This is a genomic window from Simplicispira hankyongi, assembly GCF_003570885.1.
In the GTDB taxonomy this organism is placed as follows: domain Bacteria; phylum Pseudomonadota; class Gammaproteobacteria; order Burkholderiales; family Burkholderiaceae_C; genus Simplicispira; species Simplicispira hankyongi.
On record NZ_QXJC01000001.1, the window covers coordinates 285385 to 341839 of the forward strand.

General features: G+C 63.2%; 53 protein-coding genes and 1 pseudogene (2 of these 54 running past the window's edge). 37 read left to right on the plus strand and 17 right to left on the minus strand.

Going from position 1 to position 56455, the window contains the following annotated elements:
* The 5 genes from D3F03_RS01250 to D3F03_RS01270 all read right to left on the minus strand — a co-directional run.
* A protein-coding gene (locus D3F03_RS01250) for a BolA family protein (RefSeq protein ID WP_119107556.1) crosses the window boundary here: on the minus strand, positions 1–52 show its 5' end (the start). It extends 188 nt beyond the left edge of the window; the window shows 52 of its 240 coding nt (coding positions 1–52); its start codon is at positions 50–52; its stop codon lies off the left edge, out of view.
* Between the two features lie 29 nt (positions 53–81).
* Positions 82–636 (minus strand): septation protein A, encoded by a 555-nt coding sequence (locus D3F03_RS01255; RefSeq protein WP_119107557.1) that lies wholly within the window; start codon positions 634–636, stop codon positions 82–84.
* Positions 637–661: 25 nt separating this feature from the next.
* A complete protein-coding gene (msrB, locus tag D3F03_RS01260) occupies positions 662–1075 on the minus strand; it encodes a peptide-methionine (R)-S-oxide reductase MsrB (RefSeq protein WP_119107558.1) in 414 nt (137 codons plus the stop codon).
* The gene (locus tag D3F03_RS01265; protein ID WP_119107559.1) at positions 1072–2559 is read right to left on the minus strand and encodes a protein adenylyltransferase SelO; all 1488 of its coding nucleotides are present in this window, start codon (positions 2557–2559) and stop codon (positions 1072–1074) included. Before D3F03_RS01265 ends, msrB begins: the two co-directional genes overlap by 4 nt.
* Before the next feature lie 169 nt (positions 2560–2728).
* Positions 2729–3415 carry a Crp/Fnr family transcriptional regulator gene (locus D3F03_RS01270; protein WP_119107560.1) on the minus strand — a complete coding sequence of 229 codons (687 nt, stop codon included), beginning with the start codon at positions 3413–3415 and terminating at the stop codon, positions 2729–2731.
* Between the two features lie 159 nt (positions 3416–3574).
* Between D3F03_RS01270 and D3F03_RS01275 the strand changes: the two are divergent.
* The 10 genes and pseudogenes from D3F03_RS01275 to D3F03_RS01320 form a co-directional block, all read left to right on the plus strand.
* A pseudogene (locus D3F03_RS01275) lies at positions 3575–3952 on the plus strand (ABC transporter substrate-binding protein); the annotation flags it as partial.
* Positions 3953–3994: 42 nt separating this feature from the next.
* Entirely contained in the window at positions 3995–5632 is a 1638-nt protein-coding gene (locus D3F03_RS01280) for a 3-(methylthio)propionyl-CoA ligase (RefSeq protein WP_119107562.1), read from the plus strand.
* A 129-nt stretch (positions 5633–5761) separates the two neighbouring features.
* Positions 5762–7000, plus strand: a complete 1239-nt coding sequence (locus D3F03_RS01285) for a branched-chain amino acid ABC transporter substrate-binding protein (RefSeq protein ID WP_119107563.1) — start codon at positions 5762–5764, stop codon at positions 6998–7000.
* A gap of 105 nt (positions 7001–7105) precedes the next feature.
* The gene (locus D3F03_RS01290; protein ID WP_119107564.1) at positions 7106–8053 is read left to right on the plus strand and encodes a branched-chain amino acid ABC transporter permease; all 948 of its coding nucleotides are present in this window, start codon (positions 7106–7108) and stop codon (positions 8051–8053) included.
* Positions 8054–8057: 4 nt separating this feature from the next.
* Positions 8058–9350, plus strand: coding sequence for a branched-chain amino acid ABC transporter permease (locus D3F03_RS01295; protein ID WP_119107565.1), 1293 nt, complete (start codon positions 8058–8060; stop codon positions 9348–9350).
* 31 nt (positions 9351–9381) lie between these two features.
* Positions 9382–10203 (plus strand): ABC transporter ATP-binding protein, encoded by an 822-nt coding sequence (locus tag D3F03_RS01300; protein ID WP_245960459.1) that lies wholly within the window; start codon positions 9382–9384, stop codon positions 10201–10203.
* A gap of 1 nt (position 10204) precedes the next feature.
* Positions 10205–10900, plus strand: coding sequence for an ABC transporter ATP-binding protein (locus D3F03_RS01305; protein ID WP_119107567.1), 696 nt, complete (start codon positions 10205–10207; stop codon positions 10898–10900).
* A 112-nt stretch (positions 10901–11012) separates the two neighbouring features.
* Positions 11013–13112, plus strand: a complete 2100-nt coding sequence (locus tag D3F03_RS01310; RefSeq protein ID WP_119107568.1) for a 3-hydroxyacyl-CoA dehydrogenase NAD-binding domain-containing protein — start codon at positions 11013–11015, stop codon at positions 13110–13112.
* A 15-nt stretch (positions 13113–13127) separates the two neighbouring features.
* A complete protein-coding gene (locus D3F03_RS01315; RefSeq protein WP_119107569.1) occupies positions 13128–14621 on the plus strand; it encodes a M20 family peptidase in 1494 nt (497 codons plus the stop codon).
* A 26-nt stretch (positions 14622–14647) separates the two neighbouring features.
* Positions 14648–15823, plus strand: coding sequence for an acetyl-CoA C-acyltransferase (locus tag D3F03_RS01320; protein WP_119107570.1), 1176 nt, complete (start codon positions 14648–14650; stop codon positions 15821–15823).
* A gap of 219 nt (positions 15824–16042) precedes the next feature.
* On the opposite strand, the gene D3F03_RS01325 is transcribed toward D3F03_RS01320, so the two are convergent.
* Together D3F03_RS01325 and D3F03_RS17110 are read right to left on the minus strand one after the other, a co-directional pair.
* A complete protein-coding gene (locus D3F03_RS01325) occupies positions 16043–16384 on the minus strand; it encodes a hypothetical protein (RefSeq protein ID WP_147414687.1) in 342 nt (113 codons plus the stop codon).
* On the minus strand, positions 16368–18353 hold the full coding sequence (locus tag D3F03_RS17110; RefSeq protein ID WP_147414688.1) for an ATP-binding protein: 1986 nt from the start codon (positions 18351–18353) through the stop codon (positions 16368–16370). The genes D3F03_RS01325 and D3F03_RS17110 overlap by 17 nt, the downstream gene beginning before the upstream one ends.
* Positions 18354–18512: 159 nt before the next feature.
* Between D3F03_RS17110 and D3F03_RS17540 the strand changes: the two genes are divergently transcribed.
* The 3 genes from D3F03_RS17540 (at position 18513) to D3F03_RS17255 (ending at position 21307) form a co-directional block, all read left to right on the plus strand.
* A complete protein-coding gene (locus D3F03_RS17540; protein WP_425453053.1) occupies positions 18513–19004 on the plus strand; it encodes a phage integrase N-terminal SAM-like domain-containing protein in 492 nt (163 codons plus the stop codon).
* Between the two features lie 182 nt (positions 19005–19186).
* Positions 19187–21022 (plus strand): acyl-CoA dehydrogenase, encoded by a 1836-nt coding sequence (locus tag D3F03_RS01340; RefSeq protein ID WP_119107573.1) that lies wholly within the window; start codon positions 19187–19189, stop codon positions 21020–21022.
* Positions 21023–21169: 147 nt separating this feature from the next.
* Complete coding sequence (locus tag D3F03_RS17255; RefSeq protein ID WP_199665391.1) at positions 21170–21307, plus strand: hypothetical protein; 138 nt, start codon at positions 21170–21172, stop codon at positions 21305–21307.
* A gap of 133 nt (positions 21308–21440) precedes the next feature.
* On the opposite strand, the gene D3F03_RS01345 is transcribed toward D3F03_RS17255, so the two are convergent.
* Genes D3F03_RS01345 through D3F03_RS01355 form a run of 3 tightly spaced genes read right to left on the minus strand, consistent with a single transcriptional unit; the run spans position 21441 to position 24735 of the window.
* Positions 21441–22997, minus strand: a complete 1557-nt coding sequence (locus D3F03_RS01345) for a PhnE/PtxC family ABC transporter permease (protein WP_119107574.1) — start codon at positions 22995–22997, stop codon at positions 21441–21443.
* Positions 22988–23827, minus strand: a complete 840-nt coding sequence (locus D3F03_RS01350) for a phosphonate ABC transporter ATP-binding protein (protein ID WP_119107575.1) — start codon at positions 23825–23827, stop codon at positions 22988–22990. Before D3F03_RS01350 ends, D3F03_RS01345 begins: the two co-directional genes overlap by 10 nt.
* A 14-nt stretch (positions 23828–23841) precedes the next feature.
* On the minus strand, positions 23842–24735 hold the full coding sequence (locus D3F03_RS01355) for a putative selenate ABC transporter substrate-binding protein (RefSeq protein ID WP_119108500.1): 894 nt from the start codon (positions 24733–24735) through the stop codon (positions 23842–23844).
* Positions 24736–24970: 235 nt separating this feature from the next.
* Between D3F03_RS01355 and D3F03_RS01360 the strand changes: the two genes are divergently transcribed.
* From D3F03_RS01360 to D3F03_RS01400, 9 genes are all read left to right on the plus strand, one after another.
* Entirely contained in the window at positions 24971–26125 is a 1155-nt protein-coding gene (locus D3F03_RS01360; RefSeq protein ID WP_245960460.1) for an acyltransferase family protein, read from the plus strand.
* A 168-nt stretch (positions 26126–26293) separates the two neighbouring features.
* Positions 26294–27085, plus strand: a complete 792-nt coding sequence (locus tag D3F03_RS01365; RefSeq protein WP_119107577.1) for an SDR family oxidoreductase — start codon at positions 26294–26296, stop codon at positions 27083–27085.
* Positions 27086–27221: 136 nt separating this feature from the next.
* Positions 27222–27653, plus strand: a complete 432-nt coding sequence (locus D3F03_RS01370; protein ID WP_119107578.1) for a PaaI family thioesterase — start codon at positions 27222–27224, stop codon at positions 27651–27653.
* A 113-nt stretch (positions 27654–27766) separates the two neighbouring features.
* Positions 27767–28783: an NADP-dependent oxidoreductase gene (locus tag D3F03_RS01375; protein ID WP_119107579.1), complete on the plus strand. Its 1017-nt coding sequence runs from the start codon at positions 27767–27769 to the stop codon at positions 28781–28783.
* A gap of 16 nt (positions 28784–28799) precedes the next feature.
* Positions 28800–29282: a GNAT family N-acetyltransferase gene (locus tag D3F03_RS01380; RefSeq protein ID WP_119107580.1), complete on the plus strand. Its 483-nt coding sequence runs from the start codon at positions 28800–28802 to the stop codon at positions 29280–29282.
* The gene (locus D3F03_RS01385; RefSeq protein WP_119107581.1) at positions 29279–30217 is read left to right on the plus strand and encodes a glutathione S-transferase family protein; all 939 of its coding nucleotides are present in this window, start codon (positions 29279–29281) and stop codon (positions 30215–30217) included. Before D3F03_RS01380 ends, D3F03_RS01385 begins: the two co-directional genes overlap by 4 nt.
* Positions 30214–31119, plus strand: a complete 906-nt coding sequence (locus D3F03_RS01390; protein ID WP_119107582.1) for an SDR family oxidoreductase — start codon at positions 30214–30216, stop codon at positions 31117–31119. The genes D3F03_RS01385 and D3F03_RS01390 overlap by 4 nt, the downstream gene beginning before the upstream one ends.
* Before the next feature lie 66 nt (positions 31120–31185).
* Positions 31186–31731 carry a methylated-DNA--[protein]-cysteine S-methyltransferase gene (locus D3F03_RS01395; RefSeq protein ID WP_119107583.1) on the plus strand — a complete coding sequence of 182 codons (546 nt, stop codon included), beginning with the start codon at positions 31186–31188 and terminating at the stop codon, positions 31729–31731.
* A gap of 137 nt (positions 31732–31868) precedes the next feature.
* Positions 31869–33287: an MFS transporter gene (locus tag D3F03_RS01400; RefSeq protein WP_119107584.1), complete on the plus strand. Its 1419-nt coding sequence runs from the start codon at positions 31869–31871 to the stop codon at positions 33285–33287.
* Between the two features lie 175 nt (positions 33288–33462).
* Here D3F03_RS01400 and D3F03_RS01405 read toward each other — a convergent pair whose 3' ends face one another.
* The 4 genes from D3F03_RS01405 to D3F03_RS01420 all read right to left on the minus strand — a co-directional run bounded on the left by D3F03_RS01405 (position 33463) and on the right by D3F03_RS01420 (position 38157).
* Positions 33463–34698, minus strand: a complete 1236-nt coding sequence (locus tag D3F03_RS01405; protein ID WP_119107585.1) for a tetratricopeptide repeat protein — start codon at positions 34696–34698, stop codon at positions 33463–33465.
* A 94-nt stretch (positions 34699–34792) separates the two neighbouring features.
* Positions 34793–36517, minus strand: a complete 1725-nt coding sequence (locus D3F03_RS01410) for a DUF4384 domain-containing protein (protein WP_119107586.1) — start codon at positions 36515–36517, stop codon at positions 34793–34795.
* A 131-nt stretch (positions 36518–36648) separates the two neighbouring features.
* Complete coding sequence (locus tag D3F03_RS01415) at positions 36649–37059, minus strand: hypothetical protein (RefSeq protein ID WP_119107587.1); 411 nt, start codon at positions 37057–37059, stop codon at positions 36649–36651.
* Between the two features lie 75 nt (positions 37060–37134).
* Entirely contained in the window at positions 37135–38157 is a 1023-nt protein-coding gene (locus D3F03_RS01420; RefSeq protein WP_119107588.1) for a hypothetical protein, read from the minus strand.
* A 473-nt stretch (positions 38158–38630) separates the two neighbouring features.
* Between D3F03_RS01420 and D3F03_RS01425 the strand changes: the two genes are divergently transcribed.
* The 4 genes from D3F03_RS01425 (at position 38631) to D3F03_RS01440 (ending at position 43675) form a co-directional block, all read left to right on the plus strand.
* Positions 38631–39425 carry a response regulator transcription factor gene (locus tag D3F03_RS01425; protein ID WP_119107589.1) on the plus strand — a complete coding sequence of 265 codons (795 nt, stop codon included), beginning with the start codon at positions 38631–38633 and terminating at the stop codon, positions 39423–39425.
* Between the two features lie 36 nt (positions 39426–39461).
* On the plus strand, positions 39462–40283 hold the full coding sequence (locus tag D3F03_RS01430; protein WP_119107590.1) for a sensor histidine kinase: 822 nt from the start codon (positions 39462–39464) through the stop codon (positions 40281–40283).
* Positions 40284–40345: 62 nt separating this feature from the next.
* Complete coding sequence (locus tag D3F03_RS01435) at positions 40346–42721, plus strand: Tex family protein (RefSeq protein ID WP_119107591.1); 2376 nt, start codon at positions 40346–40348, stop codon at positions 42719–42721.
* Positions 42722–42820: 99 nt separating this feature from the next.
* Complete coding sequence (locus D3F03_RS01440) at positions 42821–43675, plus strand: HDOD domain-containing protein (protein WP_119107592.1); 855 nt, start codon at positions 42821–42823, stop codon at positions 43673–43675.
* 22 nt (positions 43676–43697) lie between these two features.
* On the opposite strand, the gene D3F03_RS01445 is transcribed toward D3F03_RS01440, so the two are convergent.
* Positions 43698–44834, minus strand: a complete 1137-nt coding sequence (locus D3F03_RS01445; protein ID WP_119107593.1) for an iron-containing alcohol dehydrogenase — start codon at positions 44832–44834, stop codon at positions 43698–43700.
* A gap of 59 nt (positions 44835–44893) precedes the next feature.
* Here D3F03_RS01445 and D3F03_RS01450 point away from each other — a divergent pair, with 59 nt between their 5' ends.
* The 3 genes from D3F03_RS01450 to D3F03_RS01460 are packed head-to-tail and all read left to right on the plus strand — an operon-like array spanning position 44894 to position 47621.
* A complete protein-coding gene (locus D3F03_RS01450; protein WP_119107594.1) occupies positions 44894–45772 on the plus strand; it encodes a 2-keto-4-pentenoate hydratase in 879 nt (292 codons plus the stop codon).
* Positions 45773–45816: 44 nt separating this feature from the next.
* Positions 45817–46737 carry an alpha/beta hydrolase gene (locus D3F03_RS01455; protein WP_119108501.1) on the plus strand — a complete coding sequence of 307 codons (921 nt, stop codon included), beginning with the start codon at positions 45817–45819 and terminating at the stop codon, positions 46735–46737.
* 11 nt (positions 46738–46748) lie between these two features.
* A complete protein-coding gene (locus D3F03_RS01460) occupies positions 46749–47621 on the plus strand; it encodes a YbgC/FadM family acyl-CoA thioesterase (RefSeq protein WP_119107595.1) in 873 nt (290 codons plus the stop codon).
* Here the strand turns inward: D3F03_RS01460 and ygfZ are convergent.
* Positions 47605–48522, minus strand: a complete 918-nt coding sequence (gene ygfZ / locus D3F03_RS01465) for a CAF17-like 4Fe-4S cluster assembly/insertion protein YgfZ (RefSeq protein ID WP_119107596.1) — start codon at positions 48520–48522, stop codon at positions 47605–47607. The genes D3F03_RS01460 and ygfZ overlap by 17 nt on opposite strands.
* Before the next feature lie 47 nt (positions 48523–48569).
* On the opposite strand from ygfZ, the gene mltG reads away from it, so the two are divergent.
* The 6 genes from mltG (at position 48570) to D3F03_RS01495 (ending at position 53150) form a co-directional block, all read left to right on the plus strand.
* Complete coding sequence (gene mltG / locus D3F03_RS01470) at positions 48570–49550, plus strand: endolytic transglycosylase MltG (RefSeq protein ID WP_119107597.1); 981 nt, start codon at positions 48570–48572, stop codon at positions 49548–49550.
* Between the two features lie 12 nt (positions 49551–49562).
* Positions 49563–50240 (plus strand): dTMP kinase, encoded by a 678-nt coding sequence (tmk, locus tag D3F03_RS01475; protein ID WP_119107598.1) that lies wholly within the window; start codon positions 49563–49565, stop codon positions 50238–50240.
* The gene (holB, locus tag D3F03_RS01480; RefSeq protein ID WP_119107599.1) at positions 50237–51250 is read left to right on the plus strand and encodes a DNA polymerase III subunit delta'; all 1014 of its coding nucleotides are present in this window, start codon (positions 50237–50239) and stop codon (positions 51248–51250) included. Before tmk ends, holB begins: the two co-directional genes overlap by 4 nt.
* Positions 51247–51615 (plus strand): PilZ domain-containing protein, encoded by a 369-nt coding sequence (locus D3F03_RS01485; RefSeq protein ID WP_119107600.1) that lies wholly within the window; start codon positions 51247–51249, stop codon positions 51613–51615. Before holB ends, D3F03_RS01485 begins: the two co-directional genes overlap by 4 nt.
* Positions 51616–51678: 63 nt before the next feature.
* Positions 51679–52488: a TatD family hydrolase gene (locus tag D3F03_RS01490; RefSeq protein WP_119107601.1), complete on the plus strand. Its 810-nt coding sequence runs from the start codon at positions 51679–51681 to the stop codon at positions 52486–52488.
* On the plus strand, positions 52482–53150 hold the full coding sequence (locus tag D3F03_RS01495; RefSeq protein ID WP_119107602.1) for an ankyrin repeat domain-containing protein: 669 nt from the start codon (positions 52482–52484) through the stop codon (positions 53148–53150). Before D3F03_RS01490 ends, D3F03_RS01495 begins: the two co-directional genes overlap by 7 nt.
* Before the next feature lie 12 nt (positions 53151–53162).
* Here D3F03_RS01495 and msbA read toward each other — a convergent pair whose 3' ends face one another.
* The gene (gene msbA, locus D3F03_RS01500) at positions 53163–54962 is read right to left on the minus strand and encodes a lipid A export permease/ATP-binding protein MsbA (RefSeq protein ID WP_119107603.1); all 1800 of its coding nucleotides are present in this window, start codon (positions 54960–54962) and stop codon (positions 53163–53165) included.
* A 117-nt stretch (positions 54963–55079) separates the two neighbouring features.
* Between msbA and tolB the strand changes: the two genes are divergently transcribed.
* Positions 55080–56387: a Tol-Pal system beta propeller repeat protein TolB gene (gene tolB / locus D3F03_RS01505; RefSeq protein WP_119107604.1), complete on the plus strand. Its 1308-nt coding sequence runs from the start codon at positions 55080–55082 to the stop codon at positions 56385–56387.
* Positions 56388–56430: 43 nt separating this feature from the next.
* Positions 56431–56455: the 5' end (the start) of a peptidoglycan-associated lipoprotein Pal gene (gene pal, locus D3F03_RS01510; protein WP_119107605.1), read on the plus strand. It continues 512 nt past the right edge of the window; only the first 25 of its 537 coding nucleotides appear in the window; its start codon is at positions 56431–56433; its stop codon lies beyond the right edge, outside the window.

The following is a 56455-nucleotide window of genomic DNA, read 5'->3' on the forward strand; positions in this document are numbered from 1 at the left end:
CAAGCACCTCAAGTTGGGTAGGTTGGAGGGCTGTATTCAAGGCAGCCTGCATGGCGGGGGCGGTAATGGGGGTGTCGTTCGTCACGGCTGAGCGTCCTTTTCGGGTTCGGTGTCCTTCACGTAGCGGCTGAGAAATGCGGCCTGTGCCAGCACGAAGGCCAGCATCAGCCCCAGGCCGCCAAACAGTTTGAAGTTCACCCAGGTGTCGGTGTCAAAGTGGAAGGCCACCCACAGGTTAAGCACGCCCATGGCGGCAAAAAAACCGGTCCAGGCCCAGTTCAGCGCATTCCAGGCGCTCTCTGGCAGTTCGATTTGTGCGCCCATCAGACTTTTGATCAGGTTGCGGCGAAACAGCAACTGGCCCACCAGCAGGGAACCGCCCATCAGCCAGTACAGCACGGTGGGCTTCCACTTGATGAAGGTATCGCTATGCGAAAGCAGTGTGGCGCCGCCAAACACCACGATCACGCCCAGGCTCACCCATTGCATCGGTTCGACCTTGCCATGTTTGTGGCGCAGGTAGGCAATTTGCACGATGGTGGCGGCGATGGCCACGCCCGTGGCAGCAAAAATGCCCCAGAACTTGAAGGCCACAAAGAACAGGATGATGGGGAAGAAGTCGATCAGCAGTTTCATGGGCAGGTGCCGTTGGATGGTCTGTTCAGGTGGCGTCGGACGCGAAATCAAGCGATGCGGAATTCATGCAGTAGCGCAGCCCGGTCGGGGCAGGGCCGTCCTCGAACACATGGCCGAGGTGCGAGCCGCATTGTGCACAAACCGTTTCCACCCTCCGCATGCCATGGCTGAGGTCGACGTTTTCCCGGATGGCGCCCGGCACGGCCTGCGAGAAGCTCGGCCAGCCACAGCCGGCGTCGAACTTGGTGCCGGCATCGAACAGCTTGTTGCCGCAGCAGATGCAGTGGTAGCTGCCGTCCGCCCAATGGGCTTCGTATTTGCCCGTGAAAGGGCGTTCGGTGGCAGCGTGGCGCGTGACGTTCATGGCGCCGGGTTCTGCCCCCTTTTCACGCAGCACGGCTTGCCACTCGGCTTCGGACTTCTGGATAGGAAAGGTCATGATGAGCAACTGATGGACAGGTGGGACGCCCAATCGGGCGGGGGCAGGGCGTAGGCTTCGTCGCCGGGGCGCTCATCAAAGGGATGGGCCAGCAGCATTTGCAAGCGGTCAATCTCGCTGAAATCGCCCGTATTCGCCTGTCGGATGGCCTGTTCCGCCAAGTAGTTCCGCAGCACATAGGCGGGGTTGGTTTTTAGCATCAAATTGGCCGCTAGCGCACGGTCTGTCTGCGCAAGCAGCTCTGAATACGAGAGCAACCATTGGTCGAACGCCGCGCGGTCGGCAAACAGGTCGCGCACGGGCTCGAAATCGCCAGCCGCCACGGCGTGCGAGATCCGCCGCCAGAAGATGGTGGTGTCCACCGCGTTGTCGGCGAGCAGGCGCAGGATGCCGTCCATGACCACACTCTCGTCGGCAAGTGGCGCAGGCAAGCCGAGCTTGGCCCGCATGCGCGCCATGAGCGCACGGGGAAACACTTGCTTGTAGGAGTCCAGCGCTTCGACCACGCGCGCAGGCTCGCCAATCAAGGGCTGCAGCGCTTGCCCCAGACAGAAGAGATTCCAGTAGACGACATTGGGTTGGCGGTCAAATGCGTAGCGCCCCCTATGGTCGCTGTGATTGCACACATGGTTGGGCACATAGGCGTCGAGAAACTGAAATGGTCCGTAGTCAATAGTCAGGCCCAGGATGCTCATGTTGTCGGTATTGAGCACACCATGGCAAAAGCCGACCGCCTGCCACTGGGCTACCAGCGCCGCAGTGCGCTCGCTCACTGCCCGCAGAAAATCCGCGTACGGGTTGCCCAAGGCGGCACCCGCGCGGCATTCGGGGTAGTGCCGTGCGATCACATGGTCGGCCAACTGCCGGAGCGCATCGTGGTTGCCAGCAGCGGCAAAGTGCTCGAAATGTCCAAAGCGCACAAAACTCGGCGCAGCGCGCGTGACGACAGCGGTGGTCTCCATCGTTTCGCGCCGCACCCGCAGGGGCGAGCCAATGAGCGCCAGTGCCCGCGTCGTGGGAATGCCCAGCGCCTGCATGGCTTCGCTCACCAGAAACTCACGAATGCTCGAACGCAGCACCGCCCGCCCATCGCCCATGCGCGAATAGGGCGTCAGGCCGCTGCCCTTGAGCTGGATTTCCATTGGCCCTGTAGGCGTTTCCACCTCGCCCAGCAGGATGGCCCGGCCATCTCCCAATTGCCCGGCCCAGACACCGAACTGGTGGCCGCTGTACACGCTGGCCAGGGGAGTGCTGCCGTGCAGGGGGGTATTGCCGCTCAGGGCGTGCAATGCCGCGTTCGAGTGCAGCCAGTCTGGATTTAGCCCGAGCTCTTCCGCCAGCCCCGTGCTGGTGCCGACCCAATACGGGTTGGGCAGGGGGGTTGGTTGTAGCGGGGTATGGAAAGCTGGCCCCAGAGAGGCGAAGCTGTTGTGCCAGGACAGACCGCAATCGGCCCGCTCCAGGGGCGCTTCAGGCTGGTTCATGCGTCCATTCTCCCGCAGGGAGCAAGCTGCGTGGCGTGCAGGGCTATCCTGGGTGACGGGACGACTGGCCGTGGGCAGGCGGCTGGGCGCGGTATCGTCCCGGACCACGCCAATGGATGGACCTGCCGATTTGCGCGTGGGTCAGGCGCAGTGCGATATTGCGGGCTATTTAGTCGCCAGCTGTGGCCGCCAGATGCGCCGCAAGCGCGCCGTCGTCCACGATGGCCACTCGCCCGAAGTCCAAAGACACGATGCCCGAAGCTTCCAGCGCGCGCAGCACGCGGTTGACGGTCTGGCGCGACAGGCCGCACAACTGGCCGAGTTCTTCCTGCGTGAGGTTGAGCCTGCGCGTGCTGCGCCAGAACAGGCGGCTGAGGTACAGCGCCACGCGGTGCTCTGTCGAGCGCATGCGACCGGCTTCAATGATGGCCATGGCCTGGCCCAGCCGCAGGTTCATGTGCAGCACCAGAAACTGGTTGAATGCCAGGCTGGTCTCGCGCAGGGTGGCGAACAGGGGAAGAGGCAGGCACAGCATGCGCGTAGGGCGCAGGGCCACCACGTCGTACTTGCGCGGCTCGGGTTTCATGGCGGAGCCTTCACCGAACCAGTCGCCGTCGGACACGCCAATGAAGGCCGATGCGCGCCCCCTGGACGCTGGACTTTGCAGCATGACCAGCCCCGACAGCACGGCGTGCCAGCCCTCCACGGCGGAGCCTGCCGGCAGCATGACGTCGCCCTTGGCGCCTTCGGTGAAATACACGCCGTGGCGCAGTTGTTCCTGCAGATCGGTCGGCACAGAGGCAAACCAGGGTTGGCAGGCAATGAAACGTTCCGCAGAAGGGGTGGCGCCAAACATAGAGGGATTGTCGCGGTATGTTTGCACGCCAGCGCGGGAAAACCCGCTGTAAATGTCAGGCAGGCGACAAGTGTTGGAGTTCCCTTCCCGGCGACGGACACTGCGCTGCCTTTGCGTCGGGTGTGATGCAGGAGCCGTGCAGCCCGCTTCTACGCCACTTCGGTAATGGGAACCCAGTCCACCATTCAGGCGCTGGGGCCGGATGGCGTGGGGGTGGTGGTGACATCGGTTGTACCGTTCCCCTGGAGCCAGAGCCTGCCCGTCGCCCAGGAATACCGGGAACTGTTGAAAAAAGCCGGAATGCAAGAAACGGTGTCTTTTATCGGACTGGAGGTTTTCATCAATGCCAAGGTGCTGGTCGAAGGCTTGCGCTGCGCTGGCAAAGACCTGACACGGCCCCGCTTCATCCAGGCCCTGGAATCGCTGCAGCAGTTCGATGTGGGCGGTTTCGAGGTGAATTTTGGCAAGGGGGTACGCCAGGGTTCGCGCTTTGTGGATTTGACCATCGTCGGTGCGGGCGGCAAGTTCACCCGTTAGGATGGTCCTGTTTTTGTGATATGAAAAGCTAAAGGAGCACTTATGCTGGGTTTAATGCAGAGTCAGCCACTCTTGATTTCGTCGTTGATCGAGTTTGCCGAGCGGCACCACGGCGACGGCGAAATTGTCTCGCGCCGTGTCGAGGGCGACCTCCATCGCTACACCTACCGCGACCTTGCCGCGCGCTCGCGCCAGCTTGCCAACGCGCTGGACCAAGCGGGCCTGGCGTTTAGCGACCGCGTGGCCACTCTGGCCTGGAACGGCTACCGCCATATGGAGATGTACTTTGGCGTGAGCGGCTCGGGGCGCGTGGTGCACACCGTCAACCCGCGCCTGCACCCCGAGCAGATTGCGTGGATCATGAACCACGCCGAAGACCAGATTCTGTGTTTTGACCTCACGTTCCTGCCCCTGGTGCAGGCGGTGCACGCCAAATGTCCCACGGTGAAGAAGTGGGTCGCCCTATGTGATGCCGACCGCCTGCCGCAGGACAGCGGCGTGCCTGGCCTGGTGAGCTACGAAACCTGGATTGGCGCGCAATCCGCCGAATACGTCTGGCCGCAGTTCGATGAGAACACGGCTTCGAGCATGTGCTACACGAGTGGCACCACCGGCCACCCCAAGGCCGCGCTCTATAGCCACCGCTCGACTGTGCTGCACGCTTACGCCGCTGCCTTGCCGGACGTGATGTGCCTGTCTGCCCGCGATGCAGTGCTGCCCGTGGTGCCCATGTTCCACGTTAACGCCTGGGGCATTCCATATTCGGCGGCGCTCACGGGTTGCAAGGTCGTTTTCCCCGGCCCGGCGCTCGATGGCAAGTCGATCTATGAACTGATTGAAGCCGAGAAGGTGACCTACGCCGCTGGCGTGCCCACGGTATGGCAGATGCTGCTCGGCCACCTGCGCCCGGCGGGCCTGAAGTTCAGCACGCTCAAGCGCACGGTGATTGGCGGCTCGGCCTGCCCGCCGGCCATGATTACCGCGTTCCAGGACGAATACGGCGTTGAGGTGCTGCACGCTTGGGGCATGACGGAAATGAGCCCGCTCGGCACGCTGTGCACGTTGAAAAACAAGCAGCTGGAATTGTCCAAGGACGAGCAGATGAAGATCCTGCAAAAGCAGGGTCGGGCGATCTACGGCGTGGATATGAAGATCGTCGATGGGGACGGCAAGGAACTGCCCTGGGATGGCAAGTCCTACGGCGACCTGCTGGTGCGCGGCCCGTGGATCATCGAGAGCTATTACAAGGGAGAAAACCCACTGGTGGCTGATGCACAGGGCCGCGGCTGGTTCCCCACGGGCGACGTGGCCACCATTGACGCTGACGGTTTCATGCAGATCACCGACCGCAGCAAGGACGTGATCAAGTCGGGCGGCGAGTGGATCAGCTCCATTGACATCGAGAACATCGCCATGGCGCACCCAGCGGTTGCCATGGCCGCCTGTGTCGGTATGCCGCACCCCAAGTGGGATGAGCGCCCCATCGTCGCGATCGCGCTCAAGCCCGGCGCCGAACTCACGCGAGAAGCATTGCTCGCTTTTTATGAGGGCAAGACCGCGAAATGGCAGATTCCCGACGATGTGGTGTTTGTCGACGCCATCCCGCTGGGCGCCACGGGCAAGATGCTCAAGACGCGCCTGCGCGAGCAACTCAAGGGATACAAGCTGCCAGGTCTTTGAGGCATTCGGACCGCGCTCGGTTCACGGGGTGAAGTCGCCTGTGCGATAGGCCATAAGGGCATTCCCTGTGCCCTGAGCGTGCACCACCGGTTAGGCTGAAGTCGTTCGTTAAACACTAGGAGACAAGGCGTGAATTTTGCTACTAAAACACTAGCTGCAAGCGTGCTGTTGATAAGCGCTGGAGGCGTATTTGCTCAACAGGGTGAGACGGTCAAGATCGCAATGATCGAGGGGCTGTCTGGCCCCTTCGCCAATGTGGGGCAAAACCAGCTCAAGAGCTGGCAGTACGTCGCCGATTATTTTTCCGGCAACAAGAATCCTGCGGGCGTGACGTTTCAGATCAATGCCTTTGATTCGGGCGGCTCACCACAGGGCGCGGTGACCCAGTTGAAGGCGGCCATTGATCAAGGCTATCACTACATCACCCAGGGCAACGGGTCGGGAGCCGCGCTGGCACTGGAGCAGGCGGTCACCAAGTACAACGAGCGCAATCCTGGCAAAGAGGTTGTCTACCTCAACTACGCTGCAGTCTCTCCAACCCTGACCAACGAGGATTGCAGCTTCTGGCATTTCCGTCTTGACGCCGATACCACCATGAAGATGGAGGCACTCACCACCTTCATGAAAGACAAGCCGGAAGTCAAGAAGGTGTACATGCTGGACCAGGACTACTCGCACGGGCACGAGGTTTCCAAATACTTCCAGGCAGACATCAAGCGCAAGCGCCCAGATGTGCAAATTGTCGGCGATGACTATGTGCCAATCGGGCATGTCAAAGACTTTGCGCCCTACGTGGCCAAGATCAAGCAGTCGGGCGCCGACGCCATCGTGACCGGCAATTGGGGTGCCGACTTGACCCTGTTCGTCAAGGCCCTGGGCGAAGCGGGTCTGAATTTGCCGATGTACACCTATTATGCAGGTGTCTCCGGCACGCCGACGGCGCTTGCTGCCCTGGGGGACAAAACCCAAGTCTACGTAGTGTCCTACGGTTACTCCCAAACGACAGGCGAGCTGGGCAAGGTCGTTGAAGGGTTCAAGAAAAAGTACAACGACGACTTCTATACCTTTGCCATTTACAACGGCATCAAGCTGCTGAACGCCGCAATGGTCAAAGCCAAGTCGACCAATTCGGTCAAGGTGGCGCAGGCCTTGGAAGGCATGGAAGTTCCAAGCTTTGCGGGCGAGGTCACGATGCGCAAGTCGGACCACCAGTTGCAGCAAAGCCTGTTCATCACGAAGTGGGAAAAGGTCAGCGCCAAGTACCCCTACAGCAACGAAAACACGGGCTACACCTTCGCCCCGATCAAGCAGTTTGAGCCCTATGTCTCAAGCACGCCCACCAGCTGCCAGATGAAGCGTCCTGGCTGAGGCCAGGCCTGCGGCGGCGGAGCAAGCCGGGATTGCCATTGTCATCCCGGCTTTTCTATTTCTGATCGACCTTGTATTCACGGCCTTTGACCAGACGGGTGCTGCATGGAGTTTTACGTTATTTCGATTTTGAACGGGCTGAGCTACGGGTTGCTCCTGTTCATGCTGAGCTCCGGGCTCACGCTGATTTTCAGCATGATGGGTGTGCTCAATTTCGCCCACGCAAGCTTCTACATGCTGGGGGCATTTTTTGCGTACAGCACGACGCGTGTGATCGGTTTTTGGCCGGCTCTGCTGATCTCTCCGCTGCTGGTCGGCCTGATAGGCGCCGCGTTTGAACGCTACTGTTTGCGCCGGGTGCACAAATTTGGCCATGTGCCCGAGTTGTTGCTGACCTTTGGGCTGAGCTACATCGTTGTCGAGCTGGTGCAACTGGTGTGGGGCCGCGGTTCGGTCGACTACCGCATTCCGACCGTGCTCAGCGGCCCGCTGTTTACCCTGTACGGCATTCAGTTTCCGATTTATCGCGGCTTCATGATGCTGGTGGCGCTTTTGATGCTGCTCAGCACCTGGCTGCTGCTTACGCGCACCCGCATTGGTCTGGTGATTCAGGCTGCGTTGACCCACCCTCAGGCTGTTGAGGCCCTGGGTCACAACGTACCGCGTGTTTTCATGCTGGTTTTTGGCGGTGGTGCTGCGCTGGCGGGGTTGGCAGGGGTCATTGGTGGCAATGCTTTCGTGACCGAGCCTGGCATGGCGGCGGCCGTGGGCGCCATCATTTTCGTGATCGTGGTGGTCGGCGGCATGGGCTCGTTGGCGGGGGCTTTCCTCGCGTCGCTGCTCATTGGCGTCATTCAAACCTTGGCGGTGGGCATTGACAGCACTCTGCTCGGCGCCGCGAGTTTTCTGGGGGTTCACATCACCCCAGACACCTTTGGCTATCCGGTATGGAGCATGCGGCTCAGCCAGGTGGCGCCGATCCTGCCTTACCTGCTCATGGTTCTGATCTTGATTTTCCGGCCCAAGGGTCTTATGGGTACACGAGAGGGCTGACCGCATGCGATCCAAGGTTTATCAATTCAAGCCGCTGAATCTCGGGCGGTTCGTGATTTGGGGCGGTTTTGCACTGGTGTTGCTGGTGGCTCCCCTGGTATTTACCAGCGGCCTCAGCCAGACCATGCTCTGCCAGATGGGCGTGGCCATCATCGTCTGCCTGAGCTACAACATGTTGCTCGGGCAGGGCGGCATGCTGAGTTTCGGCCATGCCGTGCACTCGGGTCTGGGTGCCTTCCTGGCGATCCACGTGCTCACGCTCGTGGATGCTGGCACCCTGTATGTCCCTGTGAGTCTGATTCCATTGGTCGGTGGCTTGGGCGGCTTGGCCTTTGCCGTGCTGATGGGGTGGGTGACGACCAAAAAGGCTGGCACTACGTTTGGCATGATCACTTTGGGCATCGGCGAACTGGTGGCGGCCATGTCGCTGATGTTCCCGGGCGTGTTTGGCGGTGAGGGCGGTATCTCGGGCGACCGCGTCACTGGTTTGCATCCGCTGGGCATCACATTTGGCCCGCAGATTCAGTTGTACTACCTGATCGCGCTCTACACCTTCGTCTGCACGGCACTCATGTTTGCTTTTACCCGGACGCCATTGGGACGCATGCTCAACGCCGTGCGCGACAACCCCGAACGTGTTGAGTTCGTCGGCTACGACACGCAGATGGTGCGTTACATCGCTTTTCTGGTGGCCGGGTTTTTTGCGGGTATCGCAGGCGGGCTCGCTGCGCTGAACTTCGAACTCGTCACTTCTGAGGTGGTCAGTGGCTACCGCTCGGGCGCCTATTTGTTGTTCACGTTCCTGGGCGGCGCCACGTTCTTCTTCGGCCCCATCATTGGCGGCGTTCTGATGGTGCTGGCCACCATCGTTCTGAGCGAGCTGACTCGGGCCTGGCTGCTTTACTTGGGACTGGCGTTTCTGTTGATGGTCATGTATGCGCCTGGCGGCATCGCGAGCCTAATCATGATGAACGTGCGGGTGGCCTCATTTGGCAGGTTGCGGCCCTTGCTGATCCACTATCTGGCCTTGGCGGCAACGGCACTCATCGTCCTGATCGGGGCCGCGGCCCTGATCGAAATGATCTACCACGTGCAACTCAATATCGGCCAGGGACCAGGCACGCCGTTCATGGGCATGGTATTGAACACCAAGGCGATGAGCGCCTGGCTGGGCGCAGGCTTCGTGACGCTCGTGGGTGTCGCGCTGTTTGAGGTAGCGCGCAGAAAATTTGCGCGCCAATGGAGCGCCGCCCAAGAGTACATTGAAGACCAAACCAACGGGCGGGGGGCTCTGTAACATGGATACGGCGCCAAATCACACCAACCATGTGAACGTAACCCCTGGGGGCAGTGGCGCGGCACAAGCCGCGCACGGACAGGCCAATTACGCACTTGAACTCAAAGACCTGCGCAAGCGCTTTGGCAAGACCGAAATCATCCGCGGCGTCAACCTTGCCGTCAGGGCGGGTGAGCGCGTCGCCATCATCGGGCCCAATGGCGCCGGCAAGTCCACGCTGTTCAACCTGATCAGCGGCCGTTTCGAGCCCACCAGCGGCGAAGTGCTGCTCAACGGCCATCGCATCAATGGCAAGCGGCCGTTCGAGATCAATCGCCTTGGCCTGTCGCGCAGTTTTCAGATCACCAACATCTTTCCCAAGCTCAGCGTGTTTGAAAACTTGCGCTGCGGCGTGCTCTGGAGCCTGGGCTACAAGTACACCTTTCTGAAATTTCTAGCGAATCTGCATGACGCCAATGCGCGCGCCGATGCACTGATGAAGATGATTCGACTTGACACGAAGCGCGATGTGCTTGCCGTCAACCTCACCTATGCAGAGCAGCGCGCGCTAGAGATTGGCATCACCATCGCAGGCGGTGCCAACGTGATCCTGCTCGACGAACCCACGGCAGGCATGAACAAATCAGAGACAGAGCGCTTTATCGAACTGATCAAAGAGGTGACGGTCGGAAAGACCCTGCTCACCGTGGAGCACGATATGGGGGTGGTGTTCGGCCTGGCCGATCGCATCGCGGTGGTGGTCTATGGAGAGGTGCTGGCATTCGACACGCCGGACGCCGTACGCGCCAATGCGCGGGTGCAAGAGGCGTATTTGGGCTCCTCGGTGGCCGACGCCCAGGCGGAGGGCCACTGACATGCTGCACATACGCGATCTACACGCCTATTACGGCAAAAGCCATGTGCTGCATGGCGTGAGCTTTGACATCCAGCCAGGGGAAATCGTGGCGCTCTTGGGGCGCAACGGCTCGGGCCGCTCCACCACCGCCAAGGCCATCATGGGGCTGGTGGATTGGAACGGCACCATGACGTGGAAAGACCGCCCCCTGAATGGCAGCAAAGCCTACGAGGTGGCGCACGCCGGTGTGGGCTATGTGCCCGAAAGCCGCGATGTGTTTCCCAGCCTCACCGTGCACCAAAACCTGCTGCTGGGCCAAAAGGGCAATGGCAAGGGGAGTCGCTGGACCTTCAAGGACATGTACGCGATGTTTCCCCGCCTGGAGGAGCGTTGCAACGTTCAGGCAGGCGTCATGTCGGGTGGCGAGCAGCAAATGCTCACCCTGTGCCGCACGCTGATGGGCGATCCGGACCTCATCATCATCGATGAACCCACCGAGGGGCTGGCCCCCAAAATCGTCGAGCAGGTGGGCGAATTTCTCAAGACGCTCAAAAGCCGTGGCATTTCCGTGCTGCTGATCGAGCAAAAACTCACCATTGCCATGACCGTCTCTGACCGCGCCTTGGTCATGGGCCATGGCAGCATCGTTTTCGATGGCACGCCCGACAGCCTGCGTGCCAACAGCGGTGTGCGCAAGGAATGGCTCGAGGTTTGAGGTGGCAGCCCTTGTCCCGCCAGGGACAAAACGGCCATGGCAAATCCCCGGAAACTGCCTACAATAAAAAACGCACGACCGTTCTTTTTCTATCATTAGCAAGGAAGCCAGCATGAGCGCCCAATACCAGGTCCACGGCGATGTGGCCGTCATCACATTGGCCAACCCGCCCGTCAACGGTCTGGGTCTTTCCACCCGCCAGGGCATCGTGGACGGACTGAACCGCGCCCAGCAAGATGCCGCCGTCAAGGCCATCATCGTCGCCGGCGCCGGCGGCGCCTTCTCGGGGGGGGCGGACATCAAGGAATTCGGTACCGACAAATCCATGCAGGAGCCCAACCTGCACTCCGTCATTGCCGCCATCGAGGCGTCGGCAAAACCCGTGGTTGCCGCCATCCATTCGGTGTGCATGGGCGGGGGTCTGGAGCTGGCCCTGGGCTGCCACTACCGCATTGCCGCCCCTGGCTGCAGCGTGGCCTTGCCCGAAGTGAAACTCGGCCTGCTGCCCGGTGCGGGTGGTACGCAGCGTCTGCCGCGCGTGGTCGGCGTCGAGGCGGCGCTCAACATGATCGTCAGCGGCGAGACGGTCAAAAGCGAGTTGCTTGGCTCCATGCCCGGCCAGAAGCTGTTCGACAGGATGGCCGCGTCGCCCGAATCGCTGGCAGAAGAGGCGCTCGCCTTTGCCCGCTCGGTGGCCGACACGCGCCCCCTGCCGCTGGTGCGCAACCTGCCGTGCAAGCACCCCCAGGGCGACGCCTACTTCCAGTTCGCGCGCAACATGGTCAAGGGCATGTCCAAGAACTACCCGGCGCCCGCCAAGTGCGTGGACGCGGTCGAAGCGGCCACCAAAGGCAAATTTGCCGACGGTCTGCTGGTCGAGCGCGAGCTGTTCATCAACCTGATGTGGACGCCCGAGTCGCGCGCGCTGCGCCATCTGTTCATGGCCGAGCGCGCCGCCAGCAAGATCCCTGACGTGCCTTCGGATACGCCCAAGCGCGATGTCAAGAGCGTGGGCGTGATCGGCGCCGGCACCATGGGCGGCGGCATTGCCATGAACTTCTTGAACGCCGGCATCCCGGTGAAGATGCTGGAGATGAAGCAGGAAGCGCTCGACCGCGGCCTGGCCACCATCAGGAAGAATTACGAAGCCCAGGTCAAAAAAGGCAAACTCAAGCAGGACAAGTACGAGCAGCGCATGACGCTGCTGACCACCACGCTCGACTACGCCGACCTGAAGGATGCCGACCTGGTCATTGAAGCCGTATTCGAAGAAATCGGCGTCAAGGAAGCCGTGTTCAAGCAGCTCGACGCCGTGTGCAAGCAGGGCGCCATTCTGGCCTCCAACACTTCCACATTGGACGTCAACAAGATTGCCGCCTTCACCAAGCGCCCGCAGGACGTGGTGGGCATGCATTTCTTCAGCCCCGCCAATGTGATGAAGCTGCTCGAAGTGGTGCGCGGCCAACACACCGCCAAGGACGTGCTCGCCACCGTGATGGCGCTGGCCAAGAAGATCAAGAAGACGGCGGTGGTCTCCGGCGTTTGCGATGGCTTCATCGGCAACCGGATGATCGAGCGCTACAGCCAGCAAGCCGGCTTTTTGCTCGACGAAGGCGCAACGCCCCAGCAGGTGGACAAGGCGCTGGAGAAATTCGGCATGGCCATGGGGCCGTTCCGCATGGGCGACCTGGCCGGCAACGACATTGGCTGGGCCATCCGCAAGCGCCGCGCGCTGGAAACCCCCGACATGAAATACAGCCGCACGGCTGACAAGCTGTGCGAGCTGGGCCGCTACGGCCAGAAGACGGGCGCCGGCTGGTACGACTACCAGGCCGGCAAGCGCGACGCCATTCCGAGCGACTTGGTCAACAAGATGATTGAAGACCACCGGAAAGAGCTCGGCATCACGCCGCGCAAGATTTCCGACGAAGAAATCGTCCAGCGCCTGGTCTATGCCCTGGTCAACGAAGGCGCGCACATCCTCGAAGACGGTATCGCCAGCAAGTCTGGCGACATCGACATGGTCTACCTCACGGGCTACGGCTTCCCGATTTACCGCGGCGGCCCCATGCACTACGCGGGCGAGCAAGGTCTGTTCAACCTGGTGCAAGCCATGAACCGCTTTGCGCAGAACCCCAGGGACGACCAGGCGTTCTGGACGCCCGCGCCCTTGCTCGCCAAGCTGGCCGCCGAGGGCAAGACCTTCAGCTGATTCGCGCGCACCGCCGTGATCAAGAAGATCTTCCTGGGCCTGCTGGCGCTGATCGTGGTGCTGGTGGCGGCTGTGGCCGCCAACACGCTGCGCAAGGGTTCGCGCCAGCTTGATGTGCCGCCGCTGGCCGTGCTGCCGGTGGACGAGCAGGGCGCGGCCAAGCGCCTTGGCGAGGCGGTGCGTTTTCGCACCATCTCGTCGCGCGACGACCCGCAGCTCAATGCCGACCAGTTCCAGCAGTTCCATGCCTTGCTGGAGCAGCGCTTTCCCAAAACCCACGCAGCGCTCAAACGCGAAGTGGTCAATGGCCTGAGCCTGCTCTACACCTGGCAGGGCAGCAAGCCAGAGCTTGCCCCCATCCTGCTGTTGGCGCACCAGGACGTAGTGCCTATCGCGCCCGGCACTGAAGGCGACTGGACCGAGCCACCCTTCAGCGGCGCGGTGAAGGATGGTTTCATCTGGGGCCGTGGCTCGTGGGACGACAAGGGCAACCTCATGTCCCAGCTCGAAGCGGTCGAGATGCTGGTCGCCAGCGGCTACCAACCCGAGCGCACCGTGTACCTGGCCTACGGCGCGGACGAAGAGGTGAGCGGCCTGCGCGGCGCGACCCAGATAGCGGCGTTGCTCAAGCAGCGCGGCGTGCACCCGGATTTCGTCATTGACGAAGGCCTGCTGATTCTCGACGGCATCCTGCCCGGTTTGGCCAAACCTGCTGCGCTGATTGGCGTGGCAGAAAAAGGCTATCTGTCGGTCGAGCTGTCGGTGTCAGCCACGCCGGGGCATTCGTCCATGCCGCCCAAGCACGGCACCAGCGCCATTGCCATGATGAGCACGGCCTTGAAGCAGCTCGAAGACAAGCAACTCCCGGCCGGCATTCGCGGCGTCGGCGGCGAAATGTTCGACACCATCGCCCCGGAAATGAGTGGCTTTTCGCGCGTCGCACTCTCGAACCTGTGGCTGTTTGGCCCGGTTGTGCAAAAGCAATTAGAGGCCGGTGCCAGCACCAACGCCATGCTGCGCACCACGACGGCGCTGACCATCGTGAATGCCGGCAACAAGGAAAACGTGCTGCCCGGCCGCGCCGACGCCACGGTGAACTTCCGCATCCTGCCGGGCGACACCGAGGCCCAGGTGCTGGAGCACGTGAAGTCTGAGCTGGCGCAGGCCGTGGGGGAGGGCAAGGTCAAGGTCACTGCGCTGCCCGGCGCGCAAGAGGCATCGAAGGTGGCACCTACAGCCTCCCATCAGTACCACCTGTTGAACAAGACGATCCGCGAAGTATTCCCCGGCACCCTGGTCGCGCCGGGGCTGATGGTGGCGGCCACCGATTCCGTTCATTACGGCGAGCTGAGCGACCACATCTTCAAGTTCTCGCCAGTGCGCGCCAACGCCGAAGACCTCAAGCGTTTTCACGGCACCAACGAGCGCCTGTCCACCAGCAACTACGCGGAAGCCATCCGCTTCTACTACCGACTGTTGAGCGAGGGTGCCAAGGCACCCGCGCCCTGAATGTGCACAACTTTTAAGGATTCACCATGACTTCCGCTGTAATCGTTTCCACCGCCCGCACCCCGCTGACCAAGGCCTGGAAAGGTGCTTTCAACATGACCCACGGCGCTACCATGGGCGGCCATGTGGTCGAGCACGCCATCCAGCGCGCTGGCATCGATGCCGCCGAGGTGGACGACGTCATCATGGGCTGCGGCACCCCCGAAGGCGCCACGGGCGCCAACATCGCCCGCCAGATCGCCCTGCGCGCCGGCTGCCCCGTCACGGTATCGGGCATGACCATCAACCGCTTCTGCTCGTCGGGCCTGCAGACGATTGCGATTGCATCTCAGCGCGTCATGGCCGGCGAAGGCGACGTGTACGTGGCGGGTGGCGTGGAAGTCATCTCCTGCACCGCGCAAGAGATGAACACGCACATGCTGCATGACCCCTGGCTCATGAAGAACAAGCCCGAGGTTTATTGGTCCATGCTGCAAACCGCCGAGCAAGTGGCCAAGCGCTACGGCATTAGCCGCCAGGCCATGGACGAATACGGCGCCAGCAGCCAGCAAAAGGCCAGCGACGCACTGGCCAAAGGCCTGTTCAAGGAAGAAATCGCCCCCATCACCGTCACCATGGGCGTGGCCGACAAAGTCATGGGCCTGACCACCAAGCAGGTCACCGTGAGCGACGACGAAGGCATCCGCGCCGGCACCACTTACGACGGCATCAAAGACCTGCGCTCGGCCTTGCCCGGTGGCCTGATCTCAGCAGGCAACGCCAGCCAACTGTCGGATGGCGCTGGTGCCGTGGTGGTGATGCATGAAAAAATCGCCGAGCAAAAGGGCCTCAAGCCCCTGGGCCGCTTCCTCGGCTTTGCCGTGGCCGGCTGCGAACCCGATGAAATGGGCATTGGCCCCGTGTTCGCCATCCCCAAGGTCTTGAAGCGCCTCGGCCTCACCATCAACGACATCGACCTGTGGGAGCTGAACGAAGCCTTCGCCGTGCAGGTGATCTACTGCCGCGACAAGCTGGGCATCCCTGCCGACAAGCTCAACGTCAACGGCGGCGCCATCGCCGTGGGCCACCCCTTCGGCATGAGCGGCCAGCGCCTCACCGGCCACGCCCTCATCGAAGGCAAGCGCCGTGGTGCGAAGCGGGTCATGGTCACCATGTGCATTGGCGGCGGCATGGGCGCGGCGGGTGTGTTTGAGGTGCTGTAAGCGCTGAAGTCAGATAGCGACACAACGCCCCGCGCAGGCCGAACGGTTTGCGCGGGGCGTTTGCTTTTGTTTTGATAGCTTCTCGCGCTTATGGAATAAGCCCTAGAGGCCTAAAACACTAAAATTTTCTGCTGAACCAGCCTCAGGCTTCGCGCTCTGGCCATGCTTTTGCAGACGCTCACGAAACCGGATCAACGCCGGGCCAACCGTGCGTGATGGCTATTGAGATGCCAGAACAGTCCATCGGACAAACACCACGGCAGCAGGAATCGCGAACAGCAAGCCCACGAGCCAGAACTGGGTAGCTTTTTGGGTGACTTTGCCCTGAAGCAATATCGCCAGAGCCACCAGGCCCAAGACGACGAAGATTACCCCGGCAAAAACAGCGCCCGGCACATTCACCGTCGTCACCACCGTAGAGCGAATCGGCTTTGTCGAAAAACTCTGCGTCGCGACAAAATACCAGCCGCTGACGGCTCGGGTAGAAGGGGGTGAGAAACTCATTTCTACCCAATTAGCCATCCACTCGGGCGCCAGGAAAAAATCACGAAAAATATCCACCAACTTTTTCTTCTAACCATGACATTGCGCCTCGAAAGGATTGCATATCAGAGTCCGGGACATTCTTGGCGTGAGCGTCGCTTCTGCCAATTGAGTTCAGAAGAATCATCCGCGAATTGAACCTCTCAACATCTTCGGAAAATATATTCCTAAATCCGGCTTCCCAATCTTTCCGAATTAGATCACGCAAGTCATCCAAATAAATTTCATACTTATTCGCATCAAAAAGATGTTTATATTCCAGTGCTAAGAATCTTGTTCGCTTTTTGGTATCGTGTTTGGCGAGAATCAACTGCTTCGCTTGCTGTTCGCCATGCAATGTTCTGAGCACTTGGCTTACGAGCTTTCGTAACTTTTGCTCAATTTTGTTTCGGCGCTCGCTGATTTCAGCCAATTTCTCCTCATTGGACAAATTGAGCGTCTTGTACTTTTCTCGCTTGGCAAGATGTTTCTTGACCGCATCAATTTTGAAATCAAATCCTTGCTGCGATCTTGAAAGCACTCCATAACCAACCAGGTGCTGGGTGTATGTTTGGTCGCTTTCCGCTAGCTCTGTAAAATCCAGAATATCACCCCGTGCCAAATAAGTGAGCATGGTATATTCGTCCTTGTAGTGTTCAGCTAGGACGCCAATGACCATTTCACAAAACGTGTGTCCAACACCGTCGTTAAATGTGATAATAGATGAATCGAATAATAGGCGATCAATGTGTTTTTTGATTCGACTATCTAGTTCTGATTTTATGTGAGAGCATGCCTGGCGCATTAGGAATGGATGCCCGCCGAACTCGCGTGTCAAGTACGTATAAATATCTTCATCGATTGAAATTCCCATATATGAGGAAAGCGTTTCAATCATTTGCTTCGTTTGTGCAACGGAAAATCCAGGTATATACTCCGCTTTTATTTGCCCATACAGTGGATTGTCTCCGCCCAATATGAATGGGGTCTCGAGACAGCGTGGATTTGTACCTGCAATAAGGAGTGTTATTGGGTTGTCTTGGCGCTGAAATAGACTACGAAGAACATGCCAAAACTTGACATAGTCTGTTCCATCTCGCCAGTTCGAGGAGAATGAAACGTCAAAAGTGATTTGCTCTATTTCATCCAGTGCGACAAGAATGTTTTTCTTGAGTTTTTTATGTATTCTGTCAATATCTTTAATAAATGCCAAAGGTGCATTTGTTGATGTGTAGTTTGCTTTGTCTATTACGAGTCTACAATGATGCTCGTCATTTATTGTTGATGAGAGAAAGAATAGAGCATCATTCCAGCTCATTAAATGCAATAGTTGGCAATCAATTAGGGTCGCATATCCAGCTTGGTTTGCAATTCGTCTGCAAATTGAAAGGAGAATCGACGTTTTCCCACTTCTTCGCAGGCCAAAGAGGGATGAGTTTTGACCTGCGAAGTGCTTATCTATTATTCCTTGACAAATATCATCGCGACCGAAAAAATAGAGATCCTTACGGAGTGGTGAGTCGAAATCGTATAGGTTTCTTTCAAATGAATATTTCTTTATTCTCTGCCTGAAGAATTCTTCGTCTTTTCGCTGTGCAAGTTCCTGATACGTGAACGGTGTAATCAGTCGCGACTCTTTTTGCGTCTTTATCGTCCGATCAAGTTTTTCAAGAAAACCATTGTCCCTTGATATGACAAACGCGCAGATCTTGTCAAGTCTAAAGCCTGCATTCGCTTCCTGTATTTTCTCAATCGCGTCGAGTGTTCTTGGTTCGAAATTATCAAATGGACTAAAGAGTACAATTATCTCATCCTTGGCGCCGAAGGCGATGGCCTTATCGTCTGGGAATTTTAGGAAAAAATAGCGGTATTCGCTTTGCCCGATGGTTAAAAATTTGCAGCCGGCAGAAATATAGAACTCATTTGAGATATTTCTGACAATATTTTGTTCGTCTTGGGTAAATCTGTCAATTCTCGCGCGAACATTGATGCCTGCGTAGACCTTCATGATGGGTGATTTTGAGTTCACTATTCGTACTCCAAGTTTGCCGAGACTCTGAAATTTGGGAAGGCTAACGCAATGTATCCCGCAGAACTTGCGGGATACGCTGGATGCTGCGGGATATTCTGTGTACGGCTTCCTCCTGAACGTCGTTTGCATCCTGCGTTGACATTCGATGCACTGCGCAAAAACAGGCATAAAACTTCCATCAAACCCGGCACGCCTGTTTTGCGCTCCACACGACTACTGGATCAGGTTCGGGAGCGTGTTCGCTACCTTCACTATAGCCTCAGCACCGAGAAGGCTTACCTGTATTGGGTGCGTTTTTTTATCCGTTGGCATGGTCGGTCTGGTGCTATGCGGCATCCGCGTGAGATGGGTGCGCAAGAGGTAGAGGCATTTTTGACCATGCTGGCCACCGAGCGCCGGGTATCGGCATCCACGCACAACCAGGCGCTCAGCGCGCTGTTGTTTCTTTATCGGGAAGTGCTGGCAATTGATTTCACTTGGCTGAATAGTGGTTGCATGCCCGAAGCGTTTGGGAGCGGGACAGGCGGGTGCAGCGCGGCGGACGGTTCCTTGGACACCATGGGCTTTGGAGTACGACAGGCAGCTGTGCGGTTGCGGGATGAATGGCTCTTTTTGGTTCACACCTAGCAATCAGAACTGAATCCGTCCCAATCGACGAAATTTGCTCCTATGTTCATAGCTTCTAGCGCTTTCCCTATAAGCGCTAGAAGCCAAAAACGCTACAAATTCGTGCCCCGGTAGCGGCAACCCCCTCACCGCGTCGCCCAGCGGACATGCCTTCCCGGCCGCGCCCGCCCATAATTTTCCCCATGACGACCCTACGCTCCACCCTCGATTTCCTGCTGTACGACTGGCTTCAAGCGGAAACGCTCAACGCACGCGAGCGCTTTGCTGACCATTCGCGCGAGACCTTTGACGCCGTGCTCGACACCTGCGAGCGCATCGCGCGCGAGAAGTACGCGCCGTTCAACCGCACGGTGGACGCGCAGGAGCCGCAGTTCGACGGTGAAAAGGTCATCCTGCCGCAGGCCACGAAAGACGCCTACGACGCCTATGCCGGCTCGGGCATGCTCAGCGCGGCGCAGGATTACGGCATTGGCGGCATGCAACTGCCCTACACGGTGGATGCTGCGGCCAATGCCTTTTTTGCCGTGGCATCGATCAGCATCAGCTCCAACCTGCTCAGCACGGGCAATGCCAACCTGCTCATGGTGCACGGCACGGATTTGCAGAAGCAGGTGTTTGCGCTCAACGAGTTCTCCGGGCGCTTCTCGGGCACCATGTGCCTGTCGGAGCCGCAGGCAGGTTCCAGCTTGAGCGACGTGGCCACCCGCGCCGTGCCTGATGGCGAGGGCCATGAGAGTGACCCGCTCGGCGCGCGCTACCGGCTCACCGGCAACAAGATGTGGATCTCGTCGGGCGAGCACGAGCTGTCGGAGAACATCGTCCACCTGGTGCTGGCCAAGATTCCGGGGGCGGATGGCAAGCTGGTGGCGGGCACGCGCGGCATTTCGTTGTTCATCGTGCCCAAGAAGCTGGTGGATACCGAGGGCAACTTGACCGGCGTGCGCAACGACGTGGCGCTGGCAGGGCTGAACCACAAACTGGGCTGGCGCGGCACCACCAACACGCTGCTCAACTTTGGCGAGGGCAAGTACCCCGTCCAGGGCAGGGCGGGTGCCGTGGGCTACCTGGTGGGCCAGCCGGGCAAGGGGTTGGCGTGCATGTTCCACATGATGAACGAGGCGCGCATCGGCATTGGCATGGCGGCCACCATGCTGGGCCTGGCGGGCTACTACGCCAGCCTCGACTATGCCAAGAACCGCCCGCAGGGCCGGCCCACGGGTGCTGGCGGCAAAGACGCTGCCCAGCCCCAGGTGCGCATCATTGAGCACGCCGACGTCAAACGCATGCTGCTCGCGCAAAAGAGCTATTGCGAAGGCGCATTGGCACTGAACCTGTACTGTGCCCGCCTGGTGGACGAGCAGCACACCGGCCAGCTCGAAGCGGCCGATGACGCGCGCCTGCTGCTGGAAGTGCTCACCCCCATTGCCAAGAGCTGGCCCAGCGAGTTCTGTCTGGAGGCCAATTCGCTGGCCATTCAAATCCACGGCGGCTACGGCTACACGCGCGACTTCCCGGTGGAGCAGTACTGGCGCGACAACCGCTTGAACATGATCCACGAGGGCACGCACGGCATCCAGGCGGCTGACCTGCTCGGGCGCAAGGTGCTGATGGAGAACGGCAAAGGCCTGCAACTGCTGGCTGCGCGCATGCAGGCCACCATGGCGCGGGCCGCCGCCGTGCCTGAACTGGCAGCGTATGTGGCTGCGCTGGGCGACGCCTTGCAGCAGGTGGCCGCGGCCACACAGGCGGCCTGGGCCACGGGCAACCCCACCGAGGCCCTGGCCAATGCCGTGCCCTATATGCAGGCCTTTGGCCACACTGTGCTGGCCTGGGTGTGGCTGGATGTGGCCCTGGCCACGCTGCGCCTGGATGTTACGCTTTCAGTAGCTGCAAACGCAGGAAGAATGGGCGCTGCACGCTATTTTTATCACTATGAACTGCCCAAGGTCGGCGCCTGGCTCAAGGTGGTGAACGCGCGCGACATGACCTGCGCAAGCCTGGCGGAAGAGGCTTTTTAAGCGCTCTGGCGCAGCCCCGCGCCCTCCCGCCGATGGGCGACGCAGCGGCTTGCGAGGCGTTTCTTTCCACGCCCGTTTTTTCGGCGATTTTTCGGCCTACCATTCGCACCCTAAGGCCCATGTCGGGCTGAACTTGTGGAGCCTGGCATGGCAAAAGAACAGCGCAACGAAAAGATGGCGAAGAAGCCGAAAAAGGACACTTCGCTCCCCAAGACCGGCGGCACCGATCGGCCCACGCCACCCATCACCGCCGTGATGCCCAAGGGCAAAGAAAAGAAGAAGTAAAGCTAGGCGCGACCCGCCAAGAGCGGCTAACAAAGCTCAGCGAAGCGGCCCTGACTAGGCGTTCCGTCGCAGGCAGTACGAGCAGTACGACAAGACGGAACAACGGCGCCAGGGGAGTTTTTGTTAGTCGCTCTTAGCGCATCGCCCTGCGCAGCAAGGCGCTGGACTGGTCCACTGCGACCGACAGCAGCAGCATGGCGACGATGACGGTTGCCGCCTGCGCATAGTGAAACAGCGACAGCTCGAAGTAGAGCCGTTGCCCCAGGCCCCCAGCGCCGACGAAGCCCAGAATGGCGGCCATGCGGATGTTCATCTCCCAGCGGTAGAGCGTGTAGGCAATGAGCTGCGGCGCCGCGCCGGGCAGGGTGCCATACAGAAAGGCCTGGCTGCCGCTGGCGCCCGCCAGGCGCAAAGCCCCGGTCGGCGCGGGCGGGGCATTCGCCAGCGCCTCGGCATACAGGCGCCCCAGCACCCCTGCCGTATGCAGCGCGAGCGCCAGCGCACCGGCAAACGGGCCCAGCCCCACGCACAGCACCGTGATGGTGGCCCACACCAGTTCCGGCACCGAGCGCAGGGTGTTGAGCACCAGCGTGTAGGGCAGCCGCCATTTGGGAAGCGCCAGCAGCAGGCCTGCCACGGCCGCGAGCAGCGTGCCGACCACCGACATGGCGAACGTCTCCCAGGTGCCCACCGCCACCTTGCGCAGCAGGGAGGCGGAAACATCCAGCGGGAAGAAGCTGGTGACGAAATCGGCGATGGCATGCAAGGATTCGCCCGACCACAGCGCCAGCAGCGGCATGTCGAGCAGCCTGAAGCTGGCCACGGTCGCCAGCACGGTCACTGCGATGAAGCCCGCGCTGCGCCAGCCCCAGGGCGAGGCACGCGCTGCTGGCGGTGTGTCGAGCGAGCGGCGCAGCCAGCCGGCGAGGGCGTCGGCGCCCAGCACCAGCAGCATGAAGGTGGCGAGGATGGTGGCCGCCTCGCCTCCATTGAGCATCTTCATGGCCTGGTCCATGAGCTGCCCCAGGCCACCCGCGCCGACAAAGCCCATCACCACCGAGGCGCGAATCGCGCATTCCCAGCGGTACACCGTGTAGCTGGCCAGCTCCTTCGACGCCTGGGGCAGCAGCCCGTAGAGGATGGCGACGGGCCGGCGGGCGCCGCTCGTGCGCAGCGCCTGGGCCGGCAAAGGGTCGGTGGATTCCAGAATCTCGGCATACACCTTGGCCAGCATGCCACCATAGGTCAGCGCCAGCGCCAGCACGCCGGCGGCCGGCCCCAGGCCCAGCACGCGCACGAACAGCAGCGCCCACACCAGTTCGGGAATGCTGCGCAGAATGGTCAGCAGACCGCGCGCCACCGGGTTCTGGGTGCGCCGCTCGCGCCCGGCGCCGCTGGCCACGTAGGCCAGGGGCACGGCGAGCAACCAGGCGAGCGCCATGCCGGCAGTGGCAATCGCCAGCGTTTCCAGCGTCGCGCGGGCCAGGTAGCCGCGGAATTCGGGGCCCGTCTCCGGCGGCAAAAAGCCCGCGAGAAAGCCGCCAATCACCCGCAGGTTGGCCGGGTCGAGCAGCGCGCTGGGGTGCACTTGCGCGGCGCGCAGCAGCGGCCAAAGGATGAGCAGCGCCAGCACGGCGCCGCCAAAGCGCCGGCTGGCAGCCGGGTCGCGCAAGGCGGGGTTCAGCGGCATCCGGCGATGAGGGGCATGGCCCTGGCGGCGGCTTCGCCCGGTGGCGGCGGCGCGCTGACGCTCACCTGGCCCAGCGTTGGCAGTACCTCGCCTTCGCTGGCGTACAAGGCGTGTAGCAGGGCGTCGTCCACCTGGGCGGCGGGCAGGTCAAAGACGATACGCCCGGCGCGGATGCCGACGATGCGTGCAAAACAGGCCAGCGCCAGGTCCACCGCGTGCAGGCTGGCCACCAGCGTGGCGCCACGTGCGGCGGCGTCCTGCACCAGCAGGCGCACCGTGGCCAGTGCGAGGGCAGGGTCCAGGGCAGACACGGGCTCGTCGGCCAGCAGCAGGTCGGGCTGCTGGTAGAGCACCCGCGCGATGCCCACGCGCTGCAATTGCCCGCCCGAGAGCTCGTCGCAGCGGGCAAACAGTTTGTCGGCCAGTTGCACGCGCGCCAAAGCTGCCCGTGCACCCGCGATGTCCAGCGGATAGACCAGCGAGGCGAAGGATTTCCAGGCCGGCCATTGCCCCAGGCGCCCGGCCAGCACGGCGGTGACCACGCGCTGGCGGCCAGGCAAGGGCGGCGCCTGGTGCACCGTGCCGATGCGGGCGCGCAAAGAGCGATCAGGTGCTTGCGCTGTGGTTGGCAAGGGGCTTTGCAAGACCACCGCACGGCCGGTGCTGGGGCGCAACGCGGTGCCCAGCACCGAGAGCAGCGAGGTCTTGCCCGCGCCGGACGGCCCGACCAAGGCCAGGCATTCGCCTTGTCCGGCTTTGAGCGCAATGTCCTGCAAGGCGACGGTGCCATTGGCGTGGGTGAGGCCCACGCCGCTCAGGTCGAAGCTCATGCGCCTGCCAGGGTTTACTTCAGCAGGCCGGCCGACCGGGCCGCCTTTTCGATGCCATCGTAGTTCTCCGCACGCGTCGGGATGAAGCGCGAGGCCCGTTGCAGCGCCAGGATGTCCTTTTGCTGCGGGTTGGCCGGGTCGAGCTGGAGGAAGGCGTCCTTGAGCTTCTGGATCAGCGCCGGGTTGAGGTCGCCGCGCACCGTCCAGTTGTAATCAAAGTAGGGCGGCGTGGTGGCAAAGACGTGCACCTTGCTGGTGTCCACCTTCTTTTGCTCGACCAGCTTGTCCCACACCGAGGTATTGAGCACCCCGGCTTCCACCTTGCCCGAGGCCACAAAGGCCGCTGTAGCGTCGTGCGCGCCCGAAAAGGCGACGTTTTTGAAGTCGTTCTCCGGGTTCAGCCCGGCCTGCTGCAAATAGAAGCGCGGCATCAGGCTGCCCGAGGTGGACGAGGGCGCACCAAAGGCAAAGCTCTTGCCCTTGAGGTCGGCGAGGGTCTTGATGTCGGGGTTGGCGGTGATGAACTTGGAGGTGAAGCGCGCATCTTCCTCGCGCTGCACGATGGGAATCGCCGTGCCGTGGGTGCGAATCTTCGCCTGCACATACGTGAAGCCCCCCAGCCAGGCCAGGTCCAGCTTGCCCGTGGCGAGCGATTCGACCACGGCGGCGTAGTCGGAGACGGGGGTGAACACCACCTTCATGCCGGTCTTCGCGGCCAGATACTCGCCCAGCGGCGCGAACTTGCGTTGCAGCTCCGTGGGGGCTTCGTCCGGAATGGCGGAGACGCGCAGCACCTTGTCGGCGGCAGCCGCAGGCAGGCAGGTCAGGGTGGACGCAAGGGTGGTGAGGGCGGCGCAGCACAGCAGCGCCTGCTTGAGCGCCGAGCGGCGCGCAGGGGTAAAGGTCATGGCAAAGTCCGGTTTGAAAGCAGCCACCACCGTGCGGAGTCACGGCGGTTTAAAAAGGCTCCCGAGGAGCCAAAAGTTGGGCGCGGCATGCACGCCGCGCCCGTGCATTCTCGCGGAAATGTCCCAGCGCCGCGCCGGCCCATGCCTTTTTGTTACGCCGCCCCAGCGGTGCGCCCCTAGAATCCGGCTCCATCAGTAAAAACCCTGAGTCATGACCGGAATTCGAGAAAGGCGCATGGATTTGGCAACAAGAAACTTCACGCTGGGCTACAACCCCGCCCTGGATGGGCTGCGCGGTGTCGCCATCCTGCTGGTGGTCCTGTCGCACGCGCACGTGCCGCTGTTTGATGGCGCGTTTCTGGGCGTGGATCTGTTTTTTGTATTGAGCGGGTTTCTCATTACCTCGCTGCTCTTGCTGGAGCGCCAGGCCCACGGGCGCATCGACTACGCACGGTTTTACTGGCGCAGGTTCCTGCGCCTGATGCCCGCGCTGGCCCTGTTTCTGGGCACCTACTGTCTGGTAGCGCCGCTGCTCTGGCCCAGTCTTGGCGATGTGTACCAGGATGCGCTGGTGTCTCTCGCCTACCTGGCCGACTACGGTATCGCCTTCTTTGACAGCCCCGGCACGCTGCTGCACATGTGGTCGCTGTCGGTGGAAGAGCATTTCTACCTCGTCTGGCCGCCGCTGCTGATGCTGTTGGTGCGCTTTTCCCCGCCCACGAAGGTCTGGCGGCCGATAGCGCTTCTCTACCTGCTGAGCTGGCTGTGGCGGCTGCTGTGGGTGGTGCACGGCCAGCAGTTCTACGAGATCTTTTTCCGCTTCGACACCCGCGTTTCCGGTTTGCTGGCGGGCAGCTTGCTGGCGGCGCTTGTGCACGAACGCCCGGCGTTCGTGCATTGGCTGCACCAACACCTCCCGCGGGCCATGTGGCTGCCATTGGCCGTGCCCTTGTTGATGGAGCTCGGCTGGGACAACCAGGGCGCCATGGTCTGGGGCATCACGGTGGTGGAGCTGGCCACCATGGTGCTGCTCGTGGCCGCGCAGCAGCGTTCGGGTCTGGTGTACGAGATGCTGAGCGCCCCCACACTGGTCAAGCTCGGCACGCTGTCGTACGGCGTCTATTTGTGGCACTACCCCGTAGTGCGCTATTTGCGCGCCGATTTCTCCTGGCCGGTGGTGGTCGTCCTCACGCTGGCGATCTCGACCGCCCTGGCCGCGCTCTCGTTGCATACGATCGAGCGCTGGGCCTTGCGCTACCGCGATCGCAAAGGCGGACAGGGCGATGCCGGCAGGGCCGCGCCGGGCCTGGGTCAGGCTGCTGCGCGATGGCGGGGCTCCCCCCAAGCCGGGCGCCGCGCGCGCCAGGTGTGGGTCCAGGCGCCGCGTTAAGAAGGCTGTCGTGCGGGGTTGAAGCACGCACTGAGGCCCCCCACTGCGCGCTTCAATCGCCAGCGCGACAGTGCGCAGGTGCGCAAAGTCGCAGAATGGGATGCTTCTCGATTGCTGGGCCAGCCCGGCCAGCACCACGCACGCCAAAACTTCCCAGGAGACACCCCTATGACCCGCACCATCCAGCAACTCTTTGACCTGACCGGAAAGACGGCCCTCGTCACCGGCGGCTCACGCGGCCTGGGCTTGCAAATGGCCCATGCTTTGGGTGAAGCCGGGGCCAAAATCATGCTCAGCTCGCGCAAGGCCGCCGACCTGGAGGCCGCCACCGCCGAACTGCAGGCGGCCGGCATCGACGCCCGCTGGATTGCCGCCGATTGCGCGCAGGAAGCCGAAATCCACCGCCTGGCGAGCGAGACGATGGAGCGCATGGGCGACATCGACATCCTGGTGAACAACGCCGGCGCCACCTGGGGCGCACCGGCCGAGGACCACCCGCTGGAGGCTTGGGACAAGGTGATGAACCTCAACGTGCGCGGCTATTTCATCCTGAGCCAGCACGTCGCCAAGCACAGCATGATTGCGCGCCAACGCGGCAGCATCATCAACGTGGCGTCCATTGCCGGTCTGGGCGGCAACCCGCAGGGCATGAACACCATTGCCTACAACACCTCCAAGGCAGCGGTGATCAACTTCACGCGCACGCTGGCGGGTGAATGGGGCAAGTACGGCATCCGCGTCAACGCCATCTGCCCGGGTTTCTTCCCGAGCAAGATGACCGCGGGTCTGCTCAAGACGCTGGGCGAAGAGAACCTCAAGGCCCATGCGCCGCTGGGCCGTCTGGGCGATGACGAGGATTTGAAAGGCCTGTGCGCGCTGTTTGCGTCGGATGCCAGCAAACACATCACGGGTCAGCACCTTGCGGTGGACGGCGGCGTGAGCGCCCTGGTCGGAGGCTGAATCGTGTTCAATCCCCTGAGGCGCTGCGCGCCTCGGTTCTCCCGCCGCAGGCGTCCGCTCTTCGGGGCGGCCCTTGCACGGTGGCCGCTGGCTGATGACGCGCCAGTTTTGACCGCTGCAATTTTGAGGACGAATCTTGCTTGATTTTGGCGTTGAAATCCCTTTCGTCGAGTTGCTGGGCTTTGCCATGGTGCGCATGCAGGACGGCGAATCCGAGCTGCACTACGAGGCGCGGCCGGAGCACCTCAACTCGTTTGGCGTCACGCACGGCGGCGCTTCGATGACGCTGCTGGACGTGACCATGGCGACGGCGGCGCGCAGCGTTGCGCCCGAAATGGGCGTGGTCACCATCGAGATGAAGACCAGCTTCATGCAGGCGGCCCAAGGCCCACTGGTTGCCAAGGGCCGCTTGATCCACCGCACGGCCACACTGGCATTTACCGAAGCGACGGTGTTCGACGCCAAGGGCCGGCCGTGCACCCACGCCACCGGGACCTTCAAGTACGTGCGGCGCCTGCCAGTCGGGCCGGGCAGTGCGAACGAGCTGCGTGCCATCGCCACCGATTGACGGCACGTCTGCACCAGATTGAAATTTCAGGTCAAATTGGCCTCTAGCGCTTTATGGGTCTGCGCAAGCAGCTATCAAAACAGTAGTTTCTCCATCCTTATCAGGAGTCTTCCATGCCCCGCAACCAGCAAATTCTTCTCGACAACCGTCCCCAGGGCGAGGCCGTGGCCAGCAACTTCAAGCTCGTCGCGACCGACACGCCTGCCTTGCAGGACGGCCAGGTCCTGGTGCGCCACCACTATTTGAGTCTGGACCCCTACATGCGTGGCCGCATGAACGACGCCAAGAGCTACGCCCAGCCGCAGCCGCTGGGCGAGGTGATGCAGGGCGGCACCGTGGGCGAAGTGGTCGAGAGCCGCAGCCCCAAGTTCGCCGTGGGCGACAAGGTGGTGGGCTTTGGCGGCTGGCAGGAATACAGCGTGGTCGACGCCAACCAGCCCGGCTCCTTGAAGAAGGTGGACACGACCCACGTGCCGCTGTCGCATTACCTGGGCGCCGTCGGCATGCCCGGCGTGACGGCCTGGTACGGCCTGGTGAAAATCATCGCGCCGAAAGAGGGCGACACCGTCGTGGTCAGCGCCGCCACCGGCGCGGTGGGCAGCGCCTTTGCCGCCCTCGCCAAGGCGCGCGGCTGCCGCGTGGTGGGCATTGCCGGTGGCCCTGACAAATGCCAATACGCCGTGGACGAGCTGCACTTTGACGCCTGCATCGACTACAAGCAGCACAGCGACGGCAAGGCCATGGGTCAGGCGCTGAAAGAAGCCTGCCCCAAGGGCATCGACGGCTACTTCGAGAACGTGGGCGGCTGGATCATGGACGCCGTCATGCAACGCATGAACGCCTTTGGCCGCATTGCCCTGTGCGGCATGATCGCCGGCTACGACGGCGCGCCGCTGCCCATGGCGCACCCGGCGCTGATTCTGGTGAACCGACTCAAGCTCGAAGGCTTCATCGTCAGCGAGCACATGGAAGTCTGGCCCGAGGCGCTGACCGAGCTGGGCCAGCTCGTGGCGACCGGCAAGCTGCGCCCGCGCGAGAGCGTGGCCCAGGGCATTGCCGCCGCGCCCGAGGCATTTCTGGGTCTGCTCAAGGGCAAGAACTTCGGCAAACAGGTCGTCAAGCTGGTCTGAACACCCGCGTCGAGCCATGCCCACCGCCGTGCACTGGACCTGCAAACGCTTCGATGACCTGGGCGTGCACGCCCTGCACGACGCGCTGGCCCTGCGCTGCCGGGTGTTCATTCTTGAGCAAGGCCCGTACCAGGACCCCGATGCCGCCGACAGGCAGGCATGGCACCTGCTGGGCTACGACGCCGCGGGCCAACTCCAGGCCTGCCTGCGCGTGGTGGACCCTGGGGCCAAGTTTGCCGAGCCCTCCATTGGCCGTGTGGTCACCGCCCCCGAGGCACGCGGCCAGGGTCTGGGCCGTGTGCTGGTGGCCGAGGGCCTGGCGCGCTGCGCCAAAGCGTGGCCGGGCAGGGCGGTGCGCATCAGTGCGCAGGCGCATCTGCAAGGCTTTTATGGCGGGCTGGGCTTTGTGCCGGTGGGCGCGCCCTACCTGGAAGACGACATTCCGCATATTGAGATGCTGCGCCCCACGGAGCCAGCGCTTGCCAAGGAGACACCATGAGCACGGAACTCATCCTGCACCATTACCCCTCGTCGCCGTTTGCCGAGAAAGTCCGCCTCGTTCTGGGCTTCAAGCAACTTCCCTGGAAATCCGTCATCATCCCCAGCGTCATGCCCAAACCCGACGTGGTGGCGCTGACGGGTGGCTACCGGCGCACGCCCGTGCTGCAGATCGGTGCCGACATCTACTGCGACACCAGCTTGATCTGCGAGGTGCTGGAGCACCGCCAGCCGGAACCCGCCTTGTTCCCGCCGCACCTCAAGGGCGTCTCGCGCATCTTTGCCCAGTGGGCGGACAGCACGCTGTTCTGGACCTCCATGGCCTGGAACATGCAGCCCAAGGGCATTGCGGCACTGTTTGCCAAGCTGACACCCGAAGCCGGCGCCGCCTTTGCCGAAGACCGCAAGGCCATGAACGTGAACATGACTCGCTTGCGCACGCAAGATGCGGCTCCCGCCTACCGCTCTTACCTGCGGCGCATCGCGCACATGGTGGAAGAGCACGACTTCCTGTTTGGCGCCGAGCCCTGCGTGGCGGACTTCGCGGCCTACCATGCGCTGTGGTTCACCCGCCTTTGCACGCCGACCGTGGCCAACGTATTCGACCATGTGCCCGCCGTGCTCGAATGGATGGACCGCGTGGCGGCCCTTGGCCACGGCCGCATGGAAAAATTCAGCGCGCAGGACGCGATCACCGTGGCGGCCAACGCCGAGCCCCTGCCGCTGACAAACGAAATCTTCCAGGACGAGCACGGCATTGCGCTGGGCAGCGAAGTCACCGTGACCCCCGAGAGCTTTGGCACCGAGGCGACGCAAGGCACGCTGCTGGCGGCCAGCCGCACGCACTACACCTTGCGCCGAACCGATCCGCGCGCCGGCACGGTGCATGTCCATTTCCCGCGTATCGGCTATGTACTTAAAAAGGCAGACACATGATTGAAGACTTCGCAGGCAAGACCGCCGTTCTGACAGGCGCTGGTTCTGGTTTCGGCTTGGAGTGCGCGCGCATTGGCATGCAGCGCGGCATGAACCTGGTATTGGTCGATGTGCAGCAGGACGCCCTTGACGCCGCCGAATCCGAGGCCATCGCCGCGGGCTGCCAGGTGCTGGCGCGGCGTGTGGATGTGTCCGATGCGGCGCAAATGGAGCAGCTCGCCCAGGCCGTGCAAGAGCGCTTTGGCGCGCCGCACTTCGTCTTCAACAACGCCGGCGTGGGCGCGGGCGGCCTGGTGTGGGAAAACTCGGTGGCCGATTGGAACTGGGTGCTGGGCGTGAACCTCTGGGGCGTGATCCATGGCGTGCGCCTGTTCACCCCCATGATGCTGGCCGCCGCCAAGCAGGATGCGGCGTGGCGCGGGCATATCGTCAACACCGCCAGCATGGCGGGGCTCCTGGCGCCGCCCAACATGGGCATCTACAACGTCAGCAAGCATGCCGTGGTGAGCCTGACCGAGACGCTCTACCAGGATTTGTCGCTGGTGACGGACCAGGTGGGCGCCAGCCTGCTGTGCCCGTTTTTCGTGCCCACCGGCATCAGCCAGAGCCACCGCAACCGGCCCGCCACCCTGGCAGCCGACAAGCCCACGCAAAGCCAGATCATCGGCCAGGCGATGAGCGACAAGGCCGTGGGCAGCGGCAAGGTCACCGCTGCCGAAGTGGCGCACAAGGTGTTTGACGCCGTCGCCAGCGGCCAGTTCTACATCTTCAGCCACCCCAAGGCGCTGGCCTCGGTGCAGACGCGGATGGAAGACGTGGTGCAGGCGCGCAACCCCACCGACCCCTTTGCCGACAAGCCCGAGCTGGGCCAGCAACTGCGCGCGCAACTGCGGGCGGGTTGATTTCTGAAGCAAAATCGGCCTCCAGCGCTTATCAGGAAAGCGTGAGCAGCTATTAAAGATGTAGTGATGAACGCACCCGCAGGCCACGCTTTGTTCGGTACTGCCATCGGCCCCTGCGGCATTGCCTGGGGGCCACGTGGCATTTGCGGCGTGCAATTGCCCGAGCAGGATGACGCGGGCACCCGCGCGCGCCTGCTGCGCTACACCGGCCCGCTGCCCGAGGCGGCACCGCCACCCGAGGTGCTTTCAGCGATCGGCCAGATTGCCGCCTTGCTGGCTGGCGAGCCACACGATATGAGTGGCATCGTGCTCGACATGAGCGGCTTGACCGACTTCCAGCGCCGTGTCTACGCCCTGGCCTGTGCCATTCCGCCAGGCCAGACGCGCACCTACGGTGAGTTGGCGGCGGATTTGGGTGGCAAGCACCTGGCCCGTGCCGTGGGTCAGGCGCTGGGATTCAACCCGTTCGCTCCGGTGGTGCCCTGCCACCGCATTTTGGCGGCAGGCCAGCGGCCAGGCGGGTTTTCTGCGCATGGCGGCGCGGCAACCAAGCTGCGCATGCTGGCAACCGAGGGCGCAGTGCCCGACGGTGCAAGTGGCCAACTTTTTTGACGCGCGCAATCGTCTGGCGCAATGGCACTTGCAAGCGTGAGGGCTGCCACTGTGCACCCGTGTGATGGGGCGCAAATCACGACAATCGTGCCCATGCCATTTTTGCTTTTGAACGTTTGCACGCAGGGCCTCGCCGCATGAAGCCTTCCGACGTTGCCCACCCGCCGCAAGACGGCCTGCCCCAGCCCGAGCGCAGCCGCGCCATGCTGGTCATCATCCTGGGGCTGACGATGGCGGTGCTCGATGGCAGCATCGTCAACCTGGCGCTGCCCGGCATTGCGCGGGAACTGCATGCCAGCGCGGCCAGCGCGGTCTGGGTGGTCAACGCCTACCAGATCGCCACCCTGGTCATGCTGCTGCCGCTGGCCTCGCTGGGCGACCGCATGGGCTACCGGCGCGTGTACCTGGTGGGCATGGCGCTGTTTGCCCTGTCGTCGATTTTTGCCATGGTGGCGACGTCTCTGCCGGCGCTGATTGCGGCGCGTGCGCTCCAGGGCTTGGGCGCCGCCGGCATCATGAGCGTGAACGCCGCCATGGTGCGGCTCATTTACCCGCGCAGCCTGCTCGGGCGCGGCATGGCCATCAATTCGATGGTGGTGGCGCTCTCGGCGGTGGCCGGGCCAACGGTGGCGGCGGGCATCCTGTCGGTGGCGACCTGGCCCTGGTTGTTTGCCCTGAACCTGCCGCTGGGCGCGCTGACGCTGTGGATGGGGCGCAAGTCCCTGCCGCGCAACGTGGTGGCCAGCCGAGCCCCACGGCCGGCCATGCTGGACGTGGGGCTGAACATTCTCATGTTTACCCTGGTCTTTCTGGGTGGCGAGCGCCTGGGCATGCACAGCAGTGTGGGCGCCAGCGGCTTGCCGCTCACCGGTCTGGCGCTGCTCGCTGCGGGGGGAGTGGTGGGTTGGGTGTACCTGCGCAGGCAGTGGCACCTGGCGGCGCCCTTGTTTCCGGTGGACTTGCTGCGCAACCGTGTCTTTGCGCTCTCCATGGCGTCCTCGGTGGGCGCATTTGGCGCGCAGATGCTGGCCTATTTGTGCCTGCCGTTCCTGCTGCTGGAGAGCTATGGCCGCACGCCGCTGCGCGCCGGCTTGCTCATTACCTGCTGGCCACTCGCCATCGCGGCGGTCGCGCCCATCTCGGGACGGTTGATTGGCCGCTACCCCGATGGCTTGCTCGGTGGCATTGGCATGGTGATTTTTGCCTCTGGCCTGTGGCTGCTCGCAGCGCTGCCCGTCAGCCCGGGCGACCTGAACATCGCCTGGCGCTTGGCGGTGTGCGGGGCGGGCTTTGCACTGTTTCAGTCGCCGAACAACCACACCATCGTCACGTCGGCGCCCTTGCACCGCAGCGGCGCGGCCAGCGGCATGCTGGGGACCGCGCGGCTGACGGGGCAGACCGGCGGCGCCGTGCTGCTGGCCGCGCTGTTTACCGCATGGCCGCCCAGCACGGGTCGGGGTGAGAAGATGGCGCTGGTGGTGGCAGGTGGCCTGGCGCTGGCGGCCGCGTTCACCAGTTCCCGGCGCGTCGCCGCGATGCACAAGAATCGAGAGTGAAAATAGTCTGCCGAAGCATGCAGAACATCGTCGCGATGAAGAACCCAGCGGAGTCGTTTTTCCAGGCGCCTGAGGTGGGCACCAAGTTGCTGCGGCAGTTGCGGGCGGCTTGAACGATCTGGCCGTCCAACCTTCAGGTGGCTTCAGCCTCGCGGGCTGCTCAGCGGTGCAGTTCTTAGCGTCCGACCTGGGTCAATTGATCGCGCCAGAACACCGGCATCAAGTCGTACAGGGGGGTCGGCTCGCGGTGCAGCAGGTGCGTGGTGCCAAGTACCCCCATGGTGGGAATCGTCGTGCCGACGTCCACATAGGCCAGCTGCTGCATCCAGCCCGGGTCGATGCCGCCACCGGGAGCGGGCCTGGAATAGATCAAGGCCAGAATGCGCCGTGCTTGCACACTGCCGCGCTGATCGGCCAGCCGATAAAACCGAATCGCCTCGGTGAAATTCGACGGAACGCCCTGGCCCCGGTGGTACTTGCGCGCGGTCATCAGTGCCTCTTCGGCGCTTTCGCTGAGCGGCAACTTCTGTTGTGCCTGGATCGGGCTGCTGTCGCGTGCTGCCAGCTGCTGCAAGTTGGCTCGTGCAGCCTGCGACTGGGGGCCGGCGCGGCGAAAGTACTGCTCGGCCTGCTCGAAGCGCTCGTTGGTCACGGCGTCCATGCCCAGCTCGATGTTGGCGTGCATGTCGCCGGCGGCAGCGGCTTTCTCGAGCAGCGGGCGGTCGGGCAACTCCAGCACCTGATCCTGATTCACGCCGGACTTGGCCACCTGCAGCGGCGCCTGGCGCATGCTCAGCACCCACTGCAGAAAGTCGGCGCGCGCGGGGTGGTGCGGGCGCAGCCGCTCAATGGCGCGCCCCGCAGCCGCCGGGTCGGGCGGCCCCGTGCAGCCTTCGAGGTAGCACCAGGCCAGCCCGGCGTAGGCCCAGGGCTCGCGCCCGAAGCGCGCCGCCTGCTCGAACCAGCGCTGCGCCAGCGCCGTGTCGCGCCGAACGCCCGCGCCGTGCAGGTAAATCAAGCCCAGCGTCCAGGCTGCCTGGGCCGACTGCGGGGTGCTGCCGATCGTGCGTGGCGCCTCGGCGGTGCGCAGCAAGCGCCGCAGCTCACGATCCACCGCTTGCGCCTGCTGCGTGTCGCGTAGGGCAAGCGAGTCCTTCGTGACCGCTGGGGCGACAATGCTTGGCTGATCGTCGCCAGGCCTGGTGTCGATTCGTGGCACCGTTGCCGGTGCCGATTCAATGTGCGGCACTGGGGCAGGCTCCGCCTCAATGTGCTCCTGGGTAGGCTTGGGCATTTGCAACTGGGCGATGACGGTGGCCCGCGTGCGCGCGGTGGCGCTTGCGCTCGGCGCTGCGGAGGCCAGCACCACCAGCAGCAAGGACGCAAGTCTCGTGATGTTGCAGGGGTTCATACGAGGCTCGGTTTCCTGGGGATACGGCTCAGTCGGCTGTGCGATTCAAAGCCGCGGGCCGAATGGTGCCGAACCTGTGGCGGCTCTGTTCATGTTATTGCCTTGCAGGGCGTTGGGGCACCGCCGCGGTCGGCGGCGGTGAGGGCCGGCGTGGCTGCACGACCCACTGGATCGCTTGCGAAACCTGGCCGTTTTCTCCGGTCACCGCGGCAAAACGCTCCAACACGCCTTGCGTTCCCCGCACGCCATTCATCACAGTGAGCGCGGGCACTTGCATGTCGGTGGGTAGCTTGGGCGCGGCGTCTTCTTGCGTGGCGATGCAGATCACGCCTTCGGTTCCGGGTCTGCCCGCCTCCAGGATGAAACCGGGGTTGGGTGCCATCCAGTCCGGAATACGGATGGCCTCATTGGCCGAAACCAGCGAACTCGGTTGCAGTCCGTTGGGCAGCAATCGCATCACCGCCCCGGCGCTGTCGGCGTAGTAGCAGTAGAGGTGCGAGGCGCGCGAGACGGTGGCCGACAGGAAGACCTGCTCGCCTACAGTGAATGCGGGCCGCTCGCCGGCCGGCTGCGGGTTTTCGACCTGCAAGTCGATGCTCCAGGGTTTGGCGGTGGTCAACCCAATCGCAGGCGCGGTTGCGCCGTCTGCAACGGCTACCGCCTCGGGTCCGCTGCTGTTCCAGCCGATGCGACTGAGTGCGCCCGCCTCATCCAGCGTCACGAAGTGGTTCAGTGCCGCCTCGTAAGTCGGAAAGTCGACGATGCCGCTTACCGTCAAACGCCGGTCGGCCTGAAATCTGGCCAGCGCACGGCGCATGAGGGGGTGGTTGGTCGAAAGGTTTTCCGATTCGCGCGGCAGATAGCCCTGGCTGACTAGCGAGGCCTTGACCAGATTGAATTGCCCATCAGGGCCACTTTCGCTGTACCACTCTTGCATCGTCCGCTGAAAGTGCGGATTTGCCTGATCCAGGGTCAGGCATTGCCAATAGGGAACGCGAGCCCACTTGCCAACGACTTCAATCATCGCCAGATCGACCAGGGTGCGCATCGCGGCGCCGGTGCCGACGGCATAGTCGTGTCCGACGTTGAACTTGACCCCGTAGGTGCCAATGCGGCCCCCCACGTCAAGTCCCTCGCCGCCGCTGCCGGTCACGACCTCGTTTGCGGAATCGATGCCAGGAATGAGGGTGCGTGTGCGAAAGTCCCCCAGATGGACCTCCAGACCGATGATCGTGGCGCTGCGCGAGCGGCTGTAGCCAAGGTCAACACGCGGGCCCGACACGCCCGCGTCCATGGTGTTGTTGATGACGCTCTGGTCGACAAAGGCAATCGCACCTGACACATACAGCGCTGGGCGCTGCAACTGCATCTGGTTGTTGTTGAGAAGAATGGTCGTGAGGTTCTGCACCGTGTCCTGACGCGCGATATCGACCTCGAAGTCGACGAAGCGAAAGGCATTGCTCAGGCGCGACATCTGTGACAGCGAGGTGGTAACCATCTCCTTCGTCGCCACGGGCACCTTGCCAGAGAAATCGATAAATTGCTTGCTGGTGATCAACGTGGTGGGCAACTGCGCCTCACGCAGCATTCGGTCCATGCAGACCAGCGATTCGGAAAAACTCGAGACAGATCGCACCGGGCGCACCACCGGGCGGTCGGCTACCGAGGCGTGCGACTGGTATTCGGTGTCCTTGCGCGCATCCAGAGGCGTGGCGCAGCCCGCCAGCAAGACGGCAGCAGTCATGGTGGCCGCCAGCCAGTTGCACGCTGCGGGCGCTGGGTGATGCTCGGACCCTGAGGTTGCGTTGCGCTTGGTCATAACCTTCCCCTTGTGTCGATCTCGTTCTTCTATTGCGAAAGCAACTCCGGGCGGAGTTTCGTCAACCACAGCCCCAAAAAAGCCGGCAAGAACCCAGATCGGGTTGCTGCCTGTCGGCTCTCGCGTACAGGTCACCTGCAAATGTTGACCAGGTCACCTCGGACCACGACCACCTGGTCTTCACCCATGGTGCCACCGGCACCGGGCGCACTGGGTTGCAGCGTCTGCACGCAGGTGACGCCCCCCATGCTGTTGGTCTGAACACTCGACACCACGTCCTTTTCGGTCTGGATGCCTTCGGTATTTGCCGAGAAGGACTTGGCGACGTAGTGCGCGATCTTGGCTTTGGCGTCATCCGGCATGCCGGTTTTGTAAACGATGCCACTCGATATGGACCGTGGCGCCGTGGGCATTTGCAGGTAACTGACCTTGCCGGTGATGTGCACGGGATCTTCACCCGGTGCCGCCAGGGCGCAAGTGGCTGCGCCGGCCAGCATGGCCACGATGAGTTTGCCCATCGCACTTGTGGAATTGCGTTTCATGGCTGTTCTCCTGGTGTTACCCGTTGGAAAAACGGCTTTGGTCGGCTTTAGCCGACCAAAGCCTGTGGCAGCACATCAGCTTGGCCGGCCCCAGCCGCAATAGCCGGTTGGGCAGTCAGGCAGTTTGAAGTTCGGCGGATCGCAGGCGTCGTTGGACGACAGGTTCTGCACCGCGAGGCTCTTCACACCATTGGCCAGGTTCGCCACCGTGCCGCTTACGTGCGTGTATTGGTTGGAATACCCGGAGATCGTCACGTCGCCAAAATTGGACGACAGATTCTGGAAGGCCTGAGCGGACCTGCCATTGGCTTCGTTGCTGATGGTGCCGCCGTAGCCGGTGACAGCCTGGTCAGAGTGGCCCCCACTCATGATCTTCACGCCGTCGTAGTTGCTGGCCAGGTTTTGCACCGCGGTCGTGTCAGCACCATTGGCGAAGTTCGTGACGGTGGTCCTCATCAGACCAACCGCCTGATGACTTTTGCCATCGATCGCCACGGTGCCGATATTGGTAGCCAGCGACTGAATCCCAACGGCTCCCGCGCCCGTCGCCTTGTTGTCTACGGAACTACCGCCGCCAACATTGGTGCTTTGGGTGCTCTCACCAGCGATCGTCACGTTGCCCACGTTGCTGGACAGGCTTTGCACGGCCAGGGCAGCGTCACTGCAGTCCACGCCACCGCACCTATCCACCGACCCGGCACCGCTGGCCGTGTTCGTCACAGAACCGTTGATGGTGGCATCCTGCTTGGACGTGCCGCCTTTCTTGACCTCGACCTTGCCCACGTTGGATGCGAGGCTCTGAACCGCGACGTCCCCGGGATTGACGGCCTTGTTCATGACCTGACCACCCGAATTCACTTCGGTAGTCTGGTTCGAATAGCCCGCGATGGTGATGTCGCCCTTGTTGCTCGAGAGGTTCTGGACGGCAGTGGTGTAGGCGTTGGCTGTGTTGGACACAGTCGCGTTACTGTCTACGCCGGTGTGCTGGATCGACATTCCGCTGATTTCGATCTTGGCCGCCGCGGTCGGAGTCGGGCCGGCGGCAAAGGCTGTCGCGGACGCGAGAGCGGTGAGTGTGAACAGAGCAAGTGTTTTCATGACAGTTCCTTCAGTTGTGCTGACCAGAGTACCGATTGCAGTCCCTCCGCAACCGATCTGGCTTGACAGGACACCCGGGCCGTTACACGAAGTGGAACTGGGGGAAGCCCTGTGTGTTCTGTCGGGATCAGTCTGGGCCCGGCCCGCGCTTGCTTCCATACCTAGGTTGACGTAGCGTAACTTGGTGAGACATTTCCAACACCTTGGCTGCATTTCCCTGTACAACAGTCGCATGAGATACCAGCCTTGCTACAACAAACAGAGTAAGCAGGGTCGGTAGTTTCTATATGTAAGGCGTGCAACGTATATAAATTGCCGTTTTTGCCGCTAGACGTTTCTTTCGGTTTCTTTTAGTGTTCAAGCGTGTGAATGTGTGCGCAGAGGTTGGTGAAACCCGTAGAGATTTGCAATGCAGTATCAGCGCCCATAAATCGAAGTTTTTTGCGAACCAAGAAGCGCAATTGGAGGGGGCCATGGCCACTTTTTCCAGCCAACCCAGGGTATGCGGACCATTGCATACCGCCCGGGCAGATTCAGCAGTGGGACAGGGGGGATTTGCCGTGATGGGCAATCCCTCGTCCATCTGGCCCGATTTCATGATCGGCCAGGAACAGCGCCCGGTACGCGTCGTATTGGTGGACGACGACCCTCACATTCGCCTTGTGATCGGGCAGGAACTAATGAACGAACCGCGCACCCTCCTGGTGGCGCAGGCGGACTGCTTGCGTGAGGCGCGGCGAGCCATCAAGCTTCACGAGTTCGACGTCTTGCTGGTCGACCTGCATCTGGGCGACGGTGAGGGCTTTGAGCTGCTGGACTATGTGAAGAGCATTCGGCCGTCGGTGGAAACCATCGTGATTTCCGTGATGGAAAATGAAGACCAGGTGCTGCGTGCCTTTGAACTGGGCGCCACGGGCTTTCTCAGCAAGAATTCTTGGTTTGGCAGCTATGCCCAAGCGGTGCTGCAAGTGGTCAACGGGGGGGCATCGATCACGCCGAATCTGGCGCGCCGCCTGCTGCAGCGGTTTGATAAAACGGGAATAGCCGTCCCAACGCCGCGTGCGCGAGAGGAGCCTGAGCGTCTTTCGGTGCGCGAAAAAGAAGTGCTCAGGCTGGTCGCCAGCGGCTACACCAGCGTGGAAATCGGCGCCCGCCTGCTGATCAGCAGCATGACGGTGAATACGCATGTGCGCAATATCTACCGCAAGCTCCAGGTGCGCACCCGCGCGCAGGCCGTACGTTTTGCGTCCCTTCGCGGTTTGTTTTGAGCGTACACAGGCGGCGCATATCGAAAAGGAGACTCCGTGTCTCTTCCCCGGCCTCTGAACTTCCTTCTGCTTTGTCTCGGCCTGCTGCTGCTGCAACAGGCGTTGTCCAGCTTTGTGGCCTGGACCCTGTGGTCCCGGGCCGGGCCACTGATGCATGGGACTTGGGTGCTTGTGTTATCCACCGGGACGGTGCACCTGGTATTGCTGCTCGTGCAACTGCCGCGCGCGATGCGCTGGCGCCCGCGGCGCAGTGTTCGGCCGAGTACTGAGCTGCGGCAGGAGCGCCAGCGCATTGCCCGGGATCTGCATGACCGCGTAGGCTCGCAACTCGTCAACGCCCTGGCCCTGTTCGATCCGGCGAAGGAGACAGACGCCCTGCAGCGCGCCGCGCTGGAGCATGCATTGCTCGAGTTGCGCCTGCTGGTCGACGCCATGGGCGACCCGGACCGCACGCTCGTCGACCAATTGGCGCAGCTGCGCTACCGCCTTCAGCCGGTCCTCGCACGGCAAGGGATTGCCATCGAGTGGGAGGTCAGTGCCGCCAGCTTGCCGGACGCTCCCCGCGACCCGCTTCTGGCCGTGATCGCCCAGGAAGCCCTCAGCAATGTGATCCAACACGCGCAGGCCACTCGCGTCCGAGTGTCCCTGAACCGCTTGCCGGGCTCGAACACCTGGCAATTCGAGGTCTGCGACAACGGGCGTGGGCTCCCCCAGGCAAGCGCGGACGACGCACCGCAAGGGGGGTTTGGCATGAGCAGCATGCGCGAGCGGGTGCGCCAGGCCGGTGGGGAGCTGCAGTTCCTGCCATCGGCGCTGGGAGGCACCTGCCTGCGGGTAGTGCTGGCGCGCCGTCTGTAAACCAAGGTCTAGAAGACCTTGTGGCACACTGCGCCGCTTTTCTGATTGCCACTCCGTTCTCCATGCAAAAAATCATCCAGCAGCTCGCCCGTGAAATTCAGGTGGGAGCGCACCAGATCACCGCCGCCGTCGAATTGCTGGATGGCGGGGCCACGGTTCCCTTCATTGCGCGCTACCGCAAGGAGGCCACTGGCGGGCTGGACGACATCCAGTTGCGCGAGCTGGAAGCGCGCCTGTCGTACCTGCGCGAGCTTGAAGACCGGCGTGCCGTGGTACTGAAGACGATCGACGAGCAGGGCAAGCTGACCGATGCGCTGCGCCTGGCCATCGCCCAAGCCGAAACCAAGCAGGAACTTGAAGACCTGTACCTGCCGTTCAAGCAAAAGCGCCGCACCAAAGGCCAGATGGCGCGCGAGTTCGGCATCGAGCCGCTTGCCGACAAACTGTTTGCCGACCCAACCCTTGATCCTGCGGTCGAGGCGGCCGCCTTCACCAAGCCGGCGGAGGTGCTCGATGACGGCAAGCCCGGCGCCGATTTCTCCACCGTTCCCGCCGTGCTCGACGGTGTGCGCGATATCCTGTCCGAGCGCTGGGCCGAAGATGCGGCGCTGGTGCAGGGCCTGCGCGAGTGGCTGTGGACCGAGGGCTTGCTGCGCAGCAAAAAAGTGGATGGCAAAAACGAGGCCGACCCCGAAGTGTCCAAATTCCGCGACTACTTCGCCTACGACGAGCCCATTGGCCGGGTGCCCTCGCACCGTGCCTTGGCCGTGTTTCGCGGCCGCGCGCTGGAGATTCTCGAAGCCAAGCTGGTGCTGCCTGTCGAACCCGAGCCGGGGAAACCCAGTATTGCCGAGGGCCGCATTGCCCTGCATCTGGGCTGGAGCCATGCGGGCCGCCCGGCGGACGACCTGATCCGCAAATGCGTCGCCTGGACCTGGCGCGTCAAGCTCAGCCTCTCGACCGAGCGCGACCTGTTTGCCCGCCTGCGCGAAGACGCCGAAAAAGTAGCCATCAAGGTCTTTGCCGACAACCTGCGCGATCTGCTGCTGGCCGCGCCAGCCGGCCCCCGCGTGGTGCTGGGGCTGGACCCCGGCATTCGCACCGGCGTCAAGGTGGCGGTGGTGGATGCCACCGGCAAGCTGGTCGAGACCGCTACGGTGTTCCCGCACGAGCCGCGCCGCGATTGGGACGGCGCGCTGCATACGCTGGCCCAATTGAGCGAGAAGCACGGCGTGCAGCTCATTGCGATTGGCAACGGCACCGCCAGCCGCGAGACCGACAAGCTCGCAGGTGAGCTCATAAAATTGATGCAAAAACGGTCTCCAGCGCAGGATGGACAAGCGCATCCAGCTATCGAAAAGATAGTTGTCAGCGAAGCCGGCGCCTCGGTCTATTCGGCCAGCGAATACGCGTCCCAAGAAATGCCCGACGTGGATGTGAGCCTGCGCGGCGCCGCCAGCATCGCCCGGCGCCTGCAGGACCCGCTGGCCGAACTGGTCAAGATCGATCCCAAGAGCATTGGCGTGGGCCAGTACCAGCACGATGTGAACCAGAGTGAGCTGGCGCGCACGCTGGCCACCGTGGTCGAAGACTGCGTGAACTCGGTCGGCGTGGACCTGAACACCGCCAGCGTGCCGCTGCTGTCCCGCGTCTCAGGCCTCTCGGCCAGCGTCGCCAAGGCGGTGGTGCGTTGGCGCGATGCCAATGGCGCCTTCAAGAGCCGCAAGCAACTCATGGACGTGGCCGGCCTGGGGGCCCGCACGTTCGAGCAGAGCGCTGGGTTCCTGCGCATTCGTGGGGGTGACAACCCGCTGGATGTGACCGGCGTGCACCCGGAAACCTACCCGGTGGTCGAAGCCATCATGGCGAAGACCGGCAAGCCGGCGGCCGAACTCATGGGCCGCGCCGACATGCTCAAGACGCTCAAACCCGAGCTGTTTGCCAATGAAAAGTTTGGTGTCATCACGGTGCGAGACATCCTGACCGAACTGGAAAAACCCGGCCGCGACCCGCGCCCGGACTTCAAGGTCGCGCGTTTCAACGAAGGCGTGGACGATATCCGCGATCTGCGCGAAGGCATGGTGCTGGAGGGCACGGTTAGCAACGTCGCCCAATTCGGCGCTTTCATCGACCTGGGCGTGCACCAGGATGGACTGGTCCACGTGAGCCAGCTCGCGCACAAGTTCGTCAACGACGCGCGCGAAGTGGTCAAGACCGGCGACATCGTCACCGTGAAGGTGATGGAGGTGGACATTGAGCGAAAACGCATCGGCCTGTCGATGAAGCTCGGCGAAGCCCCATCGGGGGCGGGCGGCGCCAGGGGGCCGCGTGAAAACCGGTTCGAGGGGGCAGGGCGTGGGCAGAACGCGCCGCGCAGCCGCGACGCGGCGGCGCCCTCAGCCATGGCGTCGGCCTTTGCCAAACTGCGCAATCGCTGAGGCAGGACAGTCTTGGCGGCTTTACTGGCCACCCGCTTGAACTGACGGATGTGCTGCCGTGGATAATCAGCGCGTCCCAACCAACGCAGCGCCGATCCCATGGATTTGAATGCACTGCTGGCCTCGCCACCAGCGTTCCCGAGCCTGCCGCGCGCCGTTGCGCTGCTGATGGCCGAGCTGGCACAGGACGAACCCAATCTGCGGCGGGTGAATCAGTTTTTTGCCACCGATCCGGCCTTGGCTGCGCGCCTGCTGTGCCTGGCCAACTCGGACGAATTCGGCGGCCCGCGCCAGGTCGCCGGCCTCCCAGAGGCGCTGGCGCTGGCCGATACCGGGCAATTGCGCCAGTTGGTCGCCTCCGCGCCGCTGGGCACCACGTCGCGCTCGGTGCCGGGCATCAACATGCAGCAGTTCTGGCGCTACAGCCTGCACACGGCCAAACTGGCGCGTTCGCTCGCCGGCCACGTGCACCACAACCAGGCGGCGGCGTACACCGCCGGCCTGCTGCACGGCCTGGGCGAACTGGTGATCCATCTGGGTGACCCGGAGCGGGCGCAATCGCTCAACACGCTGGTGGCGCCGCTGGACCTGCGCCGCGCCAAACTGGAATCGCGCATCTTCGGTTTTTGCTATGGCCGGGTAAGCGGTGCGCTGGCCCGGCGCTGGCAACTGCCCGAGGCGGTGGTCGATGCGCTTAACTACCAGCACGCGCCCTTTGAGAACGACACCTACGAACCGCTTGCCGGCATCCTGCATCTGGCCGCCTGGCGGGTGCGCGCACGCGAAGCAGGGCTCGAAGAGCGCGAGCTGGCGGTGAGTTTCCCCGACCAGGTGGGATTGCCGCTGGGCCTCGATATCGACATGGTGCTGCACCAGGACCCGATCGACTGGAGTGCGCCCAAGCTCGATACCGAGACTGAGGCCGAGGCGGCCGGGCTGGACTACCTGGTCTAGTGTTTCGTTCTTATTGGTGCTTTCAGAGCGATTCGCGCAGCATGGCGCGGTATTCATCAGGCGTTGCGACGCGCGGGTTGGTCTTGTGGCAATGGTCGGCCATGGCACCTTTGATGATCGCGTCGAATTGATCCTCAGTCACGCCCATGGCGGCAAGCCCTGAGGGCAGACCCAGCCGGGCGCTCATGTCGCGGATGGCGTCCGGGATGTCGCTCGCCGAGGCCAGCCCCATGGCGCCGGCCATGCGCTCCAGGCGCCGGTCCTTTTGCACCGAAGGCGCCTCGGCGTTGAAGCGCACCACGGCCGGCAGGAACATCGCGTTGAGCGTGCCGTGGTGCAGGCGCGGGTTCACGCCACCCAGGCTGTGGCTGAGCGAGTGCACCGCGCCCAGCCCTTTTTGAAACGCCATGGCGCCCTGCATGCTGGCGCTCATCATGTTCAGGCGCGCTTCGCGGTCGCTGCCATCTTGCGTGGCGCGCGCAATGCTGCCCCAGCCGCGCTCAAGGCCATCGAGCGCAATGCCGTCGGCGGGCGGGTTGAAGGCCGCCGACATGAAGGTTTCCATGCAGTGGGCGATGGCGTCCATGCCGGTGGCTGCGGTGAGCATCGGCGGCAGGCCCAGCGTCAGTTCGGGGTCGCAGATGGCGGCCTTGGGCAGCAGGTTCCAGGAGTGAAAACCAAGCTTGCGGTGGTCGTCCACGATGATGATGGCGCCGCGCGCCACCTCGCTGCCGGTGCCGCTGGTGGTGGGCACGGCAATCAGCGGAGCCACGCGTTCGCTGATGCGGGGCGAGCCGCCCTCGATGGTGGCGTAGTGCGTCAGCGGCCCTTCGTGTGTGGCGGCAATGGCAATGCCCTTGGCGCAATCGATGGCCGAGCCGCCGCCTACCGCCACCAGGCCGTCGCAGTTGCCGGCACGGTACACCGCCACGGCCGCGCGCACAGCGGCTTCTGTGGGGTTGGATGGCGTCTGGTCAAACACACTCACGGGCAGGTCGCCCAGCGCATCCAGCGCCGTTTGCAGCACGCCGGCCGCTTTGACACCTGGGTCGGTCACCACCAACGGGCGCTGGATGCCCACGCGCTCGCATTCCTGGCGCAGCAGGCGCACGGCGCCATGCTCGAACTGAATCTGGGTAAGGTAGTAAATGAGTGACATGGCGATTGGAGGCGTTCCCGCTACGATAGACCCACACACTTTACAACCGGGAGACACGCATGCCACGCAAGCAAACCCTCATCGCCCTGGCCTCCCTGGCCCTTGGCGTCGCCGCGGCGACATCGGCCCATGCCGCCTGCCTGAGCGATGTGCAAGTTGCAGAAATGGCCGAGCACTACGCCGCACGCACGCCCGCCGCCAACCCCGAAGGTCTGTCGGATGCGGATGGCGCCTGCACGCGCGCCAAGTTCAACAGTTTGCTGGCACAGAAGATGGGCAAGGTCATTGGCTACAAAGCGGGCCTCACCAACACCGCAGTGCAAAAGCGCTTCCATACCGATCAACCCGTGTGGGGCAAGCTGTACGAAGGCATGGTGCTACCAAGCAGTGCAGAGGTGCCCGCTGCATTTGGCGCCCGCCCGCTGTACGAGGCCGACATGCTGGTGCGGGTCAAGAGCGCCAGCATCAACCATGCGCGCACCCCCATGGAGGTGCTGGAGGCGATTGACCAGGTCATTCCCTTCATCGAGCTGCCCGATTTGATGGTGCAGGCGCCTCCGAAGCTCAACGGCGCGGCAGTGAGCGCGATCAACGTCGGCGCGCGTCTGGGTGTGGCCGGCACGCCCATTCCCGTGCCGGTGACGCGCGCTGAGCGCTACGCCATGCTGGACGCCTTGCGCGACATGCAGGTGACGCTCACGGATGGCTCGGGCTACCTGCTCGGTGGCGGCAAGGGCAGCGACCTGCTGGAGCACCCGCTCAACGCAGTGGTCTGGCTGGCTGAGGCGCTGCAGAAAGAAAACATCACGCTCAAGCCGAGCGATCTGCTGAGCCTGGGTTCGTTCTCACCGCTGCTCCCGCCCAAGGCAGGCCTACACGTACAGGCCAATTACCAGGGCCTGCCGGGCGCTCAACCCGTGCGCGTGATCTTCAAGTGACCCAGGCGCATCCCAATATTCACGCCAGCCGATTGGCGCCGCAGATGCGCGGCGTGCTTGAACGCATGGAGCGTGCCGGGCGGCCGCGGTTGCACACGCTGTCTCCCGAGCAGGCGCGCGCAGTGTATGCGCTAGGTGCCGACATTCTCGAAGTGCCGCGCGCCGCGATGGAGCGGGTAGAAACGCTGGCCATTCCGACACGGGATGGTGCCCAGTTGGGCGCCCGGCTGGTGGCGCCGTCGCGCGCTGCACGCTTGCCGGTGCTGCTGTACCTGCACGGCGGAGGTTTCACCATTGGCAGCAGCGCCACGCACGACATTCTGTGCCGCGAGTTGGCGCGGCTGGCCGGTTGCATGGTGGTGTCGCTCGACTACCGTTTGGCGCCCGAACACCGCTTTCCTACAGCGTCGAATGATGCCTGGGACGCGCTCACCTGGCTGGCGGCCCACGCGCAGGAACTGGGTGCGGACTCTCAGCGCATTGCAGTGGGTGGCGACAGTGCGGGCGGCACGCTGGCGACCGTCAATGCCATCTTGGCGCGCGACGCCGGCCTGCCGTTGGCGCTGCAACTTCTCTTCTACCCCGGTTGTGCCGCGCACCAGGACACGCCCTCGCACAAGCAGTTCGCCCATGGTTTGGTGCTTGATGAGCCCGCCATCTCCTGGTTCTTCGGCCAGTACGTGCGCGACCGGGCCGAGCGTGAAGACTGGCGCTTTGCACCGCTGCTCGCCCCGGATGTGGAAGGTGTCGCGCCGGCATGGATCGGCCTGGCCGAATGCGACCCGCTGGTGGACGAGGGCATCGATTACGCCGACAAGCTGCGCGCTGCCGGCGTGCCAGTGGACCTGGAAATCTACCGGGGCGTCACGCACGAATTCATCAAAATGGGCCGCGCCATCCCCGCGGCACGCACCGCCCATGCCGACGCGGCGGCTGCGCTGCGCGCTGCGTTCAATCTTGTGTAAGGAAGCCATCCATGCCATTGCAAGACTACCGTTGCCAATCGCGTCTGCGCGTGCGCTGGGCCGAAATCGACATGCAGCGCATCGTCTTCAACGCGCACTACCTGACCTATTTCGATACGGCGATGACGGACTACTGGCGCGCGCTGGCACTGCCGTACGAGGACGCCATGCAGCAGCTCGGCGGCGAGATGTATTTGAAAAAAGCCACGCTCGAATACCACGCGTCGGCGCGCGAGGGCGATCTGCTGACCGTTGGCCTGCGCTGCCTGCGCGTGGGCAATAGCTCGGTGCAGTTCGACGGCGGCATCTTTCGTGGCGAGCAACTGCTGGTTTCGGGCGAGCTGATTTACGTGTTTGCCGACCCCGCGAACCAGCGGCCCATTTCGGTGCCGCCGCTGCTGCGCGAGCTGTTTGCCGGGTTCGAGGCCGGCGAGAGCCCGACGCACATCCAGTTGGGCGCCTGGCAGGATCTGGGCGAGCGCGCTGCACGTGTGCGCCAGGCCGTGTTTATCGATGAGCAGGGCATAGCGCCCGCGATTGAAATGGACGGGCAGGACGCGACGGCGCTGCATGCGCTGGTGATGAACAGGCTCTCCCAGCCAGTGGCCACGGGTCGGCTGGTCGTGCTTTCACCGGGCGTCTCGCGCATTGGCCGCATGGCCGTGCACCGGGCGCTGCGCGGCGGGCGCCTGGGGCGGCAGATGCTCGACGCCCTGGTGCAGGCCGCAGCCGATCGCGGCGACCACCAGGTCGTGCTGCATGCCCAGGCGAATGCGCAGGCGTTCTATGAGCGCGCCGGTTTTGCGGTGAGTGGCCCGCGCTACGAAGAAGCCGGTCTGCCGCATGTGCCCATGCAGCGCGCGCTGGTTACAGGTCGTCCTTGAGCGCGTAGGGCAGGGTGCCCAAGCGAAGAACTTGGCCGTCCGCGCTGCCGGCATGCAGAGCGCCGGATTCGGCGGCAGAGAGCTGCAGCACCACGATGGCGTCCGAGCCGCCGCCGGGCGCAGGAGCCGTTTGCGCCACCATACCGCAGGCTTGCTCGGGTTCTGCTGCGCTGAACACCTCCTCGCCCGCATGCAATGGAGCATCGGCATGGGCGATGAACGCGCGCCGTTTGATCGCCCCGCGAAACTGGCTGCGCGCGACCACCTCCTGGCCGGGGTAGCAGCCTTTTTTGAAGCTCACGCCATCGACCGATTCGTAGTTGAGCATCTGCGGCACAAAGGTATCGACCAGCGGCGCTGTCAGCGTCGCCACGCCGCTTTGCACTTCGCCCCAGGCCCATACGCCTTCGGCCAACGGCGTGCCCTCAGGCGCAGGGGTGCCGGCAGGCGCGACCCACAGGGCACGGGGCACGGTGTCGGCGGGTGGCAATCCGATGATGGAAATATTGCCTAAATCGGCCTTAGCGCTTGTCTGCATTGCGCTACCAGCTACTTTTTCAATAGCACTGCCTGCCAAACCATAGAGCAGGAACTCTTCGCTGGCATCGCTCAGCTTTGCCTTGGCACGCATCACAAACATGGATATGCGCTTGAGCGTAGGCGTCAACAGGTCACGGCTGCAGACCAACAGCACCTCGGTGGGACTGCGCTTGAAACCGATGAAACTCGCTTGCATGCGGCCCTTGGCCGACAAAAATGCGGTCAGCCGGGCATGCTGCAGGTCCAGCAGGGCGAAGTCGTGGGTGAGCTGGCCGTGCAGGAATTTCACGGCGTCATCGCCTTCGGCGCGGATCACGCCGAGGTGGGGCAGGGGGGTGATGCCATCAAAGGGGGTTGTCATGCGTCAATTATCATTCCGGGCTCCCATTCATTGCAGGTAGCAGGGTTGTGCGTCGCGCTTTCAAAGGTTTGTTGTTGTTGGTGCTGGCGCTTGCTGCGGCGGCTGCGTGGTGGCTGCACGCGCCGCTGCCCATGGGCGACGCGGCTGTCGAGCTGGCCATCGAGCCCGGCACGGCCCCGCGCGGCGTGGCACGCGATGTGCAAGCCGCTGGCGTGCACACCGATGCGCGGCTGCTGTACTGGTGGTTTCGCCTCTCGGGCCAAAGCCGGCTGATCAGGGCAGGCAACTACGAAATCTTGCCCGGCACCACACCGCGCAGCCTGCTGGAAAAGCTGGTGCGCGGCGATGAAACGCTGCGCGCGCTCACTCTCGTCGAGGGCTGGAACTTCCGCCAGGTGCGCGCCGCCCTGGCCCAGGCCGAGTTGAAGCCCGACAGCGCCGGCCTGACCGATGCCGCACTGATGGACCGCCTGGGCCGCACCGGTGTGGCGGCCGAAGGGCGGTTTTTCCCCGATACCTACACCTACGCCAAAGGCGCGAGCGACCTCGCGGTGCTGCGCCGCGCCCTGCACGCCATGGACCGGCAGCTTGCCGCTGCGTGGGAGCAGCGCGCCGCCGACACCCCGCTCAAGTCGCCCGATGAAGCCCTGGTGCTGGCCAGCATCGTCGAGAAGGAAACCGGGCGTGAGGCCGACCGCGCCCTGGTGGCCGGGGTGTTCACCAACCGCCTGCGCGCCGGCATGCTGCTGCAGACCGACCCTACGGTGATTTATGGCCTGGGGGAGCGCTTTGACGGCAACCTGCGCAAGCGCGACCTGCAGACCGATACGCCCTACAACACCTACACCCGCCCAGGTCTGCCGCCCACGCCGATCGCCATGCCCGGCAAGGCCTCGCTGCTTGCCGCTGTGCGGCCTGAACCCACCCAGGCGCTGTACTTTGTGGCACGGGGCGATGGCAGCAGCCATTTCAGCAGTTCGCTGCAAGAGCACAACCGCGCCGTCGACCGCTACCAGCGCGGCCATTAAGGAACGTACCGCATGGCAACCAGAGGTTTATTCATCAGCTTCGAGGGCATCGATGGTGCCGGCAAGTCCTCGCACATCGAACCGCTGGCCGACGCCTTTCGTGCCCAGGGGCGCACGGTGGCGCGTACGCGCGAGCCGGGCGGCACCGAGCTGGCCGAGTCGCTGCGCGAGCTGCTGCTGAACCGCACCATGGACGCCTTGACCGAAGCCCTGCTGGTGTTTGCCGCCCGGCGCGACCATATCTGCCAGGTGATTGCGCCCGCCCTGGCGCGCGGCGAGGTGGTGCTGTGCGACCGCTTTACCGACGCCACCTTTGCCTACCAGGGCGCCGGGCGCGGCTTTAGCCTGGAAACGCTATCACTTCTGGAGCGCATGGTGCAGACAGGCATTGCGGTAGAGCCTGATTTGATGCTGGAACCTGACCTCACGTTGTGGTTCGATGTGGCGCCTGCAGTCGCCGCTGAACGCCTGGCCTTGGCACGCGCACCCGACCGGTTCGAGGCGCAGGATGCCGCTTTCTTCGAGCGTGTGGCCCAGGGCTATGCCGCCCGTGCCCAGGCCGCGCCAGAGCGCTTTGTGCGTATCGATGGGGCGCAATCGCGCCACGCCGTGTGGCAGCAGCTCACCAACGCCCTGGTGCGCCGTGGCTGGCTGGCCATCATGGTGGCTGCCAATGGAGGGCCAAAGTGAGCGTGCCACCGTGGCTTGCCAGCCAGCGCACACAGTTGCTGGCGCAGCGGGGCCATGCCTGGTTGCTGCACGGCCCTTCGGGACTGGGCCAGTTCACGCTGGCGATGGAGCTGGCCCGTGCCTGGCTGTGCGAAGCGCCTGGCGCCGAAGGTGCCTGCGGCCAGTGCCCCAGCTGCCACGCCATTGGCGTGCACGCCCACGCCGACCTGGCGGTGCTGATGCCCGAGACGGACATGCTCGCGCGCGGCTGGCCGCTGCCCGAAAAGGCCCAGGCCGACATCGACGACAAGAAGCGCAAGCCCAGCCGCGAAATCCGCGTGGACGCCATGCGCGACGCCGTCGAGTTCGCCCAGCGCACCAGCGCACGCGGGCGTGGCAAGGTGGTGGTGGTCTACCCGGCCGAACAGATGAACGCCATCACCGCCAACGCCCTGCTGAAAACCCTGGAAGAGCCTGCTGGCGATACCCGATTCGTGCTCGCTACCGAGGCAGCCCACGCCTTGTTGCCCACCATCCGCAGCCGCTGCATGGCGCACGCGCTGCACTGGCCGCCAAAAGAGCAGGTGCTGCAATGGCTGGCGCAACAGGGCGTCGCAGCCGAGGTGGCTGCGGTGCTGCTGCGCGCCGCCGGAGGCAGGCCAGACGATGCACTGAACTTCGCCAAGGCCGGCGCCAGCCCGGCGGCCTGGGCCGCCTTCCCCAAGGCCATGCAGCGGGGCGACGTGCGTGCCGTGGAAGGCTGGAACCCCAGCGAGGCCATTGCCGCGCTGCAAAAGCTCTGCCACGACCTGCAGGTCGTGAGCACCGGCGCCGCACCGCGCTATTTCGAAACGGCTGATTTGCCGCCGCCGCCAGGTCTTGCCGTCCTGGCGCGCTGGAGCAAGGAACTGGCGCAAGCGACCCGTACCGCCGACCACCCCTTCGTGGTTCCCTTGATGCTGGAGGCGCTTGTCGCGCAGGCGAGAAACGTCCTACACTCGGCCGCAGCCATCGCCCAAAATACCCCATGAGCAGTACCCCCACCGCCCCTACGGCCCCCCGCCCCAGTGTGATGCAGTTGGCCATCAAGGAAAAGGGCGCTCTGCACGCGGCCTACATTCCCTTTTTTGTCGAGGGCGGTATCTTCGTGCCGACGCCGCGCGAGTACCGGTTGGGCGATGATGTCTATGTGCTGCTGACGCTGCCAGACGATACGCAGCGCTATCCCGTGGCTGGTCGGGTGGCCTGGGTCACGCCAGCGCGCGCTGGTGGGAACCGCACCCAGGGTGTGGGCATCCAGTTCCCCAAGGACGAAAAGTCACGCCAGCTCAAGCACAAGATCGAGGAAATCCTCGGCACCGCCCTGGGCTCCGAGCGTCCCACGCAAACCATTTGATTGCACGCGGTGCGGCCCGAGGGCCACGCCGTTGATTGAACCGGCGCACCAAGCGTCGTGCCCATGTTTACCGATTCCCACTGCCATCTGAGTTTTCCTGAACTGGCGGCACAGCTGCCCGCCATCCGCGAGGCGATGGCACAGGCCCAAGTTGAGCGGGCGCTGTGCATCTGCACCACGCTGGAAGAATTTTCCGACGTGCATGCCCTGGCGCTGGCGCACGACAACTTCTGGTGTTCCGTCGGGGTGCACCCGGACAACGAAGGCGTGCAGGAGCCCAGCGTTCAAGACTTGCTGACGCGCGCCGCGCTGCCCCGCGTTGTGGCCATCGGCGAAACGGGGTTGGACTACTACGGCATGGAGGACCGCAAAGGTGGGCGCAGCATTGCCGATCTCGGGTGGCAGCGCGAACGCTTTCGTACCCACATCCGCGCAGCGCGCGCCTGCGGCCTTCCGCTCGTCATCCACACCCGCAGCGCCTCAGATGACACGCTTGCCATTCTGCGTGAAGAGAGCCAGGGCGAAGCGGCCCACCGCGCAGGGGGTGTTTTCCACTGCTTCACCGAGTCGCAGGCTGTGGCGCGCGCGGCGCTCGATATGGGTTTCTATATTTCGTTCTCGGGCATCATCACTTTTAAAAATGCCCAGGATCTGCGCGACGTGGCCGCCTTTGTGCCGCTGGACCGGCTGCTGATCGAAACCGACAGCCCCTACCTGGCGCCAGTGCCGTTTCGCGGCAAGACCAACTCCCCTGCGTACGTGCCCTATGTGGCGCAGCAGATCGCACAGGTGCGGGGGATCGCCGTGGAAGCGGTGGCCGAGGCCACCAGCCACAACTTTGATCAGCTGTTTGCGCGGGTGGCGGCATGCTAGGGCGGCGCGGTGTGATCAGTCTGTGCGCGCTGCTCGTGATGCCGGCAGCACGAGCAGGCTCGTTCGAGGACTTTTTTGCCGCCATCCAGCGCGACGATGCGAGCACCGTACAAGATTTGCTGCGCCGGGGCTTCGACCCCAACAGCCTCGATACCCGCGGCACCCCTGGTCTGTCCGTTGCTCTGCAGGCCGATGCGCTGCGCGTGGCCGCTGTCCTGATTCGCGCCCCCGAGACGAACGTCAATCTGCGCAATGCCCATCAGGAAACCCCTTTGATGTTTGCAGCGCTGCGCGGCCAACTGGAGATGGCACGCGCGCTGATTGCCCGTGACGCCGATATCAACCACCCGGGTTGGACCCCACTGCACTATGCAGCGTCAGGATCGAGCAAGTACCAAACGGACATTATTTCCCTGCTGCTGGAGCATTCCGCCTATATCGACGCGGCATCGCCCAACGGCAGCACGCCGCTGATGATGGCCGCACAGTACGGCACCAGCGAATCGGTGGCACTGCTGCTGAGCGAGGGGGCCGACCCGTCGCTGCGCAACCAGTTGCGGCTCTCTGCGGTGGATTTCGCGCTGCGCGCCGAACGCAAGGATGTGGCGCAAAGCATTGCCGACGCGATTCGCAGGCGCCAGCCGCAGCGCGGACACTGGTAGCGCTGGCTTTGTTTACGCGCCCGGGGTAGGCCGCGACTGGAGGCGGGCGTACAAGCCTTCCATTGCCATCAATTCCTGGTGCGTGCCTTGCTCGACGATATGGCCGCGGTCCATGACGACCACGCGGTCGGCGTGTTCGATGGTTGAGAGCCGGTGGGCAATCACGATGGTGGTTCGCCCCTGCATCAACCGGGCCAGCGCGTCCTGCACCAGCCTCTCGGACTCGGTATCCAGCGCCGACGTGGCTTCGTCCAGGATGAGAATGGGCGCATCCTTGTAGAGCGCCCGAGCGATCGCCAGGCGCTGGCGCTGGCCGCCGGAGAGTTGCGTCGCGTTGTGGCCCACGGGTGTGTCCATGCCCTGCGGCAAGCCCGCCACATGCTCGGCCAAGTTGGCTGCGGCAAGGCAGCTCTGTACGCGCGCCCTGTCCGGGGCGGCGCCCAGTGCGACGTTGGCCGCCAGCGTATCGTTGAACATCACCACGTCCTGGCTGACAAAGGCAAACTGCGCGCGCAAGCTGGCCAGATCCCAAGTCTCCAGCGCGTGGCCATCGAGCAGCACCTGGCCAGCATCGCAAGCGACAAAGCGCGGCAGCAGATTGGCCAGCGTGGTTTTTCCAGCGCCCGAGGGGCCCACCAACGCGACGATTTCACCCGGACGCACGGTAAAGCTCACGCGGTCGAGCGCTGGAGGGCGGTCGACTGCAAACGTCACACTCACGTTGTCGAATGCGATGGCGCCCTGGGCCCGTTCGCTGGTGTGGCTGCCGCCTGTTTCAGCGGGTGTTTCGCCAAGCAAGAACAAGCCACGCTCCAATGCGGCGACCCCGCGTGTGATCGGATTGGCCACATCGGCCAAGCGGCGAATGGGGGCAATCAACATCAGCATGGCGGTGATAAAGGCCACAAACCCGCCCACGGTCACCTCTTTCGCCACCGCTGCTTGCCCCTGGCTTTGCCAAAGTGCTGTGCAGATCACCGCCGAGAGCGCCGCGGCAGCCAGTAACTGGGTGAGGGGTGTCATCGCGGCAGAAGCGATGGTGGCCTTGATGGCCAAGCCGCGCAGGTTGCGGCTGAGCACGCCAAAACGCTCTGACTGGCCTGCTTGCGCCGCATGCAGCCGCACCATGCGGTGCGCCAGCACGTTTTCTTCGACCACGTAGGCGAGGGCATCGGTCGCTTGCTGGCTGGTCTTGGTGATGCGGTATAGCCGGCGCGAGAGGGTCTTCATGATCCAGGCCACGCCCGGCACTACCACGCCGACGATCAGAGTGAGCTGCCAGTTGAGGTACAGCAGGTACATCAGCAGCGCGATCAGCGTGAAGCCGTCGCGCGAAAGCCCGAGCAGTGCCTGCACCAGCAGGGTGGCCCCGGTTTGCACTTCGTACACCACCGTATTGGAGAGCATGCTTGCCGACTGGCGCGAAAACAGCCCCATGTCGGCTGCCAGCAAGCGCGCAAACAAGGTCTGGCGAAGGATCAGCATGCCTTCGTTCGCAATGCGTGCCAGCGCGTATTGCCCGACAAACTGGGCCATTCCTCGCACCAAGAACACCCCCATGATCGCAAGCGGCACCACCCACAGCTGGAGGTTGCCCTGTGTAAACCCTCGATCAAGCAAGGGCTTGAGCAGCGCAGGAATCAATGGCTCTGTGACGGCGCCCACCACGGTCGCCACCACCGCCACGCTCCAGGCAAGGCGTTGGCCTTGAAAATAGCCGGAAAGACGCGACAGGCGCGCCAGTAGCGATGCAGGGGCCACTTCGGGCGGGCGATTTTTCGGCGCCGCAGGGGCGTGGTCGGTAGAGGGCATGGGCTGGCAATTCTACTTTTTGCGGCCCTGCCAACGATTTGTGACAGGGAAGCGTGCTCGCAGTGTGTAACATTCATACCTGACAGCCGTCTCCTGAACGGCTGCTGCCTTTTGCGAATGACACTCCAAAGCTCTCATCCCCCCTCCTTTTTCGCGCCGTCCCGGCGTCTCCTGCTTGCCGGCCTCGGCGCAGTGGCCACCCTGCCTGCACTGGCCCAGTTTCGTGTCGAAGTCTCGGGCGTGGGCCTGACGCAACTGCCTATTGCCATTGCACCGTTTCGCGGCGAAGCCCAGGCACCCCAAAAAGCCGCTGCCATCGTCCAGGCCGACCTGGAGCGCAGTGGCCAGTTTCGTGCGGTCGACACCACCGGGGCCCTGCTGGACGAGACCAGCAGGCCGGACGTCGCACTGTGGCGACAAAAGGCTGCCGATTCCCTGGTCAGCGGCAGCATGACGCGTCTGGCCGATGGGCGCTACGACGTGCGCTTTCGCCTGTGGGACGTGGTGCGTGGGCAAGATTTGGGCGGCCAGAGTTATGTGGTGGTGCAGGCCGACCTGCGACTGGTCGCCCACCGCATTGCCGACTTCGTCTATGAAAAGCTCACCGGCGAGAAGGGCATTTTCTCGACGCGCCTGGCCTATGTAACCAAGACTGGCTCGCGCTACACCTTGTGGGTGGCCGATGCCGATGGCGAAAATGCGCAGGCTGCGCTCGCCAGCCCCGAGCCTATTATTTCGCCGGCCTGGTCGCCCAGTGGTGGGCAAATTGCCTATGTGTCCTTCGAATCGCGCAAGCCCGTGGTGTACGTGCACGACGTCGCGAGCGGCCGCCGCCGGCTGATTGCCAACTTCCGCGGTTCGAACAGCGCGCCGGCCTGGGCTCCCGACGGCCGCAGTCTGGCGGTGACGCTCAGCCGCGATGGAAATTCACAGCTGTACACCATCGACGCCAACGGTGGCGAACCGCGCCGCCTCATGCAGAGCTCCGGTATCGACACCGAGCCGGTGTATTCGGCCGATGGGAAAAGCATTTATTTCGTCAGCGACCGCGGTGGCGCACCGCAAATCTACCGTGTGCCCGTATCGGGCGGTGCGCCAGAGCGCATCACTTTCGACGGCAGCTACAACATCTCGCCCGCACTCAGCCCGGACGGGCACTGGCTGGCCTACATCTCCCGTATGAGCGGAGCCTTCAAGCTTCACGTGATGGATTTGACCAATGGCACCGTGCGCTCGATCACCGACTCCAATGCCGACGAGAGCCCCAGCTTTGCACCCAACAGCCGCTTAATCGTGTACGCCACCCAGCAACAGGGCCGTGAATCGCTCATGACCACCACGCTCGACGGCAAGATCAAAGCGCGTCTGGCAGGGCAGAGTGGCGACATTCGTGAGCCAGACTGGGGTCCGTTCCAGAAACAATGAACTTTATTCAATTCACCTCTATCGATATTTCAGGAGCATTCACATGATCAAACGCGTTTCCTTTCTTG

Excerpts from the sequence above, each read along its gene's own strand:
- D3F03_RS01255 (WP_119107557.1), bottom strand. The coding sequence starts at position 636 with ATGAAACTGCTGATCGACTTCTTCCCCATCATCCTGTTCTTTGTGGCC.
- msrB (WP_119107558.1), bottom strand. The coding sequence starts at position 1,075 with ATGACCTTTCCTATCCAGAAGTCCGAAGCCGAGTGGCAAGCCGTGCTG.
- D3F03_RS01265 (WP_119107559.1), bottom strand. The coding sequence starts at position 2,559 with ATGAACCAGCCTGAAGCGCCCCTGGAGCGGGCCGATTGCGGTCTGTCC.
- D3F03_RS01270 (WP_119107560.1), bottom strand. The coding sequence starts at position 3,415 with ATGTTTGGCGCCACCCCTTCTGCGGAACGTTTCATTGCCTGCCAACCC.
- D3F03_RS01280 (WP_119107562.1), top strand. The coding sequence starts at position 3,995 with ATGCTGGGTTTAATGCAGAGTCAGCCACTCTTGATTTCGTCGTTGATC.
- D3F03_RS01290 (WP_119107564.1), top strand. The coding sequence starts at position 7,106 with ATGGAGTTTTACGTTATTTCGATTTTGAACGGGCTGAGCTACGGGTTG.
- D3F03_RS01295 (WP_119107565.1), top strand. The coding sequence starts at position 8,058 with ATGCGATCCAAGGTTTATCAATTCAAGCCGCTGAATCTCGGGCGGTTC.
- D3F03_RS01305 (WP_119107567.1), top strand. The coding sequence starts at position 10,205 with ATGCTGCACATACGCGATCTACACGCCTATTACGGCAAAAGCCATGTG.
- D3F03_RS01310 (WP_119107568.1), top strand. The coding sequence starts at position 11,013 with ATGAGCGCCCAATACCAGGTCCACGGCGATGTGGCCGTCATCACATTG.
- D3F03_RS01320 (WP_119107570.1), top strand. The coding sequence starts at position 14,648 with ATGACTTCCGCTGTAATCGTTTCCACCGCCCGCACCCCGCTGACCAAG.
- D3F03_RS17110 (WP_147414688.1), bottom strand. The coding sequence starts at position 18,353 with ATGAAGGTCTACGCAGGCATCAATGTTCGCGCGAGAATTGACAGATTT.
- D3F03_RS01340 (WP_119107573.1), top strand. The coding sequence starts at position 19,187 with ATGACGACCCTACGCTCCACCCTCGATTTCCTGCTGTACGACTGGCTT.
- D3F03_RS17255 (WP_199665391.1), top strand. The coding sequence starts at position 21,170 with ATGGCAAAAGAACAGCGCAACGAAAAGATGGCGAAGAAGCCGAAAAAG.
- D3F03_RS01345 (WP_119107574.1), bottom strand. The coding sequence starts at position 22,997 with ATGCCGCTGAACCCCGCCTTGCGCGACCCGGCTGCCAGCCGGCGCTTT.
- D3F03_RS01350 (WP_119107575.1), bottom strand. The coding sequence starts at position 23,827 with ATGAGCTTCGACCTGAGCGGCGTGGGCCTCACCCACGCCAATGGCACC.
- D3F03_RS01355 (WP_119108500.1), bottom strand. The coding sequence starts at position 24,735 with ATGACCTTTACCCCTGCGCGCCGCTCGGCGCTCAAGCAGGCGCTGCTG.
- D3F03_RS01360 (WP_245960460.1), top strand. The coding sequence starts at position 24,971 with ATGGATTTGGCAACAAGAAACTTCACGCTGGGCTACAACCCCGCCCTG.
- D3F03_RS01365 (WP_119107577.1), top strand. The coding sequence starts at position 26,294 with ATGACCCGCACCATCCAGCAACTCTTTGACCTGACCGGAAAGACGGCC.
- D3F03_RS01375 (WP_119107579.1), top strand. The coding sequence starts at position 27,767 with ATGCCCCGCAACCAGCAAATTCTTCTCGACAACCGTCCCCAGGGCGAG.
- D3F03_RS01380 (WP_119107580.1), top strand. The coding sequence starts at position 28,800 with ATGCCCACCGCCGTGCACTGGACCTGCAAACGCTTCGATGACCTGGGC.
- D3F03_RS01385 (WP_119107581.1), top strand. The coding sequence starts at position 29,279 with ATGAGCACGGAACTCATCCTGCACCATTACCCCTCGTCGCCGTTTGCC.
- D3F03_RS01390 (WP_119107582.1), top strand. The coding sequence starts at position 30,214 with ATGATTGAAGACTTCGCAGGCAAGACCGCCGTTCTGACAGGCGCTGGT.
- D3F03_RS01395 (WP_119107583.1), top strand. The coding sequence starts at position 31,186 with ATGAACGCACCCGCAGGCCACGCTTTGTTCGGTACTGCCATCGGCCCC.
- D3F03_RS01400 (WP_119107584.1), top strand. The coding sequence starts at position 31,869 with ATGAAGCCTTCCGACGTTGCCCACCCGCCGCAAGACGGCCTGCCCCAG.
- D3F03_RS01405 (WP_119107585.1), bottom strand. The coding sequence starts at position 34,698 with ATGAACCCCTGCAACATCACGAGACTTGCGTCCTTGCTGCTGGTGGTG.
- D3F03_RS01410 (WP_119107586.1), bottom strand. The coding sequence starts at position 36,517 with ATGACCAAGCGCAACGCAACCTCAGGGTCCGAGCATCACCCAGCGCCC.
- D3F03_RS01415 (WP_119107587.1), bottom strand. The coding sequence starts at position 37,059 with ATGAAACGCAATTCCACAAGTGCGATGGGCAAACTCATCGTGGCCATG.
- D3F03_RS01420 (WP_119107588.1), bottom strand. The coding sequence starts at position 38,157 with ATGAAAACACTTGCTCTGTTCACACTCACCGCTCTCGCGTCCGCGACA.
- D3F03_RS01425 (WP_119107589.1), top strand. The coding sequence starts at position 38,631 with ATGGCCACTTTTTCCAGCCAACCCAGGGTATGCGGACCATTGCATACC.
- D3F03_RS01435 (WP_119107591.1), top strand. The coding sequence starts at position 40,346 with ATGCAAAAAATCATCCAGCAGCTCGCCCGTGAAATTCAGGTGGGAGCG.
- D3F03_RS01440 (WP_119107592.1), top strand. The coding sequence starts at position 42,821 with ATGGATTTGAATGCACTGCTGGCCTCGCCACCAGCGTTCCCGAGCCTG.
- D3F03_RS01445 (WP_119107593.1), bottom strand. The coding sequence starts at position 44,834 with ATGTCACTCATTTACTACCTTACCCAGATTCAGTTCGAGCATGGCGCC.
- D3F03_RS01450 (WP_119107594.1), top strand. The coding sequence starts at position 44,894 with ATGCCACGCAAGCAAACCCTCATCGCCCTGGCCTCCCTGGCCCTTGGC.
- D3F03_RS01455 (WP_119108501.1), top strand. The coding sequence starts at position 45,817 with ATGCGCGGCGTGCTTGAACGCATGGAGCGTGCCGGGCGGCCGCGGTTG.
- D3F03_RS01460 (WP_119107595.1), top strand. The coding sequence starts at position 46,749 with ATGCCATTGCAAGACTACCGTTGCCAATCGCGTCTGCGCGTGCGCTGG.
- ygfZ (WP_119107596.1), bottom strand. The coding sequence starts at position 48,522 with ATGACAACCCCCTTTGATGGCATCACCCCCCTGCCCCACCTCGGCGTG.
- tmk (WP_119107598.1), top strand. The coding sequence starts at position 49,563 with ATGGCAACCAGAGGTTTATTCATCAGCTTCGAGGGCATCGATGGTGCC.
- D3F03_RS01485 (WP_119107600.1), top strand. The coding sequence starts at position 51,247 with ATGAGCAGTACCCCCACCGCCCCTACGGCCCCCCGCCCCAGTGTGATG.
- D3F03_RS01490 (WP_119107601.1), top strand. The coding sequence starts at position 51,679 with ATGTTTACCGATTCCCACTGCCATCTGAGTTTTCCTGAACTGGCGGCA.
- D3F03_RS01495 (WP_119107602.1), top strand. The coding sequence starts at position 52,482 with ATGCTAGGGCGGCGCGGTGTGATCAGTCTGTGCGCGCTGCTCGTGATG.
- msbA (WP_119107603.1), bottom strand. The coding sequence starts at position 54,962 with ATGCCCTCTACCGACCACGCCCCTGCGGCGCCGAAAAATCGCCCGCCC.
- tolB (WP_119107604.1), top strand. The coding sequence starts at position 55,080 with ATGACACTCCAAAGCTCTCATCCCCCCTCCTTTTTCGCGCCGTCCCGG.